This is a genomic window from Bacillus sp. FJAT-26390, assembly GCF_001682865.1.
In the GTDB taxonomy this organism is placed as follows: Bacteria; Bacillota; Bacilli; order Paenibacillales; family Paenibacillaceae; genus Pristimantibacillus.
Window position 1 is genome coordinate 1,148,914 of record NZ_MAQX01000001.1, and the last position, 57,671, is coordinate 1,206,584.

Sequence of the window (57,671 nt, forward strand, 5' to 3'; positions counted from 1 at the left end):
AGCTTTGAACTTGGCAATCGCACAAATCCATTTCTTGAAGTCCGCCGAATCACCGTGAAATTTTCTCGAATGGTTCCAAATGGATAGAAAAATATCGTTGATACATTCCTCTATCAATCCATCGTTTCCAAGCGGGGACAGGACCTTGTACGAAACCCCTTTGATTAGTGGCAAATAGTGATCAATGATATATTCAATAGCGTCTTCTTTTTGCCGCTGTAATCGTTGTATAAAATTATTCTCGTTAGACTTCATGCAACAATTCCCCTTTTTTGTAAAAGCTTTTACACTATATACAACGTTATCAAAAACGTTTTTCTCTCACTTTTGCAATATGTATATTATTTTTGTTAGTCTATCACACAATCAATGAATAACTGGACGCATTCCATCGATAAAAAAAAGCCGATCCCTTATACTTAAGGAAATCGACTTTTGTTCTAAACGTACTGAAGTAATTCATCTAAACGCTGTATTTCATAAGTCGGTTTGATCAACGATTCATTAAGCTTTCGCTTCGGATTGTACCAGCAAGTATCGATGCCATAATTGATGCCGCCTTGAATATCGGACGTTAATGAATCGCCAACAATGAGCACCTTGGACTTATCCGTTGCATTCAGCTTATTAAACGCAAAATCAAAAATTCCCGTGTGCGGCTTCGAATAACCCGTATCCTCTGAAACTATAATATGCTCGAAGGAATTCGCTAAGCTCGACCGTCCAATACGGCTATGCTGCGTCTGTTTAATCCCGTTCGTAATGATCGCTAGACGGTAGCCTTTGCCCCGTATCTGCTGAATAAGAGTTTCTGAGCCTTCTATGAGGAAGGAGCCCTCTCCCAAATAATGAACGTATCGCTCGCTAAAATGAACCGCGTCCAGATCGGCTTGCACCTCGGCAAACATTCGCCTAAACCGTTCATGACGCAAAAAATCAAGCGTAACAATCCCCTTCTCAAAGTCGTTCCATAGCTGCTGGTTTACCAATCGGTACAGCTCCACGTGAGCGGGAAGAAGCTCAATATGATGCTCAAAAAACACACTTTTTAGCGCATGCGCCTCAGCTAATGAATAATCAAACAACGTATCATCCGCATCAAACAAAATAATCTCGTATTTCACTCAAATATCCTCCTGTCAATCTCTCCAACCCAAACCGCCGAACCGCTTATAAAAATGTCCATCTCACTCGCAGTCTGCTTCGTCGCTTCAGCTTTAACTCGGCCGTCTCTGCTTTGTGCTTTGCTATTGCCCTTGCTCCACAACAAGCTTTGCCGAGCTTAGCTCCGGCTTTATGTAGGTTAAATAGTAAGCCCCCATCACGCCAGAGGCTGTACCGGTTACCGGGTCTATTCGGTATTGTCGTAAACGCGTCATAATGGAATACATGCAGGTCCTTCATCCAGCATACTCCTCTTGGCAAAAATCATTTGTTATGCAGCATATTCGGATTATATATTTCAACCAAGCCGCATTGCAAGCAAGAAACATATAAAAAAAGATGGTATTGGATGTTCAATAGTTTACTAAGTCCAGCACCTGTCATTGCAATTTCATCTACTTCGCATTCCGTATTCTTGCATTTGGAGCATTCAAACTTATTCGCAATACTCGATGCAAGGTCAAACTCACCCAGCGCTATTTCCGAATCAAAATGATCGTTTGGCACATCGCTTTGACTTGTGTCTAAATGCTGTGCGAGCACCTCATGCTTGCATGCCGGACATACATTTTGATCCAATTGAACTACGCTGCTGCACCAGGGACATTCAATCGTATTCATATTCATCATCCTTCCTCATTCCACTTTCGTTTCCTTTTTCTGTAATCCGATGCATGCGCACAAAAAAAGACAAAGCACCCGGTTCGGATGCTTTGCCTCCACGATTTAAGAATCTTTTGATCTGTTAGCCATATCGATGATCATTACGATAAGCACGAGCAGTTGAATGAGCAATTCGATACTCATAACAATCCCTCCTTGCTGCGGGTAATGCTCCTTCGATGCGGCTTCTCCTCTCGTACCACTAAACGTAATGAACGTCTCCCAGTACCATTTCTATGATCGAAGCTTAAATTTTATGTCGGAAACCTTCACGGCAACCGCAGCCATTACGACCGACAATAGGCATACCGTTGCAAAATGAATGAGGCTATTCGCAATAAATATCGATTCCAGATTAATGACCTCTGCAGCGCCTCGAACGAGCACAATCGCAATTGGATGCAAAATATATATCCATACGCGCCATTCCCTAAACGCCTTGCCTGATTTCCCCTTCCAAAGCAATGCCCATTGGAACAAAAAATAAGTGGCGGGCAGCGCAAAAACGTACATGCTGTCATGACGGGGAAGCTCCCATGATTTCAATAAAATGCCCTCGGCAAACATTAATGCTAATGATAGCAAAAATAAGCTGGCATAAACCACCGGTTTTCTTGCATGCTTGGGCGGATGCTTGGCTGCCCAGGCACCCAGCACAAGATATATTGGCGCATAAAACAGTCCGTTTCGCGTGTAATCAAACACGGAAAACATGCCATCATAAAGCGGTTTGATGCCACCCGTATTTTCGATCAAGCCATAGTAACTATCCCCTAGAAGGCCGATTACATATAATAAGCCGGCAATCGCTAGCATTGAAGTCAAAGATATTTTTTTATATAAGAAATAAGTTATCGTTATTCCTATTATTAAAGCCGGCAAATACCACAAATGATAAAAGGTACCGTCAAATACGATGTCCTTGAAGAAGGAGTAAGCCGAAAAGTTTTCCTTAAAATAGCCCGTGTAGACATTCAGAGGAATATACAATAAAATAGCGATCCCATATAATTTTCCGATCTTTTTCATATAACCAAGCCATGCTTTCGAATCGTTTGCCTGTTCGCCTGTCTGCTTGCGAAAGAAAAAATATCCCGATGTCATAAAGAAGATAGGAACCGCAATTCGGGTCAGGATGCCGCTAATAAGGAAATCCGCATTTGCATGGTAAGACAATAAGGGGCCGGTATGGTTAGCAATGACGAGTATAGCAGCTATGAATTTCACATAGTCCAGCCCGCCGAAGTTCGGTTTAGCCATCCTGTTCGCTGCCATGAAATGCAGTAATAATAAATCCGTCACTGTTGTTGCCGGACAAGCGGTAAAGATCACATTTTACAATCGGCACGGTCGTAGTAGGCCCCTCATCCGCTGGCACATAATAAATTTCAACCTGCAGGCTGCCATTGTTAAACATGAGATGCTTGCCCGAATACGCATAGCTTTTGACGAAAGCGATATATTCCTCCAGACAGAGGCCGTGTTCCTCCATCAGGCTGGAATGGGGATACCCGACATAGCGGAAATGCCAAGGCTCGCAGGAGATTTTCGTAATCGACTCCTTGCCTTCCTTGTAGCGTTGAATAAACCCATAATCCGCGGCAAGCTGCTTAAAGGTCTGACAGGCACCGTGATCTGGAAAAGAAGGCGCAATAAAATCGACATCGCTGCTGTACTTGCCCACATCTACCGCAAGCCCCGTCTGGTGCTCGCTCTGATTCGGAAGCGCGACATAACATGCCGTATAGTCGGGACCATTTTCAACCAATGAGGTTGCATAAATATCCTCCTGCTCCTCCTCGGTTCGATAAGTACTTACGACGACTATTTCCTCCATTGCTTTACTAGCAGCTAATAAAGCCGTTAACTGCTGCAAGCAGGTCTTCTCCAATAACATGCCATCATGCAGTTCTCTAATGGCTTGATGCGAGCTTAAAGACAGCAGCTTCTCTCCTCTTATCGGCCGCTGAATGGGATGGTCTCCGTTAATAAGCACCAGATGTCCTTCATAAATTTCAGATCGACTCACTTGAACGGCAGCGTGATTTAGATGATGGCTCCCTTGCTGCTGGATTGAATAATTCGCTTGTCCCATCGTTTTTGTGCCTCCCCTTTGTCGTTGTATTTTCTAGTTACCCTTGCTGTTAGCGAAGTCGAAATTTCCTGCGGGACGCTGTTAATATGGGCCGCCAGCTCGGCAAACGTTATTTCCTCCGACCCTTGGCGTCCGATCAAGGTAACAACCGAGCCTTCCTCGCACGGGCCAGGCAATCGAACCATGAGCTGATCCATGCATATTTTCCCAACCACTTTGGCGCGTCGTCCGCCTACAAGCAGCTCTGTCCCTTGCATGCTTTGTGACCAGCCGTCGGCATAGCCGATTGGAACCGTGCCCACCCATTGATCTTCCTCAGCTTGATAGGCGTTGTCATAACCTAAGTACTCCCCTTTATACAGCTTCTTCACCTGCATAAGCGTGCTGTGCAAGCTCAGCGCGGGCTCAAGCTCTATCGTCGGTACAAGCTTCTTCGGATAAAAGCCGTACATCGCTGCGCCGATTCGCACCATATCCATCGCCAACTCCGGAAACCGCAGCGCAGCAGCGCTTCCCGCACAATGATAGCTGTTCACCGCGAGCCTAGACTCTTTTGCCCATTCCATCATGTCGACGAATCGTTTATATTGCTGCTTCAGAAACGACGTATCCTCTCTCCCCGCCGTTGCAAAATGCGTATAAATGCCTTCAACAACAACATCCGCGGCTTTGAGCCATGGAACAAGCTCTTCCCATTGCGGCTTCTCTTGAATGCCGATTCTGCCAAGGCCTGTGTCCAGCTTTACATGCACCCGAAGCTTCTTCGTGGCATATGGAGGCTTATATTCTCGCATTTCGCTGAACCAAGCAGCACTCGTTACCGTTAGCATTAGATCATGCTCGATTGCAAGCTTTACGGACCTGGGATGAATAGGCGTTAAAATAAGAATGGGCAATGTAATCCCATTAGTTCTTAGATGGAGCGCTTCGTCCAAATATGCAACGGCTAGCTCCTCGGCGCCTGCCTGCTGAGCCATTTGAGCTGCTTCAATGTCGCCATGGCCGTAGCCATTTGCTTTGACAACCGCCATCAGCTTCACGTTTTTAGGCAAAGCTTGACGGATTTTCAGCATATTATTGCGTATATTGCTCAAACTAACCTCAGACCAAGTATCTCTATTCATCCTCATTCACCTCGAATAGTGGATCGATTGTTTTTTTGCATGGCGCGTGAAGGCATAGTCAATCAGCTTTTCGACTAATTCCGCATAAGAAGTGCCATCCGTGCGCTCCCACATAACCGGATACATGCTGAAATTCGTAAAGCCCGGCAGAGCGTTAATTTCATTTAAAAAGAGTTGGCCTTTCTCATCTAGGAAAAAGTCGACACGGGCAAGTCCCGAGCACCCATGCACTTGATAGGCGTGAGTAGCCATTTGGCGAATTTGAACGGTAGTCGCTTCGGAAATTTGTGCAGGGATCGACATCGTCAGCTGCTTGTCCAAATATTTGGATTCGAAATCGAAAAACCGATGGTTATGGATGAACTCGCCCGGCAAGGAAGCAAGCGGATTTTCATTGCCCATTACCGCGACCTGAATTTCCCTGCCTACGACCTCTTGCTCAATAACGATTTTGGTATCAAATTGAAAAGCCTCCGTAATGCCTGCTATCAATTGCTGCTTATCCGTGCATCTGCTAATGCCGATGCTGGAGCCTAAGGATGCAGGTTTGACATAACATGGGAATCCGAGCTTCTCCTCTACCCTTTGCAGCAAATGCGAACGTTCCTCCAGCCATTGATCGTGACGGTATACGAGGTAATCGACTTGCTTAACGCCTGCTTGAGCTAACAGCTGCTTAGATATGGCCTTATCCAACGTAAGCGCGGATGAAAGCACGCCATTGCCCACATAAGGAACATCAAGCAATTCAAGCAGACCTTGCACCGTGCCGTCTTCTCCGTTAGAGCCATGGAGCAGCGGCAGCACTACTTTTTTTCCGGGCAGAGACATTTGCTTTACGAGTACCTCGCCAATAGAGTGTGCTGCCAATGCCGTTGTTGGCTGAACGATAAGATCATTCATGGCTAGTCCCTCGCGGCTCAGACCATCGAGGCTGCACCAAATGCCTTCACGGGTAATATAGATTGGAAAAATTTCAAATTTAGATTCATCTATCGATTGAATGACTGTATATGCAGTTTTTAATGAAACCTCATGTTCAACGGATTTGCCGCCATATAGGACGTATAGCTTTGTTTTCATAGTAAAAAACCTCCCAAATCGACTTTTTATCTCTCTACTAAAGATAAGCGTCAATATTTAAGAGGCTTGTAATTAAAGTTTAAATAAAGCTTAAGATTCCATAAATTGTTTATATGATTTTAAAAAGAGCCCAAGCATAATCGCTTGGGCTCTTTTCTTACCACGGAATATCTGCTAAGTTGTTCAAAATAGCGTCGATTTCCGTTAATTCCTCAGCGGATAACGGTGCGCTCTCAAGCGCCTTCACGTTCTCTTCGATCTGGCTGACACGGCTAACTCCGATAAGCGCTGACGTTGCGCCGCCTTCGCGAAGAACCCAGTTCAACGCCATTTGGGACAAGGTTTGTCCCCGACTAGCCGCCAAAGCCTCAAGGCTGCGGAATTTTTGAACGCGTTCCGGAGTAATTGCCTCGGGCTTCATCGTGCTCGATGTCGCTTTAGACTCTGCTTCAATTTTATCTACATATTTATTGGTCAGTTGACCGCGTCCAAGCGGGCAATACGCGATTGAGCCAACGCCATTTTCATTCAATACATCCTGCAATCCATCCTCCACCCACCGATTGAGCATCGAATAGCTCGGTTGATGAATTAGGCATGGCGTGCCAAGCTTCTTCAAAATTTTAACGGCTTCGCTGGTCTGCTCCATACTGTAGTTGGATAAGCCGACGTATAGCGCTTTGCCTTGCCTTACTGCATGATCAAGCGCGCCCATCGTTTCTTCAAGCGGCGTTTCCGGATCTGGGCGATGCGAATAAAAAACATCCACATAATCAAGTCCCATTCGCGTCAAGCTGCGATCCAAGCTGGAAAGGAGATTTTTGCGGGAGCCCCACTCGCCGTATGGCCCTTCCCACATATAATAGCCGGCTTTTGTCGAGATCAGCAGCTCATCGCGGTATGGCACCAAATCTTTCTTGTAAACCGCTCCGAAAGTCTCTTCAGCAGAGCCGGCAGGCGGGCCGTAGTTGTTTGCTAGGTCAAAATGGGTAATACCAAGATCAAAAGCTTTCAAAATCATCGCGCGTGAATTTTCCAGCGGCTGATTGCCGCCAAAGTTTTGCCAAAGGCCTAGCGAGATGGCTGGCAGCTTAATGCCGCTCTTGCCTGAACGGTTATACAACATATCGGAATATCTTTTTTCATCAGCAACGTATGGCATTGTTCGTATTCTCCTTTAACCAGTTAGGATGGATAAATCTCTTGCTGCATGCAATAATGAATGCTATTAAAGCTGAATGCTAACAAAGTATAGCTCAGCACCATTCATAATTGGAATGTCCACAAGCAAGGTTTATATGGCATAATGTAATATAAAAGAGCATGGAGATAAGGAGTGAGCATCCGATGTGCGAGAGCTACGAACTCATCTATTATTATCACGGCAAACAATATTGCGAGCCAGGCTATACTTGGGGACCAGGGGTTAAGGATCATTATAAAATATTGTTTATCCATGAAGGCAAAGGCAGCTATCATATCAATGGCAGCACCTATTCGCTAAAGAAAGGACAAGGCTTCATGGTATTTCCGAATACCATTTGCCAGATGAAAGCTGATGAGCATGAGCCTTGGGTATATTCGTGGATTGCCTTCCAAGGCAGCAGCGTCGATCCTCTGCTTTCGCAGGTGAATCTTAGCAAGACGAATCCTCATTTTCACTATGCGCCCGCCGCATGGTTTGACCCGTGGCTGGAACAGCTTACAGAAGCTCAGGCGCTTGAGCGAAATAGCGGTCTAATCGTGCATAGCCTTTTGTTCCGCCTCCTATCCGAATGGGTCGACATGCTAACCGCACCAAACCAAATCGGATATTTGCCGAAAGCGAAGGAAGTATATGTGCGCAAAGCGATCGATTATATGAAAATGAACTATTACAGTAAAGTAAGCATTTCCGAGTTGGCAAGCATGATCGGTATCGACCGGATTTATTTGTCCTCCCTGTTCAAAGAGTCCCTTCAGCTTTCGCCGCAAATGTACTTATTGCATTACCGGATGGACAAAGCTTGCGATCTGATGAACAACCAACAGCTGTCAATCTCGGATATTTCCCACTCGGTCGGGTATACCGATCCGCTGCTATTCTCGAAAATGTTCAAAAAAATTAAAGGCATATCTCCCTCCCATTACCGGAAAAAAATCGTCTAAAACAAGAAAAAGCCTGCATGCGCAGGCTTCTTTAACTATTTAATGTTATAAATCTTTAACCATCTTAACATGCGGAATATTCTCTTCCATAAAGACGGTCGACGCTATTTCATATCCTTGTTTCTCGTAAAAGGGAGCCGCCTGAACCTGTCCATGAAGCTTCGCTTTCGCTACCCCTTTTTCTCGGGCAATCGACTCCAGCGCCTCCATAATCGCTCTTCCAAGGCGGTGCTTGCGATGCGATGACAGCACGCAAATTCTTTCCAGCTTAGCCATATCATCCACGATCCGCACTCTGCCGGTACCAACCGGTTCATTCTCGAAATAAACGAGAACATGATCAGCGATATCTTCATATTCATCTAGTTCGACTTCCTCCGCTACTCCCTGTTCCTTCACGAAGACCGCTTTTCGAATGCGGAACGCCTCTTCCAATTGCTCATCCGTCGTAATTCGTTTCGTTTCCATCTCTCTCTTTCCTTCCATTGCGTAATCTCTATTTCACAGCAACTAAACAGGCCATATCTTTTATTATAATGCTATTTCGCAATTTAGCAAAAGCTAACCGATTTCATCTTGGTTTATTGACGAATGACGATCATAAATTCAAAAAATATTTCTCTAGACAAAAAAGCAGCTCATATGCTACTTTTATTTACATCAAGCAACAATTAACAAAAGAAAGAAAAAATATAATATTTTATGTTATTTTCAAGGCGGCTATAAAGCGGCTTAGCAAAGCCTCTATTCTACTTCACTAAAGTAGAATTTTTCACAATTAAAAGTTTAAGCGCTATAACTTATAGGGAGGTGATCAGCCGATAAGACAAGAAGCTTTTAGCACACTCGTAAGAGCATCAGAGGTTTTACGAACAGACTGAGCTTCGATCGCAACAAACAACATTATTGAGGAGGAATTAATTTAAATGGAAACGATTACAAAAAGAAGCAAGAGTAAATGGTTGCTTATTACTTGTCTTAGCTTTGCGCTTGTTCTCTCTTTAACATCCGCTGCGCTTCAATCAAAGGTTTCTGCGGGTCCTAGCCATGACGCTAAGTTCTCCCCTTCGACGCTTCAATTTCTAAAGTCGAATACGGGACTAGACGGCGAGCAATGGGATAACATTATGAAGCTCGTAAATAAACCAGAGCAAGATTCACCTAATTGGACCAACTTTTATGGCTATTGCGAAAATATTAATGATAACCGCGGGTATACGATCGGTATATTCGGCGCTACAACGGGCGGTTCAAATGACACATACCCAGACGGCCCCGAGCTTTTCAAGCAATACGATGCCATTAGCGGAGCTAGCAACCCTTCAACCATCGGGGGCTTAACGCGTATCGGGGCGAAAGGGTCTATGAATGGCCGTATTCTAACGATTACGGAAAGCGCAAGCTCCTTCTGCAAGAAAGTTAACGGACAACAAAACAATGCTAAATGGAGAGAAGCGATGTGGCGTACGTTCTACAACGTATACATCAGTTACAGCGTGCAGCAAGCGAAGCAGCGTGGTTTCAGCTCCGCGTTGACCATTGGCTCATTTGTTGACACGGCCCTGAATCACGGAGCAACAGGCGGCTCAAACACGCTGCAAGGCCTCCTCTCGCGTTCAGGCAGCAGCACGAACGAAAAGACATTCATGAACAATTTCCACGCCAAACGCACTTTAATTGTTAACACGAACCATTACAACCAAGCGCCAAACGGTACGAATCGTGTCAAGCAATGGAATGATCTATTGAATCAAGGATACACTTCGCTCAAAAATGCCGATGCTGCAGTTGCTAAAGCTACTAGCTGGACCATGAAATAAATGATTACCATATAAGATCAGCCATAGGCTTTATTTCTGGGGCATGACTCCGAATGAAGCCTATGGCTTTGGTTATTGTTCCCGCCGCTTTCATCGATTCACGATCGGCAGCTTAATCCAAAAGATATACCTGCCTGCGTCATGAATAACGCCTATTGTGCCATTATTCATCTCTACGATTTGTTTGGCAATGGTTAATCCGAGCCCTGCTCCGGCAGGCAGAGAACGTTGGTCAGTCTCCTTCAACTCCAGCTTGAAAAACCGTTCAAACAGCCTCGCCTCCTCCTCCGGCGTAATGGCGCTCCCTTCGTTTTCAAACGTTATTTTGACATGACTTTCTTCTGCGAACAAACCAATTCTGATTTCGCCAGGCGACCTTGAATACTTCAAAGCGTTTATTAATAAATTATCGAACGCTCGAACCATTTTCTCGACGTCTATATTGACCAAGAACGGTTTCGTAAACAAGTTTTTTTCAATCGAAATACGATGCTCGCCTGCAACGGGTTCAAATTCGCTTATCATTTGGGCTAGAAGCTTATTGATTTCAATCGTTTCTAAGAATAGTTGAATATCGCCCCCGGTCAGGCGGGTATATTCGAATAAATCATCAATGAGCTTTTTTAGCTGCTGCGTTTTGTGATAGGCATTGCCGATAAACCGCTCTTGCTCTTGCTCATCTTGAACCGCATGTGATTTCAATAGATCCAAATAGCCGATCACGCTCGTTAATGGCGTTCTCAAATCATGCGAGACATGTGTAATCAGCTCCATTTTTGACTTTTCCAGCTGCCGCTCGCGCTCAAGCTGCCTTTGCAGCTGTTCCGCCATATAATTTATATTTTGGGCAACGCTGCCGAGCTGATCCTGCCTCGTCAAAGGCAAACGGAATTCTAGATTTCCGCCTGCAATTTGGTTTAAACCATCTGTAATTTCTTTAAAATAGGTTACGATTCGGCGTGTGAACAAAAAAAACAAACCGAAAAACATGCCAAAAAAAATAGGCAGCGATACATAATTGCTAAAAACGAACCCGAACTGATAGCGCGTAAGAGTATCCATGCCCAAATACAGGAGGACGGCCAAGACAAAGCTGACGACAGGCACCCACAGCATGACGCCGCGTATGCTTCGGATTCCGCTGGATGAGCTCTTCGTATTATTTTTCAATTTTATAGCCCACTCCCCAAACCGTCTTAATATAGCGTGGTAACCGGGGGTTCGCTTCGATTTTCTCACGAATGTTGCGGATATGAACCATGACCGTATTATCCGAGTAGAAGGCCGATTGGTCCTTCCATACCTTCTGGTAAATGCTGTCGATATTAAATACCGCTCCACGATGAGAGGCAAGCAGCAGCAGGATTGAAAATTCAATCGGCGTTAATGCGACGTTTTGGCCGCGCACGCTAACTAAATGCTGATCCTTGTAGATGATCAAATCATCTATGATGATTTCACTTGTAGCGGATGCGGCTTGATTGGCGGCATTTCGCCTTCGCAGCTGAGCTTTGACACGCGCAAGCAGCTCTAGCGGATTAAACGGCTTTGTCATATAATCGTCCGCCCCCGTGGAAAGGCCGGTTATCTTATCAATATCCTCACCCTTTGCGGAGAGCATAATGATCGGAATTTCAAACGTCTCCCTAATTTTAAGGCATGCCATAATTCCGTCCTGTCTTGGCATCATAATATCCAAAATAATAAGATCAATCGGTTCGCGCTCCATCGCTTCAATCGCCTGCAGTCCATCTTCCGCTTCAATGACGCGATAGCCTTCATTTCTTAAATAAATATGAAGGACATCCCTTATTTCCTGATCATCATCCACAACCAGTACGCTGAAGCCCACCCCGTTCACCTTCCGATCATAATTTGTTATCTCGCTTTGCGCGGAGCGTTTTTCCGGCATACGTAAACAAATGCAGGAGGAACATTCAGCGGCACAAACTTCATTTCTTCAATCGTAAAATGTTTACTCAATTGCTTCTTCATTTGCATGGAATACTGGTAGGCGATAAATAAGCCATCATCCTTTAACGAGAATTCGATTTGTTCAATCAGCTCATCTCTGAACGCTTGCTGGAAATTAAAAAAGGGCAGCCCACTTATTATGCAATCCAGTTTATCGATTCCTTCTTCGCTTAGAGCGGTAGATAGACTCTCCGCATTATCATAACATTGAAATTCTGGATAATGATGCTTTAATCCGCTAAGCATTTGGGGATCAGTTTCAAACAATAAACATTTCGTATTTTTTCTTGCGGCTTCCCTTATATGCCTCGTGATCGCACCCGTTCCAGCCCCTAACTCCGCTGCGCTTTTCACCTCATGCCAAGGTACATACGAGACCATTGCTTTGGCTAAATATTTGGAGCTTGGCGTTACGCTGCCGATCTCGCCCGGTTTGTATAAGAATTTATACAAAAACATCCATTTTTCCTGCATCGCATTTATCATTTTCATAGCTTTGTCACCCTCCCTCGCTTCTTGCCCTTAATGCTAACAAGAAATTATTCAGATAAAACAAGGGGAAAAATGAATTAATTCTGAAGATGACTAATGAGAGGAGTGATTCGCCAAAAGCGAACCGTTTTTTTCCGCCAATGAAGTGATAAGCTATACCTATGTAACCCATTATAAAACAAGGCGGGATGAATCTTGTCATATCTATCTATCAGCACATGGAGCTTGCACCGCAACCTCGGACCACTCCGGTGGACCGCATGGGATGAGAAAACGAGCACTCCTATTACCAATGAACAGGAACAGCCGCAGGTTATAACGCTCCTTGAACTTCCAGGGGAAGCCGCTGCTAGAGGGTATCAAGCCATCGAGGTTTGCCATTTTCATTTCCCTTCGACGGAGCCTGCTTATCTCGAGCATCTGCGAAACGCTTTTAACGCGGCCGGCATTAAATTCGATACGCTCCTTCTCGATTACGGCGATTTGACAACAACGGATGCGACGAGAAAATCAGCCGATCTCTTGCTCATCCGTCACTGGATCGATACGGCTTCCCTCTCCGGGGCCAAGCAAATTCGCATCGTTGCGGGCGAAGCACAGCCTACTGATGAAGAAGCGCTTCAAGCGTCCGCAGATTCTTTAGCCGAGCTGGCGCAATACGCTGTCTCCAAAGGCGTGCGTGTCATTACCGAAAATTTTAAAGCGCTCACCTCGACAGCGGACAGCAGCCTCAAGCTGCTTGCACAAGCAGGCGAGCATGTAGGATTCATTACCGATTTTGGCAACTATCATGGCGAAGGCAAATTAGCGGAGATTGGTGCGACTGCCCCGCTGAGCGTCTCCGTTCATGTCAAGCCTACCTATGATCCTGATGGTTTTCCAGATACAGATGAGCTCATCACTTATTTAAATCAGGTCCAAGAGGTTGGCTATAACGGTGCTTACGTTCTCATTTATGACGGTCCTGGAGACATGTGGGAAGGACTTAACCGAGTAAAAACGATTGTCGAGCCCTTCATATTGACAGCACGCTAGCCCCCTCCTATACTTATAGAGTTGATTAAAAATGATAATCGTTATCGTTGCTTCATATCATACGCTATAAGTATTTTTAATGTTTATCAAAAAGGGGTGCGCGTATGTCACACGAAATGGATTTTACGCTTGTCGAAACCTATTTTCATATTTCTCCAAACGGAGCAGCAGAGCCCGTGCTAGAGCTGCCTGCAACCGATTTTCTTAACCGGGAAATTGCGTACGATACGTTGTTAAAAGCGGGTGAAATGGTTCAAGCAACGGGCATTCAATTGCCAGCTTCGTTCGTGGGCATGTCCTTCTTCAATCTTGGCATTACGAATTTGTTCTTTGCCGCGCAGTATAACCGGTATTTGGATTTATCGCTACATAACTTAACCTATCAGCTGGAATCGCATCATGATCATGCGCATCTTGGCTTTAAAATCAATGAGCTGCGCTGGAGCGATGTTCCTCTCGAGGAGCAGGAGCGCAAAACCTTTCTAAGCCAAGCTTTCGCTTCCTCTTTTCGTAATGAAATTAATGAAATCGTCGAAGCGGTTGCCTTGAGCGCAGATGTAAAATCAGCGATGATATGGAATCAGGTTGGCGGTCAAATTCATGCCGTGCGGGACTATGTGTTCGGAAATATGAAAGATGAATCGCTGCTGGCAAGCTTTCAGCGTGATCTCGACATCCTCATCGGTCTTCCCGCAGAGGTGTTTAACCGTAAACGGAACCCGTTTGTTCATAAACCGCGTTATATTGAAAACCCATGGTCACCGCCGGACGGAAAGCTGCTTATCCGCTCTTCCTGCTGCATGTATGATTGCCGCGTTGATGGCGAGAAATGTTATTCTTGCCCGCGCTTGCTTCCCGAGGAACGGGAGGAAAGACGCAAGCTGGTTCTTGCAGCTGCCCAATAAACAAAAAAAAGAAGTTGACAATACCTTACGGTATTTGTCAACTTCTTTTTTTACATGCAAATCATTATTTATCCCATATTGTTAACATAATTATTATTACGTTATCTAGTATGTAAATTTAAAGGAATTTTACTGGAAATGTTATTCATGGCATTTCTGAGCTGTTTATTATCGATATGCGTATAGATTTGCGTGGTTTCGATGCTAGCATGGCCGAGCAGCTCCTGCAGCGTTCGAATATCCGTGCCGCTGCGGATTTGCATCGTCGCGAAGGAATGGCGAAGCTTGTGGCTGGATAGTCTTTTATCCGCTAGCGCAGGCATCGTTTCTTTCAATAGCTTAATCGTATCGTCCGCAACGGTTTGAATCATGCGAATAGACAGCCTGCGCCCAAACTGCGACACAAAAAACGGCTGCTCCTTGCCCTGCTTCGAATCCTTCCGTTCGGATAACGCGCCATTCATAACATTTTGCAGCGCATCCGGCAAAGGAATGACACGCCACTTGCGCCCTTTTCCCAAAATATGAATCGAGCCATCCTGCCGGTAATCCTGGACGTTCATCCGATGCACTTCCCCAACGCGAAGTCCGGCATAAGACATCAATAGGACGATAGCCACATTTCGGATGTAATATTTCCCCTTGATCGAGTGGAGCAGCGCCTCGAGTTCATTTTCCTCCAAATAGACCGGAATCCGATTTTTCTCCTGCTTGGACTTGGCAATTAATGAGGCGGGGTTCCCCTCCATATGCTCCATCTCATTCATCGCTTTAAAAAAAGACCGCAAGGACGACAGCTTACGGTTACGAGCCTCATCCCCTGCTCCCTTCTCCCTGCATACAGCCATGTAACGCATAATATCCATTTTTGTAATTCTCTTCATTTCTGCCGGATAGATCGTCTGAAGAAAATCACTTACGTCACTTATGTAAGCTTGATGCGTTGACTTGGTCATTCCTTTATTTTTCATCCATATGGAAAAAAGCTCGATTTCGATTCCGTAGCTATCCGTTACCTCATGTTGTCTCTTTCGCAAGGCCAATCCCCCATAAAAAACGATTCTATGTACTCTATTTAAGTGATCACTACTCTACTATGATAGCTGAAAAGTCCATATAAATGCAAACTGCGTGAAATATGTATTTCACGCAGTTTTTTTTATCTGAAATTATCGCTTTTTCCCGCTAAAATAGCGCTTAATGCCCCTGTTTCGCACCTGATTCGGTTACGGATAGTTTTACGCTATAGGTAATGGGAATTTTGCTAAACTCCTCGTCCCAATCCTCCTTAACTTTACGCCATTGCTTAGGATGCTCTATGCTCAGACGGTTTCCGAAGCCAACAACGTCCGCCTTATATTCTTTTTGGATTTTATTTAATCCCAGCTTAATTTGCCTTCTAACTACCTTCTCTGCCGACTCTTCCACTCGCCTCTTAAATTCATCATTAATCTCTTCCTTTGAAAGCAGCCATTCTTCAATTAAGCGGCCGGTTGATTCTATCTCAACGTGAAAGCTAATTTTTCCGTTATTGACATGGGACATAATTTTGCTTTTCATCGTAATTAACTCATACGTCATGATCTGTTTCGTATCGGGATCATAACTTTTTACTGCCCCGCCCTTTCCTTTGCCGGTTAGCCATGTAATGCCGAGCAATTCCTCTTCCGATAATCGCCCTCTAAACTTTTGCGTTTTGCCTTTTATGACGGCTGCTCCCGAGAACTTCACTTCACCGTCTGACGCTAAGACATTTTGCAGCAGATAACTGGATTTCGCGTTCATTTTGCCTTCAAGCTTAATGAGGGACACAGGAGGTATGATTTTTAACGTACGATAGCGATTGTCAACCATACCCAAAATGCGAAAGGAAGGAATAATGGCATTCCCTTTTGCCTCCAGCACTTTCCTAGCTGAACCGCTGCTCATGACCACAAGGCTGTTGGGCCTTATATCATTATCCCGCAGCATGAAGCTTAGAAGATTGCTCATATCGTATCGTCGCGATAATGACTCGTTTATGACAATCAACTTCAGATGATGGCCGACTACCGGCCTCTCCAAACGTACCGCAAATTCTCGGATCATTTCAAAAAGCGAATCGCCAGTCTCCGACACGTTCAAATAAGGCTTAGCATTTGAATCGCTTTTTGTATCGCCGCTTTTCGCTTCCGATTGCTTATCTACAATTTGCAGCGTATAAGTGATTAAATCTTTTTTTCGATAGCCTGAGCCGAGCTTATCCATTTTCCGTTCAATTGCTGTTTCGTTGGCAACATCAAGCGCCATGCCTACATAAATACTCAAATCCTCGATCTCATCCTTGCTCCAGCAGCCGGTCTGAACGAGCAGCACAAACACGCATAGGCATGCTAGTAACCACCGGATACGGCTAATGCGGCTATCATCCATTATGATTTGCTCCTTTTCTTCCATTTGGTCAGCATTAACAGCAGAATCGGAATCGGAACGAACAAATAAAAGGCCGACATGCCAAGCATGTCACCAAACGAGAACAGAAGATTTATATTTTTTGGAAGCGTTGAAATGATAAATACGACCGGAAGCAGCGCATACAGGCATTTATGAATATTGACTTTGAATATTTGAGACAGCCCTAGCCCAGCTGCATAATAGGTAATCGTAAAGGTCGAATAAATTTGCATGATCCATATTACAAGCAATAAGGATTCGAACCGTTCAAAAATTAAGCCAGACAGTTCAAAGCTGCGGACAAGATCCAAAGTAGGCCACGTCCTCGTAACTACACCTTCTACGGATATGCCGCCAATGACAATAACGACCGTAATTAAATAAATAAAAAAAGGAATGGCTATTCCATAAGCTACGGCTTTGACCGATTTTTCTGGATTGCTCATAAAAGCCGTTAATACCAAGATGATTTCCACGCCGAGGAAGGACAATGCCGTTGTTTTGACTCCTGCTAATACAGGCATAATGCCTTCCGCTAATACAGGCCGAAGATTATCCAATTCGAATATCCTTAACGACATTAACATAACGAGCATATAGATGACGATCGTGATAGGCAAGATTACCTCGAATAATCTGACGATCGGATTAATGCCGGATGTCATCAAATATAAGCTCACCCACATAAACACCATGACAATAACCCATGAAGGCGTGCCCTCTAGCAAAAATAAGACGGTTACTTCAGATAAAGCACGAACCTGATAAGACGCTGTCATAAAAAAATAGATGACAAACGATAGGCCGATGAGGCCGCCGATCCATTTGCCAAGAAGCTGCTGATTAAATTGAAACACCGTTTGGCCAACATGCAATTTTGATAAAATAGCCATAATTATGCCCGCAGCAAGCGCGATTAAGCCGCCAATGATAACGGATAACCATACGTCAGGCGTTCCCACCTGCGCCGCGGATGCCCTGGGCAAGGTAAGAATTCCTGAACCTAGCATAAAGTTCGAGATGATAACAGCCGTTTGGATGGTCGTGATACGATCCTTGGAGCTATTTTTCATGGGAATCCTTCTTCCAGCTCAAAATTCATTTTTTTTGCCGCTTAACATCTTTTGTTTGCATCATTTCCGGCCTATTCTTCATCATGAAGATGGGCGACCGAATAAATAAGTCCTTCCAATCGCTAATGCGATAAGGAACAACCGGAGATGCATAAGGGACGCCAAAGCTTTTTAGCTTGACGATATGCGCGCATAGCAGCAGGAAAAACAGCACTACGCCATACATGCCAAACGCTGCAGCGCAGAACATCGCTACGAAGCGCAGCATCCGGAGTGCAATTCCAGCATTATATTGAGGGATGGCAAAGGAAGAAATCGCGGTAACCGCCACCACAATAACAAGGATGGGGCTTACGATACCTGCTTGCACAGCCGCTTCTCCAATGATCAAGCCTCCAACGATACCCATTGCAGGACCGATTGGCTTGGGCAGCCTTAGTCCTGCTTCCCTTAATATTTCAATGGCAACCTCCATAATCAATGCCTCAATAAGCGAAGAGAATGGAACGCCAACCCTAGCGCCTATTATTGTAATCGCAAGCTTGGTCGGAATTAAGCCAGGATGATACGAAATAAAAGAGATGTACATAGCGGGCGCCAACAAGGCTACCAAAGCAGCAACAAACCGCAATATTCTAAGCAATGAACCAACCATCCAGCGCTCATAATAATCCTCTGGCGATTGCAGCAGCATGCTGAAAGTAACCGGAGCAATCAAAGCGAAAGGCGTGCCATCAAGCAAGATCGCAACTCGTCCCTCCATCAAAGCGCCTATGACACGGTCCGGTCTTTCCGTGCTCTGAACTTGCGGGAACGGGCTCAAAAAGTCATCTTCAATCAGCTGCTCGACATATCCCGATTCCGGTAAATTGTCTATTTCGATTTTACTCACTCTGCGTTGCACTTCTTCAACTAATTCAGGATCGGCTATATCTTTTATGTAAGCGATAATCAGCTCTTTTTTGGCCCGTGTACCAACCTGCATGCTCAGGAACGCCATGCTGTCGTTTTCGCCATGCCTTCGCAGCAGTGCCGTGTTATCCGATAGGTTCTCATTAAAACCAGCCCTAGGACCTCGAACAAGCGCCTCTGAGATCGGCTCTTCGATGCTTCTGGATTTGCTGTTAAGCGTAGCCGTCAAAATAACTTCCGGAATACCCGCGATGACAAGTGCTGTAAATCCCGTTAACACTTTCGGAATCAGCTCTTCCGCAGTATCCACTTCCGAAATTTGGCTCACCGACAATACTTGATTGACTACAAACGATTTGGTAATAACAACGTCTTGATCCCGTAAAGACATTAATGCTCTTAAAATATGCTGATCAATTAAGTCACGGTCTGTCAAACAATTCGCAAATATAATGGCAGCCGGAACAGCTGCCTTGCCGATTGAAAACTCCCGGATCGTGACATCCGAATGATAAACGAGCTGCTCGCGAATCTCAGCAAGATTCTCATAAAAATTTTCATTCATTCGATTCACTGTCCTTTAATCCCCGAATCTGCTTAAAAATAAAGGAAATGATAATAGGAATGACGAGGGTGACGAGTGCTTGTAAGTATACCGTCCACTCAGGAATGTTCAATTGTTCGGCTAAAGACATAAAAGAGCTTTCCCCCTTGTGAACATTTGTCGAATAATCAATATTTTTGCCGTAATGCGCAGGTTATAAACTAAGGAGCGATTGAATAAGCGAAAAAAAAAAGGAGAAGGGATTATCCCTTCTCCTTAACTAGCCTCTATTAACAGCTAAGCGCAACACCTTTGGGCAGCACGCTCTCTACTTGTCCACGAACATAATGGTCATTCATTTTTTCGCCGAAAATAACGATATTGCCGCTATCCTCTCTCTTCCGAATCAAGCGACCGATCCCCTGTCTGAGGCGAAGCAGCATATAAGGCATATCCACCTGTTCAAACGGCGATTCCGCATCGCTTCGCCTAGCCGCGAATAACGGGTCGTTTGGAGGAAAAGGAAGCTCCCACACGATAACTTGCGAGAGGGATGGCCCTGGAATGTCTAAGCCCTCCCATAAGGTTACTGCGCACAAAATACTTTCTTCCTCGTTTTGGAACTGTTCAATGAGGAAGCTGATCTCGCTTGAGCCTTCGTAGAGGAAGTTATAAGCTGCGTAATCGGCATGCTTATCCGCTTCTAGCTTGAACTGCTCTAATTGCTCCATGGACGGGAATAAAATAAGCGTTCTCCCGCCTGACTGCTTAAGCAGCTTGAAGGCTTCGTCCACCTTATCATTTAACCCCATTAAATGTATGTTTTCGGGAATGGACACCGTCATTTGCTCCTCATAGTCATAAGGAGACGGTACGGAGAAAGACAAAGCGCTTTCCATTCCCAAAATGTCCATCATGTAATTAAACGAACCGTTAACCGATAGCGTCGCGGATGAAAATACGATTGGCATTTTACGCGAGAATACCTGCTCCTTGAGCACTTCCTTCACCCATTTTGGCATGATGACAAGGGAGGTGCCTTCCTTATCCTGCGATACCCAGCTAATCGGCTTGTCCTCTTTCTTGAACAAGGAAAGCGCGAATTGAATCATTTCCAAATGCTCTTCTACAATTTTGAGCTGATACGTATCAATCGTATACAAGCCGCTCTCAAATACGAGCTCTTCCTCAATGACCGAAAGCGTATCCTGCAAACGATTGATTTCGCGAATGAGCTCAGGGCTCCAAATGATCTCCTTGCGGTCCGATGCGGGAACCTTTTGGCTGTGCTTATTCATCATTTTGAATAGATGCTCGCTCTGGGTAATGGCATCCTCAACGGCAACCGCCAGCGACTCACGAATTTCCTCTTGCAGCAGTCGCGTCACGATTCCTTCAAAGACAGCGTGATTTAGCTTATAGGTTAATGCTTGCTGCGCGGCAGTCTCAAGCAAATGCCCTTCATCAAATACGACCGAGCTGTGCTCTGGCAGCAAAGGAAGCTGACCTTCGCGCTTTCTTGCTTCATAGGTCCATACATGCTCCATATAAAAATCATGCGAGCAAATGATAACATCTGCCGCTTTGCGATAATGGTCGCGTGATAACGTCTGGCCACAGCGATGTCTGACATCGCACACTAAGCAGTCTTGGAATACATCCCAGCCCAGCTCGTTCCACTGCTCGTCACTAAGGCTTGGATAATCCTTGCGATTGCCGTAAGGGTGGAAGCTCTGCATCGAATCCGGCTTGTGCACGAAGCTTGGAAGCTCGCGATAGATGCTGTCGAACAGCTCCGCATGATCCTGTCCGGTTCTCGCGTCATCCAGCTTGTTCAAGCAAATATACTGATCCGCTGACTTTCCGAGTCTCGCGTCAATCGTCAAATCCAAGTAGCGTGCAAGCTTCGCAATATCCCCTTCGGGTTTTACAAGCTGCTCGATTAACGATTCATCCGCACAGGCAATAATGGCGGGTTTTCTCGTATAACGCGCATAGCTGATTGCATAAAGCAAATAAACAAAGGTTTTGCCCGTGCCGACTCCCGCTTCCGCGAAGATCGTTTGTTTATCGGCATAAGCGCGTTCCAATTGAAAGGCCATATAAATTTGTTCATCTCTAATTTCAAAGCCGGCCTCAGGCAGCTTCTCATAAAAAACATCGGCAATCCAATCGCTTGCCTGCTGGATAAAAGGGTGTTTCGGGTCAAAATCAAACGGATACTTATTCACGGGTAGCTTGCCTCCATATAGTAGGCACAAACGGCTGCGTGCAAGCACGCAGCCGACTGTGAAATCTCCTGTACTAATCGCACACTCAAATATATCACTAGAATGTGTACTTAGTCAAAGGTAATAGTCATTATTGCCTACTATTCGATCCATTTCACGAGGTTTGGGCTCTCATCCAGTATCGATTCGTACTGTTCTCTCCACCCGTATATGGCATTCGGATCAAGCTGTTTGTATCGCTCATACTTATGCAGGCGATCCTGCTCCCTCGCCCATCCCAAATGCTTGACGCGCAGATCCGATGTCTTATGCTCCAAAGAATAGATGTTCTGAGGAAATCTGCCGCAATGCTGCGGTGTTTGCTTCCACTCATACGGATAGCCCTCGACATAATTGAGCAGAAACGGGCGGTATACGGCATGCGCATTCCAAAAGTTGTCCTCGCGGTAATGATCCTCCGACCAGAAGTCATAGAGACGGAACATATAGGCGTAGGTATTGGGTTCATTTAACAAAATGGGCAGCGCAAGTTTAAATTTATCCTCGAAATATTCGTCAGCGTCCATATTGAGAATCCACTGCGGACGAAGCCGGATCGTTTCTTCCCATTGCTGCGTTCGCAGCTTTACCTCGTTATGAAATTGTGAGCTTTCGTTTTTAATATAGGTCAATGGAATACCTGCTAAATACTCATGGACGATATCTCCGGTATGATCGGTGCTTCCGTCGTCAATAATGACGGCATGGTCAATATACTCCCGATGATGCGCAAGCACCTCCTTCAAGAAGCGATCGCCTTCATTTTTGACAATCATCGACAACGTTAGCTTAGGTCCGGCTTCTGGCACGATAATCATTGGTCCGGCTGCTGGCGAGGCGACGTCTTTAACCTGAGCAGCTTCATTTGTCGCTACATTTGCCCTTTCATCCGTCGATTCCATAAAAAGCTTGGCGCGAACTAGATCTGATTCCCGGTAAATATGAAAGGCCGGATGCCTCGTGTCCACATGGAGGCCAATGCCAAGCGCAGCAGCACGCACGCAAAAATGCCGGTCTTCACCCCACAGCGATAGATTCGGAATCATGCGGAACGATATCGGCTGATCAATCGCTTTTTGATCAATATACGTACAAGCGCCGAGTCCGCCTACCTCATACACGCCAGGAATTCTAAGCTTCATCACAAAGCGGACAGCCGCTTCCGCTCCATCGCCTGCATTCATCGTTCCGTCTGATTGAAAAGGCCAATACGTGTCCTTCAGCCAAACCTGCGGAAGCTCCATCGTGCCCGGCTGCCACTGGGTCCAAAAAATCGCGCAAATAATCTCTTTTTCCGATGATATGAGCGATTCCAGCGTACCTCTCTGCAGGATCACATCGGAATCAATAAGAAACAGACCATCATACCGCTTCTCTCTGGCTGTAGCGATGATATGGTCCTTCCAGCCGGCTATTTTATCAATCAGATCATTGCTCCAGTAGTGGGTAAACTCATCCCGTGCATAAGGGGTGATCGAATCGCTTCTCTCTATTATCGTTTGGCTTCCGGCTGATTCTTGCTGCTTCGTTATAAATTCATTTAATAGCTGTGAAGACAGCTCGTCATCGTTGTCATCAATAAAATAATAATCCACTGCAAAAGAGCTTTTGGCAAGCCGCTCCAGCGAGGCGAGAAAATATCGCAATACGGACGGCTTTTGGCGAATAGGGCTTCCTATAAGTATTCGCTTCAACGATATGCCTCCTTTATTCCAAGGGAAATACGTTAGGAATGTTAATCCATATGAGTCATATGCATCTATTATGCGGTCTCGCGCAATTTTGTTTAGAACGGAGGCTTGGACGCCATCGCAGCTATCAAGGAATGGGATTTAAAATCATTGCTTTGGGGGCTTTTATTTCTATGTTTTGCCGACGCTGCGTTTACGGATATCGGACTTCGGCTTCATTTGATCGAGGAGCTTAATCCGCTCGTAAAAAAGCTTTATGAATGGAATTTGGCCGGCTATTATGCGATGAAGCTGCTGCTCCCTGTTCTGCTTATTCTCATTTATTACCGCATGAAAAACCGTCTTTGGATTAATCCCTGCATTCTTGTCACGGTACTGCTCTACTTCATCGTAAACCTGTATCATCTCATTTGGATTTCTTATATTGCTTAGCGTAAAGAAGCGCAGCTCTACTTCCGTGGAGAGGATTCTCTTTACCTCTTATTAGGCTGTTGTATAATAGCTATTATAGGTTAACAGCATTTCTCATTTATTCATGGAAGCTAAAGGAGTTTATCATGCTTGAAGCAAGGACGCTAACACCGCTCACGATCATTAAATTTGCGTTAAAATGGCTCCTGATCGCAGGAACGGTTGGTGTCTTGTCCGGATCTGCCTCCGCTTTTTTCCTAACTAGCCTCGACTGGGTTACGGAGACGCGAATGGATCATCCATGGCTGCTATGGCTGCTTCCGGCAGGCGGCGCATTAGTAAGCTATCTTTACATGAAATTCGGCAATGAATCCGGAAGAGGAAATAACTTAATTATCGAGCAAATTCACTCCGGCGATGGCGCAATTCCTTTAAGAATGGCTCCTCTCGTTTTATTCGGGACACTTACAACCCATTTGCTAGGCGGCTCCGCTGGCCGGGAAGGAACGGCCGTTCAAATGGGCGGAAGCTTATCCGAATGGGTTGGCCAACGATTCAAATTAGATCGGCTCGATCGTAAAATCATTCTGATGTGCGGGATCAGCAGCGGCTTTGGCGCTGTGTTCGGCACACCGCTTGCAGGCACGCTATTTGGTTTAGAGGTACTTACTATCGGACTCATTAGCTATGAAGCGCTGCTGCCTTGCTTTATCGCCAGCTATGTCGGTCATTTGACCGCCGCAGCCTGGGGCATTAAGCATCTTCATTACTCAATCGGTGCGGTACCTCCGCTCGACTGGCTGCTGCTGGTTAAGGTCGTTGCTGCCTCCGTTTTATTCGGTTTGGCCGCCCTGTTATTCACACAGCTTACTCGCAGGCTTAAGCAGTTATTTAGCAAATGGTTCAGCCACCCCGTCTTGAAAAGCGTGATCGGCGGTTTCATCATCATAGCTCTGGTGTATGCGCTAGGCACGCGTCATTATTTGGGACTTGGCATACCGCTTATCCAGCAATCATTCCATGAAGCCGTATCACCGCTTGTATTTCTTCTAAAAACGATATTTACGGCTATCACCCTTGGTACAGGCTTCCAAGGCGGTGAAGTAACGCCGCTTTTTGTCATTGGCGCAACGCTCGGCAGCGCGCTTGCCGGCTTGCTTGCAACACCCGTTCCGTTATTGGCTGCCATTGGGTTTGTCTCGGTATTCAGCGGCGCAGCTAAGACGCCAATCGCTTGCTTCATAATGGGAATTGAACTGTTTGGCGGCGATGGAGCTATCTATTTATTTATCGGATGCGTGATTGCTTTCTCATGCTCCGGACGAATCGGTATTTACGAAGCTCAAAAAACGAGGTGACCTCCTCAAAAAGCAATAATGGCCTGCTCCCTCTGATGGGATGCAGGCCATTCGTCATTTTTTTTAGAAATATACGATATAGATAACCGCTGCAAGCACGATCCGATAGATCGCGAAGGGAACCAGCTTGATTCTGTTAATGAGCTTTAAGAAGAAGCGAATCGAGAGTAGAGCAAATACGAATGCGCTCAGAAAACCTGCAATAAAGAAAGGCAAGGAGTTCAGCGTGAAATATTCCCAGTTTTTCGCGAGCGACAGCAAGCTTGCGCCCGCCATGATCGGAACGGCCATAATAAACGTAAAGTCTGCCGCTGCTCGGTGACTCATCCCAAGCAGTACCCCGCCTGAGATCGTTGATCCCGAACGCGAGAAGCCCGGCCAGAGCGATAAACACTGAATCAAGCCGACCGAAAGTGCTTGCTTGTACGAAATTTGATCCACCGTTTCCACCTTTGGTTTCGCCGGTCTTAGGCGATCCGCAATAATCATAAATACGGCACCGATAACGAGGCCGACAAGCACGGTCCGAATTGAGAACAAATACTCATCGATGTAGTCATCGAACAGGAGACCGAACACACCCGCTGGAATAAGGCCAACGATAACATGCGTAAGCTTCAGCTTTTTTTGCGGCCCAGACGTTGACTGGCTTGCTGTCTTGCTGCCACGGCCTAAACCTAGTAAATCAATGAACCGGTTCCGGAAAATAATGACAACTGCTAGAATCGATCCTAGCTGGATGACGATTTTGAACGTATTCGCTACGTATTTCGTCAAATACTGCTCCGATTGAAGCCACATATCGTCTACTATGACCATATGTCCCGTTGATGATACTGGCGCAAACTCCGTCAAACCTTCCACAATTCCCAGAATAATCGCTTTTAAGATGGTCAAAAAGTCCATGTGTGCTTGAATCTCCTAACTTTATAAATGATAGAAAAACGGTATAGAGCAGAACCTTTCAAATCATAACATAAAATACCCTCTTCCAACAAACCTCCAAAGTCACAAATTATTCGCTCATGACGTTTTTTGAAACTTGCTGGCGGTTAGTCGTTTAGTAGCAATTCTTCCTCTGCTAGACATAAAAAAATCGCCGCCAGCCCGCAATGGGCTAAACGACGACTCAACTTACTCAGGATTATCAGCCAAAACGCTGACGGTAACCGCATTTGCGGCAAAGCTCCTCGACTGCTTCCCTTCTGGAGAAGCCTTCATAGAGGTTTGTCGCCCGCTCATTCTCAATAATGTCGGAGAAATGCGTATCGTGGATGTTGCCAAGGTTGATGACACCTTCGCCATCCAAGCAGCAAGGGATCACCGTTCCATCTATGAGAATGCCTGCTTGATTGCGCAACGCATGACAGAACCCTTTGCCGTTATACTCAGGCTCCTTTAAATCCGGCCACTTGAACTCCGGATCTTGATTTAAGTAAATGCGTTCCGCAATTTTTACGCCTGAGCCGGGAATAAACTTCTCTTCGATTTTATAATCAAGATCAAACGCCTTCTCAATCATGCCGAGCAGCTCGCGGTTTTTGTTCTTCTGCTGATTCGTTTCGTTGTCCATATCCAGATTCCATAATCGGAAAGAAATAATGATGTTGCTGCTCGCTACCGCTTCCTTCACGAACGACAGGATTTCAGCCAGATAACCTTCTTTATTGGTTGATCCGGCATGGCCATCAAAGCTATGAAGGGAGAAATTAATTTGGCGCAGCGCCGGTTTATTTAACAGCTTTTCTTTATTTTTCGTAATAAGCGTTCCGTTAGACGTAATATTTACTTTGAAGCCCTTCTCATGGCTGATATCGAGCAGCTCGTCCATCTTCGGATGAAGCATCGGCTCGCCCTTCACATGAAAGTAAATATAATCGGTATGCGGCTTAATTTGGTCGAGCGTTTTTTTGAAGTCCTCTACTTTAATGAATCCCTTTGCACGAAGCGTAGGAGGACAAAAGCTGCAAGATAAATTGCAGATGCTTGTCGTTTCTATATAAAACTTTTTGAATCTTTTCATCCGTCACGAACTCCATTCCCATTGACTCAGCTGCTAACGATACGTAAGCTTAACCATCATTCCTATTGTCTCTATCGCTATTATACAACGACTAGCTATGAAGTGACAAAAAGGAATAAACGGCTGCTGCCGCCTATTCCCTGCTTTCATCCCGCAGCGGCTGAATCCCAACGGGAATCGCTTCTGGCTCTGTCTTAATAAAACTGGCTTGAAAGGCGCCTTCATAACGAAATATTTGCCCAATAATCGGATTCCGAACGTCAACCGTAATTTTGTAACAACGCTCGCCGTCATCATACCACTCATTTACTTCAGCACAGCCGGTAAATAATTTGGGAAAACGGAACTGCAGCCAGCCCTCGTAGAACCGCTGCTCGCCAGAGCGAATTCGAATGCCTCCGTTCGCATCTGCGCTTATGTCCAGGTCTACCGCCAGATGCTGTTTATTGCCTAAATAATCAACAATAAGCTCCCTTTGCCTGCTATACACCATCGTTGCATCAAAATGTCTAACCGAGCGTGGAAACTTGAATTTACGAATCCATGTAACCGTCTCGCGTCCGAACCGATCGATGTACGCATAGTTTTCGATGGTGAATGGGATATCCCTTCCGCCCTGCGGGAACATGATATGCCGAAACGTCCCGATAAACAAGGGCAGCGCAACAAGCTTGTTGAACCATATCCGCTTCATCACGCCATGCCCAATCGATGCCGTCTTATGTTCGCTGCAAAAGCCGAACCGCTGCTGAATCCGGGGATGAAGCTTGTAAAAGTCGGCACCAAGCACTTGCTCATAGATCGAACGCATGATGAACTCCCCCTCATATTTGAGTCTATTTGAAATGTCGCTTGCAGCGGCTTGCTTGCGGCAAATGCCGTCCGCTCCACCTTGCAATCAAGCATAAGCCAATCATCGGCAATGCGAGCGTTAACGGGTTAAAGGGCGACATCAGCACCCGAGGGTCATATAGAAGAGCTGGTAGAGTAAGCACAAGCAGCAGCAGGATTTGAGCGATATAAATGCCGTTTTTTCTATGAAATATAGCTGATATGATTCCGAGAGCAACTTCCCCTATACCTATAAAATGAACCATTAATAGCTCATTCCCTGCAAACCAGCCGACTTGCTTCATTAATGTCAGCTCTCCTGCATCTGGATAAAGAAGCTTAGGCACAATTCCTTCATAGAGCCATAGCAGCATAATAAAAATAACGCTCACATAATGGGTGATTGCCCGCTCGGCAGTGACAGAAGGCGGTATTTTCTGTTCCAGCCAAATGCGCAGCCGATCGAAGCTCCATGCAGTCGCGTAACCGAACAAAGGCCGGAAAATAAATCGGTCCAGCAAGCGCCCGGCAACTCCAAAACGCGTACGATAATCGAATAAGGTCATAAAAGTAACCTCGTTGTTATTGACCTTGTACTTCCAATATCCGCCGCCATGGCGGATAAGTGAAACCGGCTGCTCCGAAGCAAAGGATAACACTGATAATCGTTCGGACATACTAGGTGCAGGCGAATGGCTCGTTTCACCTGTGCCTTTTATTTTTAATCCGAACCCGATTCTGGTCTCATATAAAAAATTTTGTTTTTCATGCTCATTTAGTTTTGGCAAATAGCTAATTTCCGAGAAACGAAGATCCCACTGCTGATGAAGCATTGGCGATTGCGTATGCTCCCATAGCTCCTCTAACGTCGTGTGGATATCCAGCTCAACGTAGATCGGTTTATTTTTCATCCGGCAATTCCCCCGTACCTTCTACTTGTACGCCATCTTCGATAAAACGCGCGATCAGCTCTGGCGATGGCAGCATGCAAACGTCAGTCTGTCCAAACCACTTATAGCGGTTATTCGCAACAAAATCATAAACGACATTCCTCCATGCTCGCGGCAAGGCGATAAACAGATACATGAGCCGCCACCAGCCGCCAAGCCTGCGCAAAACACGCAAAGCCGCATCCGACTTCGTATAATAACGGCCATCTTGAACCATCACGAACGTGTCATAATCATGCGTAGACAGCTTTCCATTTATTAAAAGCCGTATCCCGACTGATGATTGCAGCATGGCAAACCGGAATGCTTTCGCTTTATCCCTTTTCGCTACAAAAATAGTGATTCGATTACAAAGCAGGCACCGTCCATCGATTAGCAAAACAGCAGGCTCATCTTGGTTTACACTAGTCCGACTCATTTTCCTCGCTTCCTCTCTTACTCATTTTAACCGCGAGTGCTGCAGCTTCGGCAGTTCCAACTTTTATAGTACAACGCGCAAAGGGGTACTACGTTTCGTAGTACCCCTCTCCCTATCGCGAGCTGCCAGAGCGCTATTCTTTATCCTCACGCTGGAATAGCCCTCTTCTTCTAACCTTCTCAATCGCTTCTTTGCTGCTTCGAACGCCAAACTTTTTCAGCATTTTGTTGACCTGATTTTTGAGCGTGCTTTCGGCTTTGAACAGCTTTTGCTCGATTTGCGATTGGGTGTAGCCCGCTTCAATGAGCTCGAACACCTCGCGTTCAGCACCTGTCAAATCCTTTAGCTGCTCCTCGCGCTTCAGGCGCGCAAGCTCCTTAAGCAAAGCCTCCATTGGAGCAGGATGATGATAGACGCTGCGAATCGTTTGCGGAAGCTCCTGAAAGCGTGTTTTCTCTAAGTACTGCAACGCGCCTGCCGTAAAAGACCGTGTCATCGATTGTTCATCATTTAATGACGTTAACATAATGATTTTGGCTGCTGAATGCTCATGCATCATCATCGCGGTTTGAATGCCATCAAGCTTGCTGCCCTCGAGTTGAATATCCATCAAGATAACGTCAAAGACAATCGTCCGAGCCATGCTGAGCGCTTCGTTCGAGTTCACGGCAGTCCCGACAACTAGCAAATCAGGCTCTCGATTCAGAAAGGAAGAGAGTGCTTTTAACCAATCCTCGTCATCTTCTACAATAAACACTTTAATATGGCTCAAGACTATTCCCTCCACAGTCCATCTTTAGAGTAGCTTTCTGCGCGGCCATATAAAGGCTACCCGTGTTCCGTGGCCTTCTTGGCTGGCAAGCTCCACTTTTGCTCCGCTCTTCTGCATAACGTTATAGACATAGGACAGCCCCAGTCCAAAATTTTTGCCGCTCTTCCCGCTGCTATAAAAAGGATCAAAAACTTGCCGTAGCTTATCTTCCGATATGCCTACCCCGCTATCTTGTACAGACAAAATAATCCCGCTTTTATGCGCAGCAAGCCTAATCGTAATCAATCCCCCGCTAGGCATCGCTTCACAAGCATTCATCAGCACGTTGCCCAGCGCTTCGCTGACATGAGTCGCATCACACAGGAGCTTGGGACGCACCTCATAATTCTCATTTACAGAAATACCCCGTTTGTTCATTAAACCCTTATTTTGCATAAGACACTGTTCGATGAGGTTATCTAGCTCCACAGGCTCTTCCACTAGTGTAATATCCTTCATTTGGCTGTGAATGCGGCTCATCATTTCAAGCATATGGGCCGAAGCATTCGTAATAATTTGCATATGCTGCTTGGTCTGTTCATTCGAATCGGGAATTATGCTTCTTAAATTTTCGGTACTAATGGCGATTTTGCCAATCTCGTTCTTAATCGTATGATTCAGCATGGCAGCGCCCGTACTGACTGCCCTCATCGTTCCCTCCAGCGGATCATGCTCAAAGCGCAGCTTGACGCCAAGGACACCGTACATAAATGTGCAAAGCAATGCGACCGCAAGCGAGTAAATCATAAAAACCGAAATATAATTAAAAAATTCAAAGTCCGGGGAAATGACCTTCGCCACATAAATGAAAAATAGAACGCCAAGCAGCGTCGGGACAATGATAATGACGGTTATAAACCGACTTCGCTTTAACCTTGCATCACGCTCTTTCCAAAACGAAGAAACTAATAAATAACATGCAATCAAATAATAAGGAGCGCTCCACAAAAGCAGAAAGTTGAAAAACCATTGCTTATTAACGTCTAACCATTCAAGACCAGCCATAAGAACGATCGGCAGCGCCAGTAACCATTTAGCCTTGCTTCTTGCTCGTTTAGATTCTATGGCTCTAGAATAGATTATGCTGAATACGAGAACGCCAAAGGGCGTTAAAGTGTAGTTGAGAAATTGCACCAGTTCGACTGCTCCGGGCAGCTTGCTATCAATAAATAAGTCGGACAGACCTCCAATTGAGGCGCAGCATAAGAAAAAAGCCGCCCATCGATTCGATTCGCCCTTTCGGTTGTTTAATATTACGATAACAGATGCTGTGAATAAGGCTAAAAAATAAAAGAGCATGCTTAAGTACCGTCCTGTCATCATTTGGTATGTCTATCGTAACATATTCGGACACAGGGAAGTCCAGCATTTGCGTTTTTCTAAACGAAAAAAGTCCCAATCCAAATTGTACGAATGGACCGGGACTTTTTATTTTCGAATCAATAATCCGATTTTGGTTTGCGTGGCTGAGGTTTCGGTTTGTTCTGCACAGCTGGCAAATGGCGCATGCTTCTAAGCATTGGGCCTTTGCAGATAGGGCAAGCTTGCTCGGAAGCCGCAAACTCATCTCTCACCCAAGCTTTGCAGTCCGGATTTTTGCATTTGAAAATTTTTGTTGCTTTTAATTTCGGTTTATCGTCTTCGCTAGTAGCCACGCTTATGTTTCCCCTTTTCATCTCTTTACTAATGCTATTAATTGTTTATAACGTTAAATAAATAGGAACGACACATACCGGTTTAGGTACTGTAACGCTTTTACCAGTAAAGAATAGTTTTCCATTGTCTTTATCAACCGTAAAGACAGCAATATTGTTCGTATCACGGTTTGCTGCAAGCAAGTAACGCCCGCTTGGCGTCAATGCGAAGTGGCGCGGATGGCCGCCTTCGACCGAAATATGCTGCACAAGCGACAATAAGCCTGTCTCGCCGTCAACAGCAAAAACAACGATGCTGTCATGACCGCGATTAGATCCGTACACATATTTGCCGTCAGCAGATATCGTAATTTCGGCACATGAATTTTCGTCTGCAAATGAGGCAGGAAGCGTACTTACCCTTTCCAATGCCTTTAATTCACCGGTTTTACTATCGTAGGAAAACGAAGTAATGGTTGAATCGACCTCATTAATGACATAGACGTGCTTTCCGTCCGGATGGAACGTCAAATGTCGCGGGCCTGCTCCAGGATGAAGCGCAACTTCGCTCTGACGAACAAGCTTACCGTTTGCAGCATCCAACGCGTATGTAACGATCCGATCAAGTCCCAAGTCTGATACGAGTAAATATCGGCCATCAGGGCTGTAGAACGAGGAATGGGGATGCGGACGATCCTGGCGTTCAGGATGCTGGCTGCTGCCTTCATGCTGCTGAACATCAAGTACTTGTCCAATGGCTCCGTCCTCTGTAATCTCAAGAAGTCCGATCATTCCGCCATGGTAGCTTGTAACCGTCAAAAACCGGCTGTTTGCATCACGTTGAATGTGGCAAGTCGTCGAATTAACCGTTATTTCACGGTTGATCAACTGTATGGTGCCTTTGGCGGCATCAATTGAAAAAGCAGCTGCCTCGCCAACTTTCACTCCAGCATCATTCACGGTCTCAGCGATGGCGTACAATAGCTTGCGGTTAGCATCTACATTAAGAAACGTCGGATTTTTGAGACCTGCAAACTCATCGGTCAACGTTAATGTTCCCGATTCCTCATCGAAAGCATACACATAAACGCCGCTCTCCTCTGCTTCCGCATAGGAACCTGCGAACACAAGCAGTCGTTGCTGTTCAACTGTCACGATTAATTCCTCCTATACATTAGCGTATCAGTGCACAATGACGAGCATCTGACTTCTTTGCCGTTATCTATTATAAGGCGAGATGGCATTCCAGACAATTAGCTTATTTTTTAAAATGCTGCCATACTTCATTATAACCTAAACAATATCCGATTTTCTGCTCCAGCTTTTACCGCTCCAGACAACCAAATCGCCGGGAACAATTTCCCCGGCGATCTTTGTGAGTGGTACTTCTATTTGTTTTCCATTAATAAGCATAATAACAGTCTGATCCTCTAATTTAATGATTTTACCAACCCGCTGAATGGCACAGCTGTTCTTGCTCGTAGAATCATCCATAAGCAGACCGCCTTTACTTCTGATTGATTATGACTTTGAGGAATCCGGAGCGCAAAAACCGTCCGAACAAACGACGTCAGCGTCCCCTTCATTTACTTGTATGAAAGCAGGATGCTTCTCTTCCCAGACTTTGTTCAGCGTATCCAAAAATACCTCTGGAGATTGAGCGCCGGAAACGGCATATTTGCGGTCAACGACGTAGAATGGAACGCCGCGAATGCCAAGATTGCTGCCTTCCTCTTCTTCAGCGCGGACAGCATCGGCGAATTGATCCGTTTGGAGCATTTGAGCTACAGCCGCAGCATCCAGTCCAACTTCAGCTGCTAGCACGGCTAAGCGCTCGCGGTTGCCGACATTTTCACCATCTGTGAAATAGCCTTTGAACAATCTTTCGGACATCTCTTTATCCTTGCCCTGTTGTGCCGCGAAATGTACGAGTCGGTGAGCGTCAAAAGTATTGGTAGACACCGTACCTTCAAAATGGAAAGCAATGTCGACTGCGGCAGCTTGCTCCGCCACGTTAGCCGTCGTTTCTTTTGCCTTTTCGATGCTCATGCCATATTTGGAAGCAAGCATGCTGTACGTGCTTATGTTGGAGTCTGGATCAGCGCTTGGATCCAGCTCAAAGCTGCGGAACACAACCTCGATTTGATCCTTGTGAGCGAATTTCTCAAGCGCCTGCTCAAACTTTCTTTTGCCTATATAACAGAACGGACATACATAATCCGACCAAATTTCTACTTTCATAATGGACACCTCCGATAATTTTTCAATAAAAGTGTGATGCTTTATTTTATATTGTAACACGTTTAGTTACGACTATGAAAACAGCTTTTCGACAAATTTTAAGAAAAAAAGAAAAAGCGATGCTCACCGCAAGCAATTTCGTTTGCTGGTGAGCATCGCATTTTTATTAAACTGCGAATATATGTCGGCCGATTTTAATCGTTTGCTTGCGTGACCAAATCCAATCGGATGTTGCTGTTTCAGGGTTAAAATAATACAAAGCCCCATTCGTTGGATCGTAGCCCTTAACCGCCTCTTGTGCTGCCTGATAAGCTGTTTTGTCTGGCGTTAGGCTGTACTGACCATCATCAACTGCTGTAAATGCCCTCGGCTGCTCGATAACGCCTTTAATCGAATTAGGGAAGCTCGAGGATGCCATTCTGTTCATGACTACAGCACCTACCGCCACCTGCCCCTTATACGATTCACCGCGTGCTTCGGCATAAATGATTCTTGCGAGCATATCAAGCTCGCTTTTGTTCACCGAAACCTTCTTGAGCGTTTCCCAAGTCTTCTTGCCAGCGACGCCATCAACCCCAATTCCGTATGCTTTCTGGAATCGTTTCAAGGAATCAAGTGTCGTTGTGCCAAAGTAGGTCGTAACATCCTTGTTAAAATAACCTAACGTCTTTAGTCGATATTGTAAATCAGGAACATCAGGCCCTGAACTCCCGACTTTTAATGTTGCTGGTGATGCGGCCTGTACGGCTTGCATTGGAATGCCAAATGCCATCATAAAAACAAGAATTAGTGCCATACTATATGGTATGAATTTTATATTCATCATAAAAGCAAAACCTCCCTTTTTTAAAAACCACACAAATTTTATGCAAAGCATATTAAGATTGGCAGCTGGTCGACTGACTCGTACGATTTTAGCACAGTTACTTTCGAATTGTAACCGAGAACCTAAAATTACATAGATTTACTAAATAAGTGTTTTGTAAAGATTTATAGCAAAGGATTGACTTATGAACTTAGTTGTAACTATAATAGTTACATGAAGCGAAGGCAGTCGCCTTTTATTTTTAATTTTGTTGTAACTATAATTGTTACATGATTGCCTTCTTAATATTAAGCTTTACTACATGAGAAAAAAGGAGTTTTTAAAATGAAAATAGCCGTTATCGGAGCAGCAGGCCGTGCAGGAAGCCGTATTGTGGAGGAAGCAAAAAATCGGGGCCATCAAGTAACCGCCATCGTTCGTGATCCTTCCAAGCTTGCAAGCACGCAAGGTATCGAGGTTTTAGTTAAGGATGTATTCGAAACGGGCGCAGAGCTTGCAGGGTTCGATGCCGTCGTCAATTCCTTCTCTGCAAAACCAGGCGCTGAACAACAACACGTTGACGTAATTAAACATTTGATCGCCTTTCTTAAACAAACGCCAGATACGGTCCTTTACAACGTTGGCGGCGCCGGCAGCCTTCTTGTAGACGACAATGGTACACGTCTATTAGAGACACCTGAGTTCCCAGCTATCTATTATGCAACCGCCAAAGCGCAAAGCGATCAGCTTGATGTGCTTCGCGGTGAAAAAGAGCTGAAATGGACGTTTTTCAGCCCTGCGGCAATTTTTGAACCAGGCGAAAAAACAGGCAAAGTGAAGCTTGGCAATGACCATTTCCTTCTGAACGATAATCATGAGAGCAAGCTAAGCATGGAAGACTATGCTTCCATCCTGCTTGACGAAATCGAACATCCTCAATTTCCAAATCAACGTTTTACAGCTATTAACGTTTAATTTTGGTTTTAGAAAAACAAGCCTCTCGGGAAGAGGCTTGTTTTTTTTGGCTGAATATCCCTATTTCCGTTGTCCGTCCCTTCCTCTCTTGTTACAATGAACCTATTCCTTTTCGCTTAAAAAATGATATTTGTTTACATAATTATTATTATGTTCTTTTAATGCCGTGAAGTAATTAGACAATTTATCAAAGGGGTGACTTTTATTAATATTTTGAAACAAAAGGATCGTGAAGAGCTCGACAAGAAGCTACCCTCTATGCCCTGGTATATCGAAAAATTTATTAATTATAAGCTGCCGGATCTATCCCCCTCCTCCCTTGTCGAATATATGAGAGATTATGAAACGTTTCTCCATTGGCTCATGGCGGAGGGGCTTTCAGAAGCTACCCAATTGAAGGATGTCGCATTACTGGAGCTGGAAAAGCTTCATATGGACAGCATTGACGGTTTCCGCATGTATTTATCGACGTATAAAGAGGAGCGCAACAGCAAAACAACGATCTCTCGCAAGCTCTCCTCCCTCCGTTCGTTGTTTCATTATTTAAGTCAAATTGCCGAGGACGAGGAGTTTTATCCGCTGCTGAAGCGCAACGTAATGGCGAAGGTAGCGATAAAGCGTACTCATAAGCCTAAGGACACTGCCGCCAAACTGGAAGGCAAGCTGCTTCAAGAGGAGGAAATATCGGAGTTTATGGCTTATATCAAGCAGCACTACGGCACGGATGTAGCCTCGAATAAACAAGCGCTCTACTCTTATGAGCTGAATATGACGCGTGATGCTTGTATTATAAGCTTCATTTTACACTCGGGACTGCGTGTTTCGGAGCTTGTAAACTTGAATATTGACGATATCGATCTAAAGAAAAAGTTATGCTACGTTTATCGCAAAGGTAAAAATGATGATACGTTCAAAACCCCCGTCTACTTCCGCCAAGAGGCAGTTGAGGATTTGCAGGCTTATATGACGCTGCGAGAAGTGCGATACAAGGCTCCTAAACGTGAAAAAGCGTTGTTTCTCGCAATTGCCAACGGCAAGCAAGAAGGCTCGCGCATGACCAAAAGAGCCATTCAAGAAATGGTCATCAAATATGCAAAGCGCTTTGGCAAGCCTTATTTGTCTGTCCATAAGCTGCGGCATAGCTTCGCTACCGACTACTACCTGCGGAATGATATTTACAAAACGCAAGAGCAGCTCGGACATGCATCGCCCGAAACGACGCAAATCTATGCTCATTTGACCGATAAAACGATGGCGCAAGCGATCGATCGCACGAAAAAAGAGGACGAGTCAAGCTAGCGTTGCTTTCACGCTTGCTTGGTCCGCCCTCTTTTTTTCTAACATTTATTCTGCTTAGCTGCTCGTTTGCAAAATAACGGATTCCTGCATCGAAAGCTGCGTAAGGATAAGATTGGCATAAATGCCGCCTTGCTTCATTAATTCTGCATGCGAGCCTTGTTCAGCGATCCGGCCATTCTCAACGACCAGAATTAAGTCTGCATCCTTAATCGTCGATAAGCGATGCGCAATAATAAATGCCGTTCTTCCTGCCAGAAGCGTCTGCAATGCCTCTTGGATATGCTGCTCCGTCTCCGTATCGACGCTCGATGTAGCCTCGTCTAGGATCAGGATTCTTGGATCGGACAGCAGCACGCGGCCAAATGCCAGCAGCTGCCTCTGCCCTACGGAAAGCTTCGAGCCGCGCTCCTCCAGCTCCGTCTGATAGCCGTCCGACAGCTTGGCGACGACACGGTCGAGTCGAACGCTCTCCGCTGCCCGGAGCAGCTGCTCTTCGGTCGCCTCTTCGTTGCCGTATCGCATATTCTGCTCGACCGTTCCTGCGAAAATAAAGGAATCCTGCAGCACGATCCCCATCTGCTTGCGCAGCGATTCAAGCGTAGCCTGCTTAACATCCGTTCCGTCTATAAGAACGGCACCTTCCGAAGCATCATAAAACCGCATCAACAAATTGACGATCGTGCTTTTTCCCGCTCCGGTTGGCCCTACCAATGCGACCCGCTGTCCCGGCTTCACGTGAAAGGAGACATTTTGCAGGACATCAGGTTTATTTTCCTCATAACGGAAGGATACATTGTCGAAGGTCACTTCGCCGCGAACCTGCGGAAGCTCGCGAGCCTTGCTGCTGTTTTTCACTTCCGGATCGGTATCCAGCACTTCAAATATACGCTCCGCGGAAGCCATTGCCGACAGCAATTGGCTGTATACCTTTGACAGTGCGCTAAGCGGACCCCAGAAACGCCACAAATAATTGATGAACGCCATAATAAAACCAAGCGTTAAGACATCGTCCATGACGCGCATCGCGCCATACCATACAACGATGCAAGTACCGATCATCCCGATCATTTCGACCAGCGGATATACGGTAGATTCTAGCGTAATAGCCCGCATGAAAGCCTGCTTGTTGCGCGTGTTGATGCCATTAAACCGTTCATTGTTCGTCCGCTGGCGGGAGAAAGCTTGAATGACCCGAATTCCTTGAATCGTTTCGTTCAAATTCCCGTTAATGGACGACATCGTCGACCGCGAACGCGACCAAGAGCCCTCGATTTTTGGACGGAGCTTTGCCACGATAAAATAAAGCAACGGCAGCATGATGAAGGAAAGCAGGGCTAGCTGCCAATCCATCCATACCAAAATAATGACGATGCCTAAAAGATGCGTTACTTCCATAACCATCGTAATTAATCCGCCATTAATCAGCTCGCCAATGGCGTTCGTATCATTTGTAATGCGAGACATGATTTTACCGGCTGGACGCCCGTCAAAGAAACGAAACGATAACGATTGCAAATGATTAAATAGTTGCTGGCGCAAATCAAACAAAATGCGTTGGCCGGTAAAATTGATCCATCTCGTGTGCATCCAGCTAAACAGCCAGCCAATGAGCTTAATGCCAAGCAGCACCGCGCCCAGCACATGGATAACGGTATAATCCTTGGCCATAATGCCTTTATCGATCAGATAAGCAAGAATAATAGGTTCAGATAGGCTTAACAGCATATTAATGAGGACGATAATAACGACCCATGTCATTAATTTGCGATAAGGGATCAGGTACTGAAGCATCCGCCGCATATATTTGCCATTAAACGGCTTCTCTTCTACTTCAGCATCCGAATCCCACTCGACTTGGCTCATGGATTCACCTCTTTTCTATTGATGAGCGATTTGCTTCTGACGGTCAAACAATTGACGGAAGAAGCCATTGCCTTCATTTAATTCCTTATGTGTGCCCTGCTCGGTCAAACGACCGTTCTCCAGCACGATAATTCGGTCTGCATGCTGAATGGAGGAGAGCCGCTGCGCGATAATAAACGTCGTCCGCCCCTTCATAACTTCCAGCAAAGCCTCGTGAATCGCCGATTCTGTCGCCGTATCCACGCTTGCTGTCGCTTCATCCAGCACGAGAATCGGCGGGTCCATTAGAATCGCGCGCGCCAGCGCTACACGCTGGCGTTGACCGCCTGATAAGCCGACCCCGCGTTCTCCGATGCGCGTATCATAGCCGTCCGGCATGCTCTCAATAAAAGCATGAATTTGCGATTTGCGGGCGGCATCCTCAACCTGCTCCTGTGTCGCTTCAGGATAGCCGTATGCGATGTTATCGCGAATCGATGCGGAGAAAAGAAAGGTTTCCTGCGGCACGATACCGACGCATCTGCGCAAGCCGTCAAGCTCATACTGACGCACATCTACGCCATCGATGAGCACTCTGCCTCCAGATACATCATAGAATCGCGACAGCAAGCCGATCAGGCTGCTCTTGCCAGAGCCTGTTGCGCCAAGCACACCAATTACCTCGCCCTGCTCCACCTCAAAGGAAACATCGTCGAGTATCGGCTTATCCTTGGAGGGATCTTGATCGGCAAAATGGAAGGTAACGCCTTCGAACATCACATTTCCGTTCATATTGCTCGTTTCTTTTGCTTGCGCGGGATTCTCGATGTCGATTGGCGTATCAAGCACTTCGAATACGCGCGGAGCCGCTTTGATCGCTTGCTGGAAAATATTGATTTGCCAGCCGAGCATGTTCAGCGGCCAAATAATGCCCCATGTATACCACTGGAATGCCATAAACGTGCCTAGCGACATCTCATCGCGCACGACAAAGATCGCTCCAATCCAAATCATCATGACAAAGGTAACGCCGCCGTAGAAGCCCATTAATGGGAATGCTTTCGCCTCAAGCTTGGCGCGCTCCATATTCGTATCGAAGTTTTGCTCGTTCCGTTCAGCGAATTTCCGCTGCTCAACCGACTCGGTCGCGAACGATTTGACGACACGGATGCCGGATATGTTCTCTTGCAGCGTTGTTGTCAGACGGCCCATTTGCTCACGAATGTTAGACCATGCTGGACCAACCTTATGGTTAAAACGAAACAAGACGAACAAAATAAACGGAATGGTAATCAAGCTGATTACCGTAACCTTCCATTGCATCGACATCATAAAGATGATCGTCCCAATAAAGGTGAGCATGCCCGTAAATAAATTCATCGCGCCAAACCCGACGAAATTTTTTACCGCTTCAATATCCCCGGTCATTCTAGACATCAGCTGCCCCGTTTGCGCCCGGTCATAATACGAGAATGACAAGCGCTGCAAATGCTCATAAAGCTCTTTGCGAAGCTTGAACACCACATTTTGACCAACGAGCTCTTGCGAATACCCCTGAACAAACATACCCGCGCTCTTTAGCGCCTGAATGCCAGCAAGCGCAAGCGTTAGCGCGATGACTACGCCCATATCCCGCTTCGCGATGCCTTCATCAAAAATTTCTCTCAAAATCCAAGGCGCAACCAAATCGAATATCGTCGCAAAAATCATAATGGTTACTGCTATAAACACCCATTTGGCACTTGGTCTTACGTAAATCATCAACCGTAACAGCGTTTTCATAAGACAACCCCTTCCCTGTAGGAAACAAAAAAAGACCTCAAGCCCCATTTGGCTTGAGATCTTCGTATGATGGCAAGCAACGGCGCAAAATTGCTACGTCGACACCAGTGCACGAAGGCAGGCCGGTCGGCATGTTTGATTGGACATATAAAAACGATTGTTGCTCTGCGCGCCGCCGTCATAATTAAAAGTCCAATTGTTAAACATCCTTAAGCCCCCCTTTTCGTATTCCGATTGTTCATTTCTTCCTAGCCCACCCAAATCTTAACATCTGATTCCGTCTCCGCGCAAGAGGGGTTTGGAAATAAATTTTTAAAACCTGTCCGACTCTAGCGGCAAATCCATATCATTTGTGGAAATGCCTTCTTCGACTGCAAATTCAAAATCCTCAATATCATAAATTTGTACCGGTACCTCTGCTTCTATCAGCTTATCCTGAAACTCGAATTGATCGGAGAGCAAAGGCAAATTCAGCTTTAAGCCCGTAAGCAGCAGCTCGGTTTCAATCGGATCGAACATTTCGCCATAATGCGCGTTATCGACCGCATGCACAACGGTAAACTGTATCGTGTCATTGAGGAGCAATGGCGAGCTTACTCTCCAAGGCACCTGCATTGCTTTTTCAATTTTTTTCCGATTTAACGAGTCTTCAAAAAAAGTAATCAGCTCGTTTATTTTGTTTTTTACATGTCCGTCATCGTCTGGATCATCCATGACAGGATCGGTTCCATCTCTCATTTCATAAAGCTCTGCGATGGATGAATAAGGCACGACATAATCTATCGGACGACTAGGTACAAGAAGATGCCCATACGTTGCCACCAATACTGCTTCTATTACAAAACGCCGCCGCATGTGATCTCCTCCAATCAAAATAGGTACGAATACTAGCTTCTTATGACATGATTTGTTTAATAAGAACGGTTCCACAATATTATACAATATTCCTTTACCTGTACAAGATAGTCAAAACACCAAATTTGCACAATATGTGCGCCGCGCAGTAAAATGTTCGTGAAGCGTTATAATAGAAGCAGCACTAGCTTCGTCATATTTTAGGAGGTACTACATATGCAAATTGAAGAAGCGATCATTATTGGAGCAGGTCCTTGCGGTCTGGCAGCAGCGATCGAGCTTGAGAAAATCGGACTCCATCCCCTTGTCATAGAAAAACGTAATATCGTGCATTCCATCTCGCAATATCCGACGTATATGCATTTTTTCAGCACGCCGGAAAAGCTTGAAATAGGTGATATCCCCTTCACGACCGCCAATGACAAGCCATCTAGGCTGGAAGCTTTAAATTATTACCGGACAGCCGCTCAGCGCCATCGTGTTCGCGTGCAAGCTTATGAGGCAATTACGAGCATTACGCCAGAAGACGGTGCTTACATTTTAGAGGGCGAGGACCGTTTTGGACAAAAGCGTCTTTACAAAAGCCGGTATGTCGTGATCGCGACGGGTTATTTTGACCATCCGAACGAGCTTGGCATTCCTGGTGAGCAGCTCGACAAGGTCAGCCATTTTTTCCGCGAATCGCATCCTTATGTCGGCATGAAGGTTGCCATTATTGGCGGCAGCAACTCGGCGATCGATGCAGCGCTTGAGCTAGAGCGCGTTGGCGCAGAAGTAACGGTCGTTTATCGCGGCGAGGATTACTCCACCAGCATCAAACCTTGGGTGAAGCCGGGCTTTCAAAGCAAGGTGAACAATGGACTCATCAATATGCTGTTCCAATCAAAAGTGGTCGAAATCGGCTACAATTCGATAACCGTGCATGGGCCTGAAGGCGTTAGGCAATTGCCGAATGATTTTGTTTTGGCGCTTACCGGCTTCCACCCGGATCGCAACTTCCTTAACGCGACTGGGGTAACGATGGAGGAGGAAGGTTATCCTACCTTTGATCAAGAGACGATGGAAACGAACGTACCCGGCATCTATCTTGCCGGCGTCGTTGCTTCGCGGCATGAAGCGAATGAAATTTTCATTGAATCGGGACGCTATCACGGCCGGAAAATCGCTGAGCATATTATGAGCAGTAAATGAATTCACGATTAATCGTTAATGAGCCTTTAGAATCGCTTACGGACTGGCTGTCATTGAACCCTCTCCAACGGACATCCGCCAAAATAAAATATTCATTTTCTTTCAATTCAATGGCGTATCCATGGAATCATTGCGGCTGGATGTGGAGTCATCGCCATAAAACGCGTCTAATTTTTTTCCGTTAATATAGACTTGGCCCTTTTTTATCGTTATGGCTTCACCAGGCAGCCCTACAATCCTTGCAATATCTTTTCCGTTGTTTTTCGTTTTAAATAAAACAATGTCGCCTCTCGATACTTTGTTTTTCTCATAATCATTCGAATCCACCAACACTTCGTTCCCCATCCCAAATGGATGAGGGTGATCATACACCGACCCTGAAGCCATTCCATCGGTTTCTACTTTTACTTTGATCATGGATAAGGTGGGGTTTTGAACAATCTTTATTTTCTGTTCGGTTTTGGTATCCGTGATGGAATCCGTACATCCGCTTATTATCGATATCAAAGCTGTAAAAATAAGAAATAAAACCATCGTTCGAGCATTGATGACGCACGCCCCCTTCCGAAAAATAAATCAAAATGGCGTGCCAAATTGAAAGTCAATTTGCACGCCATTTTGCCTGTCGTTTCCTCTGTTCTTTCTAGCTTTTGTTCTCCAACTGCTTCTTAAAGGCATTCACCTGCTGATCGTTCGGCTCTTTATCGCCATAACGGACTTCCTCGTAAATGCCGATGAAGGAGTGCATGCCGGCTTGTTTAAGCCTGCCTGCCTTCCAATTCTCCAAATCATCAGCCGTTTCGCGGGGCGTCAGGGCGGCGTTAACTGGATAGCCCTGCTCGGCTCCCGTACGAAGGATCATTTTGTACAAATATCTGATTTTTTCCGTATTTGATGTGAGCGCATTCCATTCCCCAGCTTGCGATCGCCTCTTCGGCAGCAGCTTCTTAAGCCGGTTGCCCATTAGCTCGCGTAAATTGATTAATGTCATTAAGCTTTCAACCTCATCCGTGTAGCCCTCTGCCCCTTTGCGGCTGTCTGCACTGCGTTCCTGAAGCTTGGCCGCGATTACCTTCGCCCATTGATACAGCTTTTTGAGCAAGAAATACAACAAAATACAAGCGATGATAATGACAAAAGCGATACCGATTATTTTTAATATTTGCTCCAGCAGCAGCATGAAGTCCGATGGCGGCTTGACCTCTTCGGTTGGCATCTCAGGCGGCTGCGCATTGCTCGGAGGCTCTTCCGTCGGCGATTGTTCCTTAGGCTGATTCAACCAATCCATGATTCGTTCGATAACCGAATGAAAGAATCGTTCAATCGCCTGCTGAATTTGTCTAAATAATGCGAGTATGCTTATGATCGCGACGACGATGATCATCAACAGCCGGTTTTGGCGTTTAAAGGCGAGTGTTGCCGGTGTTTTGCCAGTATCGATCGTCTCGCTGTTCAAATGCCGCTCATTCACAAAGAAGAAAAATAAGATAACGGCAGCAATCCCGCAAACGATAAGAATACCGTTATAATCGACTAGCTTTTTAAACAATATTAGCTTCAAGGGTTGGGCAGCGACATAGAGCATGACGCCAATCAGCAATTGTGTATTCGGAAACGACTCTGACCAGCCTCTTAACTGTGCAGACATGCCTCTCCATGCAACGAGGGCGGCAGCTAAGCTGCATACGACCATAGCGACGATATCAAGCTCATTTGCCCCTGCGCCAATGAACCATATTCCGTGCAATCCGCCAATGGCCAATGCTAGCAGCAGCCTCACGCCGTAGCGAAGCCTGGACCATTTTCCGATCAATAACGATGCAGCCCAGTAACCCAACGGCAATGTTGCAATCCACGTCCATAACTCGGTTTCTGGCAGCAGGTAAATCGCTATAACCATGAATACCGGCAAGTAGAAAAATAGTTCAATGACACCTTGTCCAAGCGTCTTCAAAGAGAGTGCTCGCTTCCTCGCATCGCTCATGCGCCCACCTCTTCCCTATACGACTGGGATTGCGGTTTGCCCTCGTCATCTTCCGTCAGCGCGTTTTCCGTAAGCAGCCATACCGCTACAGCATTGCCATTATATCGAAGCTGATCTGCTTGCTGCTCCAGTTCATCGTTCCAATAGGAAGTAATCATAAGAACATCACGTTCGCTGTAACCGCTTATCGCTTCCCGTTCGATCAGATGGTGAAACAGCTCCGTACGCTCAATCTCAAGCTTCGCCATTTCCTCCAAAATGCCAATCAGGTGCTCATGTCCGCCGCGCGGCTCAATGTGAACGCTTTCTCGCATGCCTGCAATAGGCATGTTAGCCGCAAAACCGACCTCCATCCCTTGCTGAATGACTGCTTCTGCCGCTCCGGCCGCCCACTCGATCCCTCTCTCGATTAAATCCAGATCGGTCACGCTGCGCCACATGCCCTCCGCATCGTCCACATTCAAATAAATCATCAACCTGCGGTCGGCGGTAAAATCATATTGATGCACTTGAAGATTTCCCGTCTTTGCTGTTGCTTTCCAGTTGATCTGCTTATAGGTATCCCCAGCTTGATAATCGCGAACGCCTGCTATGATGAAGGGATCGCTAATGATCCAGCGTCGTACCGATTGATCGCCTTGCCAGCTATGGTAGGGCAATTCATGAATAGGAACCTGAGCCGGCTTCGGATAGACGAGCAGTTCTCCTGATAGCGTTAGCTGCTCAGACGCTTTTGATAGGCCAAGCAAATCGCCTCCGGTAAGCGTAACCGTCTGAAGCTTGTACCAGCCGCGCTTTGCGCATGTGATGCGATGCTTGCGCGTGATTTTCGTATATGGCGAGAGGCTGAAGAAGCTTTTATGATTTTGATAAAGCTGCCCGCTGCTCACCGAAAAATTTTCGAGCCGCTGAAAGTGCAAGTGCGTGGAGAGCTGCGACTCGACGCGAAGCCACGGTACCGGCAGCCACTTCGCATTAGCCATTTCCTCGATTAGCTCAACCTGTTCACCGCGGTAAGCGGATTTGCTTGTGAAGCGCCGCTCATACTTCATGCGCCGAAGCACAAATCGTTGGAACACTTGGCCCTGTACGTATACGATTCCAAACGCGGCAACGATAAACCAGAATAGGATCATCGGACGGCCGCCTAACGGACCGTCACGCCGGCCTCAGCAGGCACGGGCGTCAAACGAATGATATCATCGATGATGGAATCGGCCTGGTTAGCGCTGCGCTGCATCCCTCTGATCGCCAATCGGTGAGCAAGCACCGGCTTTGCCATAGCTTTCACATCATCCGGCGTAACGAAATCGCGGCCTCGCAAAATGGCATGAACCTGGGAAGCGCGCAAGAGCGCTTGGCTGCCCCGGGGACTTACGCCAACGGAAACTTCATCGCGCTTGCGCGTTTGCTCCACGACTTGCAGCAAATAGTTCAGCACGTCATCCGTTACTCTTACGGCTGTGTAAGCCTGCTGCGCCTTCTGAATGACGTCAATGTCTGCCACCGGTTCAAGTTTGGAGAGCGGATCTTGGTCTTTAAATCGTTTGAGCAGCTGCAAGCCTTCCTCCGTCGTCGGATAGCCCATTTTTATTTTAAAGAGGAAACGATCTAGCTGGGCCTCTGGCAATGGAAATGTGCCTTGGTGCTCAACCGGATTTTGAGTAGCGATTACCATAAAGGGACGCTCGAGCTGCTTCGTTTCCCCGTCAATGCTGATTTGGCGCTCTTCCATACATTCAAGCAAGCTTGATTGCGTCCTTGGCGTCGCGCGGTTAATCTCATCGGCAAGCAGCAGATTCGTAAATAACGGCCCTGCCCGAAACTCAAATTCGCTTATTTTTTGATTATAGAAATGAATGCCGCTTAAGTCAGACGGAAGCAAATCGGGCGTAAACTGTATGCGCCTAAAGGTGAGTGCGAGCGATTTGGCAAGTGATTTGGCGAGCAGCGTCTTCCCTGTCCCCGGAACATCCTCAAGCAGCACATGGCCAGAAGTAATAAGTCCAATTAAAAGCAAATCAACAACTTCTTCTTTCCCTACGATTACGCGGCCTATATTGGCTTTAACCTGTTCGGTTAATTGTTTGATGGCTTCAAAAGACATAGGTCAGCTCCTTCGTTTAGGTTAGGTTGTAAATCCGGTACGGTCGCGCTGCAGCTTCTGAAGCTCACGCCAGCGGATCATGCGAATGCCTTCATCCTGCAGCGTCTGTCTGATTTCAGCGTCGCGGAACAGCTCGAGTTCCATTCCCCGCTTAATCGGCTGAGCATGGAAAGCATTCAGCTCATCCGTAACGAGTGATGGATGAATGATGAGCTCGGTTACCCCTGGATGCAGGCTCTTTAATAGCTGTGTCATGCTCGATTTTAAAGAATTAAAATCTTCGCCATCCTGTAATTGGAACGGAAGCCCAACCAAATAGTCAAGTATGACGATTCCCTTGGAGTCGGCTAGCTGAGCAAGCTGCCTTGCTTGCTCGGCAAGCTCTGGCGGCGCTACCTGACCGTTTTCTTGCAGCAAGTAACGAGGCAAACGGAAAGGCAAGCCATAGGAAGCGCATACATCAAGCACGGTAGCTAAGAAATTGCGCCCTGTCGCTAAGCCATAGAGGCTGCCCATATGGTTATCGGCATGCGATGGCTTCATCCCCATGGCAAGCGCCATCTCCACTTGGGCAATCAGCTCCTGCTTGACCTGCTCGGGATCAGCTTGCTGCTCGAAGGTTTTGCTGTCCTTTGGAAAATAATTCTCATTCGTAACTAGCGAGGCCGTACTTCCTTTGCGATTGACCGGTCCCCAACGATATAGATCCCATTCGCTCGTAAACGTAAAATGAACGCCAACATCGATTTGCGGATTTCTCGCGCTCCAAAGCGCCGCTTCCCTAGCCCAGCCGCAGGGCATCATTAAAGTTGCCGAGCTAACCGTATTTTCAAGCAGCAATTGCTGGATGCCGCTATTTACCGAATGACATAATCCATAATCGTCCGCGTTGATTAGAAGAAGCTTGTCACCTTCGCCATATCCTAGCGCTTTAGCTAAACTCATCCGTTTCATCCTCCCAATTGTCATTGATCCACTGGCAGCCAAACATCGATTGATCGATTATGCCGCATAATACTTCCTCTTTGTCTAATTGATCTCTTAAGCGAACGGCAAAATGCAGCGCGACATCAAGCAAACGCAATTTCATTAAGGACGATAATTGCTTATCCTCCTGCTCGGATAAAGAAAGCGCACTCCGATAACCTTGAAGCAGCAGCTTTATTTGCTCATGAAATGACGAATCCCCGGGTTTGATAAGGTCAACGATAATAACGGCTAGCTCCATCGCTCTTACATCAACCGTCGCGAATTCAAAATCGAGCACGCCGATAATCGCATCGCCTTGTGAAACCGTATTATTAAACACCAAATCGCCATGAATCCACTGCTGCGGAAGCCGTGCAAGCTGATCGCACTCAGCCGACAACCTTTGACGTTCCTCGTTTAGAGCAATGAAACTGGATCTTCTCGCTGCAAGCTGCTCAGAGCGGTCAGCCATCGCTAAGAATGCGGCTCCATCCATTGTTGCATAAGTACTTTCTAATTGGTAATAAGGACTATACATCGGCTTCCGCGTTGGTTGAATGCGTCCTAATGCTTTAGTCAGCTCAGCTGCTGTAATTCCTAGCGCATAGACATGAGCGGTATTGGCAACGGATGGCCGATCCCCTTCAATGTAATGAAACAACGAAGATAACGTGCCGTCCTTCGCTATGGTGACCGTATCGCCTTGCTTATTGCGTACTGGAACCGGCACCGCAAAGGAAATCTCTTGCCTCTTTAGTTCAGCCAGCACCTCATGCTCCAGCCTGACGATGTCCGCATCCTTATGGTTATTATAGATTCGCAGAACGAACCTTTGACCACCTGAGGTTACCATTCGGGTCGTATTATTCATACCGCTTTCCCGGTTCTCTACCTCGCATAACTCATGAATCTCGTATTCTTTCAAATAGGCGGTAAAATCTAAGCTGTCGCTCAATCCGTATTTCCTCCTTGCCCTTCGTTCATCAGCTTTGCTAGTCTTTTTCCAAGCTGCTGCTGCCAGCTAGCTGCGAGCTCCTCTACTTCCAGCAGCTCTCGGATGCCTTGTACATCCTCTTTATCTATATACATGACACGATTCGCTTCGGCAATCGACTTGCGCGCAGGGTGTTTATGCGTAATGGCAAATGTCGTTCCCGCTTTGATCTTGCCCTCTTGAAGCACCCGGAAATAAAATCCGGTGTAGCCATTGCGCTGTACGTGCCCGGGTAATTCCGGCTGCTGATGCCTTAAACCTAGTTTAAAGCAAGGCTGCCTAGGCTGGCTGACCTGTAGAACTACTTCACCGGCTGCAACGATATCGCCGATGCACAAATCGTCCTCCGTCCAGTTCGACAAGGTGAAATTTTCGCCGAAAGCCCCATATTCAAGCGGCTTCTCCAGCTGCTCGCGCCAATAGGAATAACGCTGCTCGAAATAAACACAAACGGCTTTATCCGGACCGCCATGGTTGACCAGATCACCTTGTCCGTCGCCATTCAGCCCCGTAAAGGTAAGGGTATGCGCCATTTCAGAGGACTTTTTAAAAATGCCTGATAGGATCTCCTTTGAGCCATGTGCTATGGGTACAGGCTTGCCGACATTCAAGGCTACGAGGCTTGCCTCCGCTATAATTTGCGCCATAATTCCACGATCCTCCTAATCGATTCTTTTATTTGACTATTATAATCTTGGGAGGGAGAAGTTGGCAAAGAGATATAACTACATTAATTATTAATGTAGTTTATTAATCAAGGATGAATCACTTTCGACAGCCTTTATAACAGCTTTCCCCTTTACATGTCGAAAAGCTCTCTTTCGTGTAGCAAATTGCGCTTCCCCGGGAAATGTTTTTGAAATAGTCGGAATATTTCCTGTATTTCGCCTCTTCTATTTCCCATCGAATCGCAAGCATCGAGCACGTTCATTAATTCAAAGGAAATTTGCGCTCCATGCGATAAAGCTCTTTGGGCGAGCGTTTAACTTGGCTTTGAACCAGAAATAAATAACGTTTCCGGTATTTCCATTCGATCAAAGATGCGAGAACAAACACGCTCGATGCTGCGATCCCGCCCCAATAATCTATAAACCCAGCAGCCAATCCAGCCGCTATGATCAGCCATGCAAGAGCTATACCATTTACAGCTGTACTCCAGCCTCCTAAGTGCCATGGCGCATCAAGCAGCCGGGAATCCTTTTTTCCCCGTTTCAGCTTTAATGCAATCGGAACGGCGTAGGATAGATTTAGGCAAACAATCGCAAAAGTCAACAGCAGCAGCACCGTTTCGTTTCGATTGCTGAGAAAAGCGGTAACAAGCATGATTAGCGAAAGGCACGCGCTTAACCAGACAGCCTGAACCGGTACTTGCAGCTTTACCGATACAGCTGACCACCTTTTGCTCATCGGCAATGCTTCGTCGCGTGCAAGGCTGAATAGGATACGGGAGCATAGGGTCATGGACTGCAAGCCGCTGCTCCATAACGAAAGGAAAACTAAAAAAACGACAATGCTAGAGCCACCCCAGCTCGCGGTTGCCGCTTGAAGAAACAAGCCCATGCTTGCCGATCCCTCCATCCTTGTTACAGATAGAAGAATAAAGGAAAAAAGAATAAACCCGACAACAAACGTATAAGCCGTTGATAGATAGATCGCCCAAGGCACGCGGATGCGCGGTTCAATCGTTTCCTCCGCGCCATGTGCTGCCCCGTCTAAGCCAACAAATAGCTTTAGCAGCAGCATCGTCCCGCTTATGAAAGCTCCAGCATGGACCGTTCCATTCCACTCGGCATTTTGCAGCTGATACAGAAGTACAGGAGAATAGCCGCCAGGCCAAAATAGCCAGACAAGTCCTGCTAGCATACTCATTCCAACAATCACCTGCAGCATGGCGCCCCCAGCCGAGTGTATGCTCAGCGACCTGCTGCCCCAGTGATTGATGGCAGCTTGAAGCACGGTAATAAGAATGGCAAGGCACCAAAAGCTCCAAACCGCCGCTTCATAACCAAATCTAGCAGAGAGAACTTCCTCCAGTAATGCTGCAAAAGCGCAATTCATTAGGGCAAGCATCGCCAAATGCCCTAGCAGGTGCAGCCAGCCGGTTCTCCATCCCCATTTTCGGCCGCCAAGCGCAGAGGCAGCATGATAGATCCCGCCAGCCGTTGGCACCGCAGATGCCAGCTCAGCAAGCGAAGCACTTACAGCGAGCGCGAATAAAGCTAGCATGGGAAAACCAAATCCGATGACCGACGGACCTCCCTCCCCTATCGCCGGTCCAAATAGAAAAGCAGCCCCTCCAATCAAGGCCATCGTATTAAAGGATAAACCGAAAGCAGATAAGCCGCCCCACCTTCGTCTTAACTGCTGCGCAAGACCGAATCGATGCAGCTCATGCTTATCCTGCAGCAGCTGAGTCTGCAGCCCGTATTTAAGCATGCTTTGGTACTTGGATGATTGAATCGATTGCTGAGCTTTCCGAGCACCTAATATAATTGCTGCAAATACCGCTGCCAGCAGCATGACGCCTGCCATTACTTGCATCATCCGATCACCCCCTAACGTAACTGTATGAGCCGATTACTAGCGACATGCAGGCGCCTGATCGTTTGAACGGGAACAAAAAAAGCTTCGCATCGTAATAGATGCGAAGCAAACCATCATGAGGCTTCCCCGTCCGAATGCGAGGCATACTGCGCCTGCAAGCGTACAACCTCCTCTTTCAGCTCAATGATATCAAACGGCTTGGTAAAGCATTTGCTTATGCCAAGCGAATCTGCTTCTTCCATCTTCTCTGGAGATGCATAAGCCGTAATCAGAATTACCGGTACTTCAACTGATAATTTCCGTATCTCGCGAAGCACCTCGATCCCATCCGTGTCCGGCATCCGAAGATCAAGCAAAACGCAGTGCATCCTGTGCTTCTCGAATAGCGCAAGCGCAGTGCTCCCATTATCCGCCTCATATACCAGCATGCCAAGCGAAGAAAACAATTCAGAGAGCATCATGCGAATAGCGAGTTGATCGTCTACGATTAAAATAGCCCTTTGTGTATTTGCCGTTTGGTTATGATCATTTATGCTTGCCGCGCCAGCAGCCGCATATGGTTGCGGACTAGCAGCATGCCTAGTGGACATCGTGCTCGCTGTTTTTGAGGGTTGTATCCTTGACCTATCTGCAAGAAGCTGCTGCTTTTTTTTCTTTGAAAGCCGAAAATAGAAGACAATCGAAATAGCGACAAGCAGTGCTGCAATGATAAGTAAAGGAAAATAAGTCAATTCGTTGTCTCCTTAAGCTTTGCGGCAAAATGCAGCTTAGCAAGAATAGGTTTTAACCATGCTAATCATTGACCAACATAGGTCCAAGCGGACCATCCTCATTAATGATATCTTGAAGCTCATAAACGGATATTGGAAAATATAAAAATCCAAAAACATACGCTGCCAGCTCATAAAGCTGGAAATAAACAACAAGCGAACGATCCGCCACATAATAATCTTGGTCGGGCCGGATAGACTTAAACGGCTCGAGCGTATCAATCTTTCGCGCTTTGATTTGGGCACTTACGATCGTGCTTATTCTGCCTACGTAATCCGCTCCCGGCTTAAAAAGCTGCGCAAGCGTATAGGTTTGACCCGTCGACTGCTTGAAGGTCAACGATTGCTGAAGCGTTAAGCCATGCGCTCCACCCGTAAAAGCATAATTAAACAATGAAAGGCTTAAATAATCCTTTTGATTGTTCTTTTGCTCATAATAGCCCAGCATTTGGGCCCTCGGATCATCAAGCGAGCCCTGATTATGTACGAGCTGCTGTACGGCTTGATGGATCGTATGGTTTATCTTCTTATCCACGGCTTCGCTTTTACCACCGCTTATATAAGGTAGGGACAGTTCTGCTTTTGGAAAATTGGCCTTAGCCGTTTGTATGACGACCGGTGTTTGAAATGGCATGATGAAGACACCTTCCTATTCGGTAAGATGCTACATTATATGCAGCGCGCGGCTCATTTCATACCATACGATGCCGCCATGCGTGGAAGACGACACGCCCCGAAGCTCGAATCGTTCAGCTTCGTAGAAGCTTATCAGATGCTGCTCGCACATCAAAATAATCGTATCGACTCCGCTCTCTTCGCACTGCTGGATAAGTCTGCGAAGCAGCAAGGTGCCGATCCCCTTCTTGCGATGTCCTTCATCTACCGCAACCGTAAGCACGCAAAAGTTGCTTCCCTCCAGAAGATCATCCTGCGCGCCTTTCATCTCGTCGCCGCATGCGTTCTGTGCTGTACGTATGCCATTGGTGATCCCGACGATTTGATCGCCAATCCAGGCTGACCAAAAATACGGCCGGTAATGCTCATACCGATATTGAAAGCCCGCCAGCGTTGCTGCCGCCTCTTCGGTGTAGCAGCTTTGTTCGAGCTTAATGGCCGCTGCCAGTTCATCTTCATTAATCAAACGAAGTACAATTTCACTCACAGCAGCGCCTTCTCGCGCTCGGTTAATCTTCTGCCGCTTACGTCGAGCACGAGCTTGCCGTTTTTCAAGCCGAGGATGCGATCCGCAAACCGCTCAGCCCAATCTCCCTGATGCATGACAGCGATGACGATAACGCCTTGCTCTTTGCATAGCGCTTTCAAATCCGTTAAAACCTGATCAGCCGTATGGGGATCCAGTCCGGATACCGGCTCATCCGCCGCGATGACTTTGGCGCCATGCACCAGCGCTCTTGCGATCGCCATACGCTGCCGCTCTCCGCCGCTCAGCGTGCTTGCCTTCTGATGCGCTTTTTCCAGCAGCCCGCGCTTCTCGATCATATCCATAGCGCCCATATAATCGTCATTTCTTACCATGCCTGTCCATCTGCGCCAAGCTGGCGTTTGCGTCACAGAGCCGATAATGACATTTTTCAGTCCCGTCTTATTGGGGAACAAAAACGGTTTTTCCTCTACGTAGGCTACCTCTTGCTTTACTTTGAGCCTGCCGGAGATACCCTGCTTGAAAATATCCTTGCCATCGAATTGATAGGTTCCCTCGCTCCACTTCTCTTGCAAAGCTAGGCAGCGAAGCAGTGTCGACTTCCCGCTTCCGCTATCGCCCTTAATAGCAATAAAATCACCTGGATAAGCCTCGAAGCTAATATCGTCAAGCACCTTCGGCCCACCTGGAATACGTCTGGATAGGTTCTTTATTCTGATCATTTTCCGCGCTCCTTCTGTTTGCAGCAACTGCCTCTATGAATCTAGTTTACGTTAAACAAAAAACAGTTTCCATACGAACAAATGTTTGGTATAATAAAAACAAGAACAAACGTTCTACTGATCATCGAATTCAACCATTTGAAGGAGGCCTGATCACCATGAATAACATCTGCGAAAATTTCCGTTATGTAGAGAATGAACGCTCTGGACGCGACTTAACCTTTAAGTTTTACGCTGATGGACGGCTTATCATTATTGATAATGTTGCAGAGGAGGTGATCACTCCCAAAGATTTGAAAGGTGCCAGCAAGGACTTCTACGTTCGCAGGCGCATCGCATTCATTAAGAATCAATTAAGAGCTTCGCAGCTTAAATATGCATAACTATCCCGTATGAGGAGAGCAGATCCCTATCACGCTCTCCTTTTTACGTTGCTACACCTATTTCGCTGACTACGGAAGCTGTTTGTTAATGCCGTTTAAGCTCGGCGGGCGCTTCGCGAATTTATCCGTTTTAAGCTTGCCCGCTTGCCCTTGCGAGCTGGAATGATTTTGACGATGATCTGTTTTGCTGTTTTTGTTAAATACCAATCTAATCACCTCCACTATCATTATGCCGTTTTTATTGGATATCTATGTAAAAAATCATATCTGGTGTTTCACACATTGACTCAACCCCTGCAATTGCGGTAGATTGGTCATACAGTTTCAAGTTCCGCAAAGGAGATCTCTTATATGAAGCAACAGATTATGTTTGACCTTGACGATACGTTAATTCACTGTAATAAATACTTTTACCTCGTTATCGATCAATTTGTTGATGCCATGACCACATGGTTCGGCAGCTCGCCGCTTGTGACAGCACAAGCGATTAGAGACAAGCAGATGGAGATCGACATTGCAGCGGTGGCCGTGTTTGGCTTTAAGAGCGAACATTTTCCGCAATCCTTCGTCGACACCTACATTCACTACTCTCACTTGACGGGTCGTAAGCGCTCTACAAGTGAAGAAAACTTTTTATGGAAGCTAGGACTAAGCGTGTATGAGCATGACACCGAGCCTTATCCAAATATGGAGCAAACGTTATTCGCGCTTGCGGAATCTGGTCATGAGCTTCACCTTTATACTGGCGGCGAGCTTCCCATTCAACGTCGTAAGATCGAAAAAATGAATTTGGAGCGCTACTTTGGCTCACGCATCTACATCCGCAGGTTAAAAAACAGCGATGCGCTGGAAAGCATTTTATCCACGGGCACCTTTGATCGCAACATCACTTGGATGGTAGGCAATTCCATTCGTACAGATGTAGTGCCTGCACTAACTGCTGGCATCCATGCCATCCATATGCGCGCTGTGTCTGAGTGGGAATTTAATATTATTCAAATCGACGTAGAGCCAAAGGGTGCTTTCTTGACCTTGGATCATCTAAAGGACGTGCCTGATGCCATCCATGGCTACGTGAACCGCTGATGCACGCAGCAAAATAGACTCGATTCCGTCTCGTATGAGATGGAATCGAGTCTATTTTTTTGGGGAGCTAGCCGTCACTGCTCAATCGCTAGCTCACCCGTATCTATATTTCTGAGCACGATTCTGCCTTCCCCTGGCGTGCCGTCTTGCAGTTCAAGCTTTAGCTTCGACGTTTTTCCTTTTTCAACGAGTGCCTTAACCTGTGAATCCGTTAGACTGCGGCCGAAGCTTTCCTTCCAAATAACGAATTTGCAGCCTTCCTTGTAATGGGAGCAGCCATAACCTTTGCGTCCCATAAAGATGGATCCGCCGCAGCCCACGCGTGGACACGTCGTGATCACTGAAGGCGTACCCGGAGCAGCCGCGCTCTTCTGTGCTGCAGCCTTCGGTTTTGCTGCCCGGCTGCGAGGTGCAGACGGGGACTTGCCGGATGCTCCTTTGCCGGAGGCAGGAGCTTCGCTCTCGAACGATGTTTTTGCGGCACGGGACTGGACGCGCACCTTGTCGACAATCATGGTCGCAAACTTTTTCACATTTTCCATAAATTGTCCGTCAGAAGCCGTCCCTCTCGATATTTCGTTCAAGCGCCGCTCCCATAGGCCAGTCATCTCAGGCGAGGTAAGCAGATCGATTCCCGCACCCCGGATAAGTTCGATGGCGGTTCGGCCCTTTTGCGTAACCTGAATTTTTTTGCCCTGCATATCGATATAGCCGACATTTTTGAGCCGTTCAATCGTTGCTGCCCGCGTGGCAGGCGTGCCAAGACCCGAGTCCTTCATCGCATCCCGAACGTCCTCGTCCTCGATCTGCTTGCCCGCGCTTTCCATCGCCTTGAGCAGCGTTCCTTCCGTATAATGCTTTGGAGGCTGCGTATCCTTCTCTTTCACAACCGCATCCGTACAAACAATACCTTCTTCTGCATTGATCGAAAAAGGCTCGTTTACCTCAATTTCCTCTTCCTCGGCATCTTCCTTGTCCTTGCCTTTGGCTGTCGTCTTTGCCTTCTCCTTCTTCTGATCCGCATAGATGACCTTCCAGCCCAAGCTTAGAAGCTCTTTAACCGTTGTTTTGAACATCTCGTTCTCAACCTCGGTCAAGACGGTGTGCACCTTATACTCCGCAGGCGGATAGAACTGGGACAGAAATCGCCTAACGATCAAATCATATAGCTTTTGCTCGTCGGGGCTCAGGCCATTTGCTTTGCGGTTCGTCGGCAGGATGGCATGATGATCCTCAACCTTTGTTGGGTTGCAAATAAACTTGTTCCCTTTGTGGACAAGGCTCCGGTTGGCTCCCTTTACAAGCTCATCGTAACTGGTGCCTTGCAGCGCATTCAGCGTTTTGTGCATCTCGGGAATGTTCTGCTCCGTCACATAGTTCGAGTTCGTTCTTGGATAGGAGATGACCTTATGCTTCTCATAGAGCGCTTGCGCCGTATCCAACGTTTTTTTCGCTGAAAAAGCATATTTCCCGTTCGCTTCGCGCTGAAGCAGCGTAAGATCATATAGCTTAAACGGATACTCCTTCGTTTCCTTAACCTCATAGGATGCAATCCGTCCCTGCTTGCCCTTTACCTTCGCGGCGACGGCTTCCACTTTAGCTTGGTCGGTCATTCTCTCAGCCTGCCACATGGCGCGGTAGGTCATTTCGTTTTGCGAAAAATGTCCTTCCAGCTCAAAAAACTTTAAAGACGAGAACGCCTCGATCTGCTTCTGACGGTCGTAAATAAGCGCAAGTACTGGCGTCTGTACTCTGCCGACCGACAACAGCACATTATGCTTGGTCGTGAAAGCACGCGAGCCATTCATCCCAATAAGCCAATCCGCCTCGCTTCTAGCGGTTGCCGCACGGGTCAGGTTCTCGTACTCGGCACCTTCCTTCAGCTCCGCGAACCCTTTACGAATCGTTTCCGGGGTTAGATCCGAGATCCATAACCGCTTTACCGGCTGGTTAAGCTTTAGATGCCGCTGAATAAGCGAGAAAATATATTGACCTTCCCGCCCCGCATCGCAGGAATTGACGAGCATATTGCTGCGCTTAGCTAGGTCGCCGATTACTTTCAGCTGGTCTATCGTTTTTTTGTTTGGCACCAGCTTGA

59 protein-coding genes and 1 pseudogene (2 of these 60 only partly in view) are annotated in these 57,671 nt (G+C 46.5%); 11 read left to right on the top strand and 49 right to left on the bottom strand.

Going from position 1 to position 57,671, the window contains the following annotated elements; genetic code table 11:
- The 9 genes from A7975_RS05455 to A7975_RS05495 form a co-directional block, all read right to left on the bottom strand.
- Positions 1–255: the beginning of a sigma-70 family RNA polymerase sigma factor gene (locus tag A7975_RS05455; RefSeq protein ID WP_065384414.1), read on the bottom strand. 309 nt of this gene lie to the left of the window's left edge; the window shows 255 of its 564 coding nt (coding positions 1–255); its start codon is at positions 253–255; its stop codon lies beyond the left edge, outside the window.
- A gap of 185 nt (positions 256–440) precedes the next feature.
- Positions 441–1,124 carry a YjjG family noncanonical pyrimidine nucleotidase gene (locus A7975_RS05460; protein ID WP_053376144.1) on the bottom strand — a complete coding sequence of 228 codons (684 nt, stop codon included), beginning with the start codon at positions 1,122–1,124 and terminating at the stop codon, positions 441–443.
- Positions 1,125–1,247: 123 nt separating this feature from the next.
- Entirely contained in the window at positions 1,248–1,379 is a 132-nt protein-coding gene (locus A7975_RS34690) for a hypothetical protein (protein ID WP_255314182.1), read from the bottom strand.
- A gap of 49 nt (positions 1,380–1,428) precedes the next feature.
- Complete coding sequence (locus A7975_RS32840) at positions 1,429–1,785, bottom strand: zinc ribbon domain-containing protein (protein WP_082198070.1); 357 nt, start codon at positions 1,783–1,785, stop codon at positions 1,429–1,431.
- Positions 1,786–2,061: 276 nt separating this feature from the next.
- On the bottom strand, positions 2,062–3,087 hold the full coding sequence (locus A7975_RS05475) for an acyltransferase family protein (protein WP_065384415.1): 1,026 nt from the start codon (positions 3,085–3,087) through the stop codon (positions 2,062–2,064).
- Positions 3,080–3,922 carry a D-alanyl-D-alanine carboxypeptidase family protein gene (locus A7975_RS05480; RefSeq protein WP_065384416.1) on the bottom strand — a complete coding sequence of 281 codons (843 nt, stop codon included), beginning with the start codon at positions 3,920–3,922 and terminating at the stop codon, positions 3,080–3,082. The genes A7975_RS05475 and A7975_RS05480 overlap by 8 nt, the downstream gene beginning before the upstream one ends.
- The gene (gene alr / locus A7975_RS05485) at positions 3,874–5,046 is read right to left on the bottom strand and encodes an alanine racemase (protein WP_065384417.1); all 1,173 of its coding nucleotides are present in this window, start codon (positions 5,044–5,046) and stop codon (positions 3,874–3,876) included. The genes A7975_RS05480 and alr overlap by 49 nt, the downstream gene beginning before the upstream one ends.
- A 6-nt stretch (positions 5,047–5,052) precedes the next feature.
- A complete protein-coding gene (locus A7975_RS05490) occupies positions 5,053–6,129 on the bottom strand; it encodes a D-alanine--D-alanine ligase (RefSeq protein WP_065384418.1) in 1,077 nt (358 codons plus the stop codon).
- 157 nt (positions 6,130–6,286) lie between these two features.
- Positions 6,287–7,291 (bottom strand): aldo/keto reductase, encoded by a 1,005-nt coding sequence (locus A7975_RS05495; RefSeq protein ID WP_065384419.1) that lies wholly within the window; start codon positions 7,289–7,291, stop codon positions 6,287–6,289.
- Positions 7,292–7,476: 185 nt separating this feature from the next.
- Here A7975_RS05495 and A7975_RS05500 point away from each other — a divergent pair, with 185 nt between their 5' ends.
- On the top strand, positions 7,477–8,277 hold the full coding sequence (locus A7975_RS05500) for an AraC family transcriptional regulator (protein WP_065384420.1): 801 nt from the start codon (positions 7,477–7,479) through the stop codon (positions 8,275–8,277).
- A gap of 45 nt (positions 8,278–8,322) precedes the next feature.
- Here the strand turns inward: A7975_RS05500 and A7975_RS05505 are convergent, their stop codons facing one another.
- A complete protein-coding gene (locus A7975_RS05505; protein WP_065384421.1) occupies positions 8,323–8,745 on the bottom strand; it encodes a GNAT family N-acetyltransferase in 423 nt (140 codons plus the stop codon).
- 458 nt (positions 8,746–9,203) lie between these two features.
- On the opposite strand from A7975_RS05505, the gene A7975_RS05515 reads away from it, so the two are divergent.
- Positions 9,204–10,097, top strand: coding sequence for a chitosanase (locus A7975_RS05515; RefSeq protein ID WP_065384423.1), 894 nt, complete (start codon positions 9,204–9,206; stop codon positions 10,095–10,097).
- A 90-nt stretch (positions 10,098–10,187) separates the two neighbouring features.
- On the opposite strand, the gene A7975_RS05520 is transcribed toward A7975_RS05515, so the two are convergent.
- Genes A7975_RS05520 through A7975_RS05530 form a run of 3 tightly spaced genes read right to left on the bottom strand, consistent with a single transcriptional unit; the run spans position 10,188 to position 12,563 of the window.
- Positions 10,188–11,267 carry a HAMP domain-containing sensor histidine kinase gene (locus A7975_RS05520; RefSeq protein WP_082197984.1) on the bottom strand — a complete coding sequence of 360 codons (1,080 nt, stop codon included), beginning with the start codon at positions 11,265–11,267 and terminating at the stop codon, positions 10,188–10,190.
- Positions 11,257–11,949, bottom strand: coding sequence for a response regulator transcription factor (locus A7975_RS05525; protein WP_065384424.1), 693 nt, complete (start codon positions 11,947–11,949; stop codon positions 11,257–11,259). Before A7975_RS05525 ends, A7975_RS05520 begins: the two co-directional genes overlap by 11 nt.
- Positions 11,950–11,975: 26 nt before the next feature.
- Positions 11,976–12,563 carry a class I SAM-dependent methyltransferase gene (locus A7975_RS05530; protein ID WP_053376156.1) on the bottom strand — a complete coding sequence of 196 codons (588 nt, stop codon included), beginning with the start codon at positions 12,561–12,563 and terminating at the stop codon, positions 11,976–11,978.
- A 195-nt stretch (positions 12,564–12,758) separates the two neighbouring features.
- On the opposite strand from A7975_RS05530, the gene A7975_RS05535 reads away from it, so the two are divergent.
- Both A7975_RS05535 and A7975_RS05540 read left to right on the top strand, forming a co-directional pair.
- A complete protein-coding gene (locus tag A7975_RS05535; RefSeq protein ID WP_065384425.1) occupies positions 12,759–13,598 on the top strand; it encodes a sugar phosphate isomerase/epimerase family protein in 840 nt (279 codons plus the stop codon).
- A 104-nt stretch (positions 13,599–13,702) separates the two neighbouring features.
- Complete coding sequence (locus A7975_RS05540; protein ID WP_065384426.1) at positions 13,703–14,503, top strand: hypothetical protein; 801 nt, start codon at positions 13,703–13,705, stop codon at positions 14,501–14,503.
- Positions 14,504–14,604: 101 nt separating this feature from the next.
- On the opposite strand, the gene A7975_RS05545 is transcribed toward A7975_RS05540, so the two are convergent.
- The 7 genes and pseudogenes from A7975_RS05545 to A7975_RS05570 form a co-directional block, all read right to left on the bottom strand.
- Entirely contained in the window at positions 14,605–15,540 is a 936-nt protein-coding gene (locus A7975_RS05545; protein WP_082197986.1) for a tyrosine-type recombinase/integrase, read from the bottom strand.
- A gap of 160 nt (positions 15,541–15,700) precedes the next feature.
- A complete protein-coding gene (locus A7975_RS05550) occupies positions 15,701–16,915 on the bottom strand; it encodes a Ger(x)C family spore germination protein (protein ID WP_065384428.1) in 1,215 nt (404 codons plus the stop codon).
- Positions 16,915–18,009, bottom strand: a complete 1,095-nt coding sequence (locus A7975_RS05555) for a spore germination protein (protein ID WP_065384429.1) — start codon at positions 18,007–18,009, stop codon at positions 16,915–16,917. The genes A7975_RS05550 and A7975_RS05555 overlap by 1 nt, the downstream gene beginning before the upstream one ends.
- Positions 18,010–18,034: 25 nt before the next feature.
- Positions 18,035–19,498, bottom strand: a pseudogene (locus A7975_RS05560) (spore germination protein); the annotation flags it as partial.
- Positions 19,479–19,616 carry a hypothetical protein gene (locus tag A7975_RS34000; RefSeq protein ID WP_157265950.1) on the bottom strand — a complete coding sequence of 46 codons (138 nt, stop codon included), beginning with the start codon at positions 19,614–19,616 and terminating at the stop codon, positions 19,479–19,481. The pseudogene A7975_RS05560 and the gene A7975_RS34000, both read right to left, overlap by 20 nt.
- A 139-nt stretch (positions 19,617–19,755) precedes the next feature.
- Positions 19,756–21,696 carry an ATP-dependent DNA helicase gene (locus tag A7975_RS05565; protein WP_065384430.1) on the bottom strand — a complete coding sequence of 647 codons (1,941 nt, stop codon included), beginning with the start codon at positions 21,694–21,696 and terminating at the stop codon, positions 19,756–19,758.
- Between the two features lie 140 nt (positions 21,697–21,836).
- A complete protein-coding gene (locus A7975_RS05570; protein ID WP_255314183.1) occupies positions 21,837–23,429 on the bottom strand; it encodes a glycosyltransferase in 1,593 nt (530 codons plus the stop codon).
- A 105-nt stretch (positions 23,430–23,534) separates the two neighbouring features.
- On the opposite strand from A7975_RS05570, the gene A7975_RS05575 reads away from it, so the two are divergent.
- Both A7975_RS05575 and A7975_RS05580 read left to right on the top strand, forming a co-directional pair.
- The gene (locus tag A7975_RS05575; RefSeq protein ID WP_053376165.1) at positions 23,535–23,858 is read left to right on the top strand and encodes a DUF5658 family protein; all 324 of its coding nucleotides are present in this window, start codon (positions 23,535–23,537) and stop codon (positions 23,856–23,858) included.
- A gap of 125 nt (positions 23,859–23,983) precedes the next feature.
- A complete protein-coding gene (locus tag A7975_RS05580) occupies positions 23,984–25,195 on the top strand; it encodes a voltage-gated chloride channel family protein (RefSeq protein WP_065384432.1) in 1,212 nt (403 codons plus the stop codon).
- A gap of 63 nt (positions 25,196–25,258) precedes the next feature.
- Here the strand turns inward: A7975_RS05580 and A7975_RS05585 are convergent, their stop codons facing one another.
- The 12 genes from A7975_RS05585 to sleB all read right to left on the bottom strand — a co-directional run bounded on the left by A7975_RS05585 (position 25,259) and on the right by sleB (position 34,926).
- Entirely contained in the window at positions 25,259–26,101 is an 843-nt protein-coding gene (locus tag A7975_RS05585) for an undecaprenyl-diphosphate phosphatase (RefSeq protein ID WP_065384433.1), read from the bottom strand.
- A gap of 241 nt (positions 26,102–26,342) precedes the next feature.
- The gene (locus tag A7975_RS05590; RefSeq protein ID WP_053376168.1) at positions 26,343–27,218 is read right to left on the bottom strand and encodes a radical SAM/SPASM domain-containing protein; all 876 of its coding nucleotides are present in this window, start codon (positions 27,216–27,218) and stop codon (positions 26,343–26,345) included.
- Between the two features lie 133 nt (positions 27,219–27,351).
- Complete coding sequence (locus A7975_RS05595) at positions 27,352–28,029, bottom strand: DUF4166 domain-containing protein (RefSeq protein ID WP_065384434.1); 678 nt, start codon at positions 28,027–28,029, stop codon at positions 27,352–27,354.
- Between the two features lie 25 nt (positions 28,030–28,054).
- The gene (locus A7975_RS05600) at positions 28,055–28,960 is read right to left on the bottom strand and encodes a DoxX-like family protein (protein WP_065384435.1); all 906 of its coding nucleotides are present in this window, start codon (positions 28,958–28,960) and stop codon (positions 28,055–28,057) included.
- Entirely contained in the window at positions 28,950–29,417 is a 468-nt protein-coding gene (locus tag A7975_RS05605; RefSeq protein WP_065384436.1) for a thiol-disulfide oxidoreductase DCC family protein, read from the bottom strand. The genes A7975_RS05600 and A7975_RS05605 overlap by 11 nt, the downstream gene beginning before the upstream one ends.
- A gap of 133 nt (positions 29,418–29,550) precedes the next feature.
- Positions 29,551–30,189, bottom strand: a complete 639-nt coding sequence (locus A7975_RS05610; protein WP_053376171.1) for a response regulator transcription factor — start codon at positions 30,187–30,189, stop codon at positions 29,551–29,553.
- A gap of 24 nt (positions 30,190–30,213) precedes the next feature.
- Positions 30,214–31,527: a sensor histidine kinase gene (locus tag A7975_RS05615; RefSeq protein WP_065384437.1), complete on the bottom strand. Its 1,314-nt coding sequence runs from the start codon at positions 31,525–31,527 to the stop codon at positions 30,214–30,216.
- Between the two features lie 140 nt (positions 31,528–31,667).
- On the bottom strand, positions 31,668–31,904 hold the full coding sequence (locus A7975_RS05620; RefSeq protein WP_065384438.1) for a cold-inducible protein YdjO-related protein: 237 nt from the start codon (positions 31,902–31,904) through the stop codon (positions 31,668–31,670).
- A gap of 24 nt (positions 31,905–31,928) precedes the next feature.
- The gene (locus tag A7975_RS05625; RefSeq protein ID WP_065384439.1) at positions 31,929–33,017 is read right to left on the bottom strand and encodes a lactonase family protein; all 1,089 of its coding nucleotides are present in this window, start codon (positions 33,015–33,017) and stop codon (positions 31,929–31,931) included.
- A gap of 138 nt (positions 33,018–33,155) precedes the next feature.
- On the bottom strand, positions 33,156–33,356 hold the full coding sequence (locus A7975_RS05630; RefSeq protein WP_065384440.1) for a hypothetical protein: 201 nt from the start codon (positions 33,354–33,356) through the stop codon (positions 33,156–33,158).
- A 27-nt stretch (positions 33,357–33,383) separates the two neighbouring features.
- Positions 33,384–34,103, bottom strand: coding sequence for a DsbA family oxidoreductase (locus A7975_RS05635; protein ID WP_065384441.1), 720 nt, complete (start codon positions 34,101–34,103; stop codon positions 33,384–33,386).
- 166 nt (positions 34,104–34,269) lie between these two features.
- Positions 34,270–34,926 (bottom strand): spore cortex-lytic enzyme, encoded by a 657-nt coding sequence (sleB, locus tag A7975_RS05640; RefSeq protein ID WP_082198071.1) that lies wholly within the window; start codon positions 34,924–34,926, stop codon positions 34,270–34,272.
- Positions 34,927–35,253: 327 nt separating this feature from the next.
- Between sleB and A7975_RS05645 the strand changes: the two genes are divergently transcribed.
- Together A7975_RS05645 and xerS are read left to right on the top strand one after the other, a co-directional pair.
- Positions 35,254–35,883 carry an NAD(P)-dependent oxidoreductase gene (locus tag A7975_RS05645; protein WP_065384442.1) on the top strand — a complete coding sequence of 210 codons (630 nt, stop codon included), beginning with the start codon at positions 35,254–35,256 and terminating at the stop codon, positions 35,881–35,883.
- Positions 35,884–36,087: 204 nt separating this feature from the next.
- Positions 36,088–37,182, top strand: coding sequence for a tyrosine recombinase XerS (xerS, locus tag A7975_RS05650; RefSeq protein WP_065384839.1), 1,095 nt, complete (start codon positions 36,088–36,090; stop codon positions 37,180–37,182).
- A 54-nt stretch (positions 37,183–37,236) separates the two neighbouring features.
- On the opposite strand, the gene A7975_RS05655 is transcribed toward xerS, so the two are convergent.
- The 3 genes from A7975_RS05655 to A7975_RS05665 all read right to left on the bottom strand — a co-directional run bounded on the left by A7975_RS05655 (position 37,237) and on the right by A7975_RS05665 (position 41,661).
- Complete coding sequence (locus A7975_RS05655) at positions 37,237–39,045, bottom strand: ABC transporter ATP-binding protein (RefSeq protein WP_065384443.1); 1,809 nt, start codon at positions 39,043–39,045, stop codon at positions 37,237–37,239.
- Between the two features lie 15 nt (positions 39,046–39,060).
- Positions 39,061–40,806, bottom strand: a complete 1,746-nt coding sequence (locus A7975_RS05660) for an ABC transporter ATP-binding protein (protein ID WP_065384444.1) — start codon at positions 40,804–40,806, stop codon at positions 39,061–39,063.
- Positions 40,807–41,118: 312 nt separating this feature from the next.
- On the bottom strand, positions 41,119–41,661 hold the full coding sequence (locus A7975_RS05665; protein WP_053376180.1) for a hypothetical protein: 543 nt from the start codon (positions 41,659–41,661) through the stop codon (positions 41,119–41,121).
- A gap of 216 nt (positions 41,662–41,877) precedes the next feature.
- Between A7975_RS05665 and A7975_RS05670 the strand changes: the two genes are divergently transcribed.
- Entirely contained in the window at positions 41,878–42,852 is a 975-nt protein-coding gene (locus A7975_RS05670; RefSeq protein ID WP_176707669.1) for a YpdA family putative bacillithiol disulfide reductase, read from the top strand.
- Positions 42,853–42,954: 102 nt separating this feature from the next.
- Here the strand turns inward: A7975_RS05670 and lepB are convergent, their stop codons facing one another.
- The 12 genes from lepB to A7975_RS05730 form a co-directional block, all read right to left on the bottom strand.
- Positions 42,955–43,386, bottom strand: coding sequence for a signal peptidase I (lepB, locus tag A7975_RS05675; RefSeq protein ID WP_065384445.1), 432 nt, complete (start codon positions 43,384–43,386; stop codon positions 42,955–42,957).
- A 109-nt stretch (positions 43,387–43,495) separates the two neighbouring features.
- Positions 43,496–44,836, bottom strand: coding sequence for a DUF4129 domain-containing protein (locus A7975_RS05680; protein WP_065384446.1), 1,341 nt, complete (start codon positions 44,834–44,836; stop codon positions 43,496–43,498).
- Positions 44,833–45,972 (bottom strand): DUF58 domain-containing protein, encoded by a 1,140-nt coding sequence (locus A7975_RS05685; protein WP_065384447.1) that lies wholly within the window; start codon positions 45,970–45,972, stop codon positions 44,833–44,835. Before A7975_RS05685 ends, A7975_RS05680 begins: the two co-directional genes overlap by 4 nt.
- Positions 45,973–45,983: 11 nt before the next feature.
- The gene (locus A7975_RS05690) at positions 45,984–46,943 is read right to left on the bottom strand and encodes an AAA family ATPase (RefSeq protein WP_065384448.1); all 960 of its coding nucleotides are present in this window, start codon (positions 46,941–46,943) and stop codon (positions 45,984–45,986) included.
- A 21-nt stretch (positions 46,944–46,964) separates the two neighbouring features.
- On the bottom strand, positions 46,965–47,888 hold the full coding sequence (locus A7975_RS05695) for a polysaccharide deacetylase family protein (RefSeq protein ID WP_065384449.1): 924 nt from the start codon (positions 47,886–47,888) through the stop codon (positions 46,965–46,967).
- Complete coding sequence (locus A7975_RS05700; RefSeq protein ID WP_065384450.1) at positions 47,875–48,867, bottom strand: phosphotransferase; 993 nt, start codon at positions 48,865–48,867, stop codon at positions 47,875–47,877. The genes A7975_RS05695 and A7975_RS05700 overlap by 14 nt, the downstream gene beginning before the upstream one ends.
- On the bottom strand, positions 48,864–49,553 hold the full coding sequence (locus A7975_RS05705; protein WP_065384451.1) for an MOSC domain-containing protein: 690 nt from the start codon (positions 49,551–49,553) through the stop codon (positions 48,864–48,866). Before A7975_RS05705 ends, A7975_RS05700 begins: the two co-directional genes overlap by 4 nt.
- Before the next feature lie 283 nt (positions 49,554–49,836).
- Positions 49,837–51,450 (bottom strand): amino acid permease, encoded by a 1,614-nt coding sequence (locus A7975_RS05710; RefSeq protein ID WP_065384452.1) that lies wholly within the window; start codon positions 51,448–51,450, stop codon positions 49,837–49,839.
- Positions 51,451–51,563: 113 nt separating this feature from the next.
- Positions 51,564–52,181 (bottom strand): response regulator, encoded by a 618-nt coding sequence (locus A7975_RS32845; RefSeq protein ID WP_082197987.1) that lies wholly within the window; start codon positions 52,179–52,181, stop codon positions 51,564–51,566.
- Between the two features lie 61 nt (positions 52,182–52,242).
- Positions 52,243–52,854, bottom strand: coding sequence for a DUF3298 and DUF4163 domain-containing protein (locus A7975_RS05720; protein ID WP_053376189.1), 612 nt, complete (start codon positions 52,852–52,854; stop codon positions 52,243–52,245).
- Between the two features lie 30 nt (positions 52,855–52,884).
- Positions 52,885–53,382 (bottom strand): GNAT family N-acetyltransferase, encoded by a 498-nt coding sequence (locus A7975_RS05725; protein WP_065384453.1) that lies wholly within the window; start codon positions 53,380–53,382, stop codon positions 52,885–52,887.
- Entirely contained in the window at positions 53,379–54,104 is a 726-nt protein-coding gene (locus tag A7975_RS05730) for a phosphonate ABC transporter ATP-binding protein (RefSeq protein ID WP_065384454.1), read from the bottom strand. Before A7975_RS05730 ends, A7975_RS05725 begins: the two co-directional genes overlap by 4 nt.
- 158 nt (positions 54,105–54,262) lie before the next feature.
- On the opposite strand from A7975_RS05730, the gene A7975_RS05735 reads away from it, so the two are divergent.
- A complete protein-coding gene (locus A7975_RS05735) occupies positions 54,263–54,487 on the top strand; it encodes a hypothetical protein (protein ID WP_065384455.1) in 225 nt (74 codons plus the stop codon).
- A gap of 69 nt (positions 54,488–54,556) precedes the next feature.
- Here A7975_RS05735 and A7975_RS34005 read toward each other — a convergent pair whose 3' ends face one another.
- Positions 54,557–54,694 (bottom strand): hypothetical protein, encoded by a 138-nt coding sequence (locus tag A7975_RS34005; RefSeq protein WP_176707670.1) that lies wholly within the window; start codon positions 54,692–54,694, stop codon positions 54,557–54,559.
- Positions 54,695–54,838: 144 nt separating this feature from the next.
- Here A7975_RS34005 and A7975_RS05740 point away from each other — a divergent pair, with 144 nt between their 5' ends.
- On the top strand, positions 54,839–55,573 hold the full coding sequence (locus tag A7975_RS05740) for an HAD family hydrolase (RefSeq protein ID WP_053376193.1): 735 nt from the start codon (positions 54,839–54,841) through the stop codon (positions 55,571–55,573).
- A gap of 74 nt (positions 55,574–55,647) precedes the next feature.
- Here the strand turns inward: A7975_RS05740 and A7975_RS05745 are convergent, their stop codons facing one another.
- Positions 55,648–57,671 carry the 3' portion of a type IA DNA topoisomerase gene (locus A7975_RS05745; RefSeq protein ID WP_065384456.1) on the bottom strand. Its footprint extends 217 nt past the window's final position, so 2,024 of the gene's 2,241 nt are visible here — the last part of the coding sequence; its start codon lies off the right edge, out of view — the gene reads right to left on this strand; its stop codon occupies positions 55,648–55,650.

Coding starts and splice junctions, on each gene's coding strand:
- A7975_RS34690 (WP_255314182.1), bottom strand. CDS start 1,379: ATGACGCGTTTACGACAATACCGAATAGACCCGGTAACCGGTACAGCC.
- A7975_RS32840 (WP_082198070.1), bottom strand. CDS start 1,785: ATGAATACGATTGAATGTCCCTGGTGCAGCAGCGTAGTTCAATTGGAT.
- A7975_RS05475 (WP_065384415.1), bottom strand. CDS start 3,087: ATGGCTAAACCGAACTTCGGCGGGCTGGACTATGTGAAATTCATAGCT.
- A7975_RS05480 (WP_065384416.1), bottom strand. CDS start 3,922: ATGGGACAAGCGAATTATTCAATCCAGCAGCAAGGGAGCCATCATCTA.
- alr (WP_065384417.1), bottom strand. CDS start 5,046: ATGAATAGAGATACTTGGTCTGAGGTTAGTTTGAGCAATATACGCAAT.
- A7975_RS05490 (WP_065384418.1), bottom strand. CDS start 6,129: ATGAAAACAAAGCTATACGTCCTATATGGCGGCAAATCCGTTGAACAT.
- A7975_RS05495 (WP_065384419.1), bottom strand. CDS start 7,291: ATGCCATACGTTGCTGATGAAAAAAGATATTCCGATATGTTGTATAAC.
- A7975_RS05500 (WP_065384420.1), top strand. CDS start 7,477: ATGTGCGAGAGCTACGAACTCATCTATTATTATCACGGCAAACAATAT.
- A7975_RS05505 (WP_065384421.1), bottom strand. CDS start 8,745: ATGGAAACGAAACGAATTACGACGGATGAGCAATTGGAAGAGGCGTTC.
- A7975_RS05515 (WP_065384423.1), top strand. CDS start 9,204: ATGGAAACGATTACAAAAAGAAGCAAGAGTAAATGGTTGCTTATTACT.
- A7975_RS05530 (WP_053376156.1), bottom strand. CDS start 12,563: ATGAAAATGATAAATGCGATGCAGGAAAAATGGATGTTTTTGTATAAA.
- A7975_RS05540 (WP_065384426.1), top strand. CDS start 13,703: ATGTCACACGAAATGGATTTTACGCTTGTCGAAACCTATTTTCATATT.
- A7975_RS05550 (WP_065384428.1), bottom strand. CDS start 16,915: ATGGATGATAGCCGCATTAGCCGTATCCGGTGGTTACTAGCATGCCTA.
- A7975_RS05555 (WP_065384429.1), bottom strand. CDS start 18,009: ATGAAAAATAGCTCCAAGGATCGTATCACGACCATCCAAACGGCTGTT.
- A7975_RS34000 (WP_157265950.1), bottom strand. CDS start 19,616: ATGTCTTTAGCCGAACAATTGAACATTCCTGAGTGGACGGTATACTTA.
- A7975_RS05580 (WP_065384432.1), top strand. CDS start 23,984: ATGCTTGAAGCAAGGACGCTAACACCGCTCACGATCATTAAATTTGCG.
- A7975_RS05585 (WP_065384433.1), bottom strand. CDS start 26,101: ATGGACTTTTTGACCATCTTAAAAGCGATTATTCTGGGAATTGTGGAA.
- A7975_RS05590 (WP_053376168.1), bottom strand. CDS start 27,218: ATGAAAAGATTCAAAAAGTTTTATATAGAAACGACAAGCATCTGCAAT.
- A7975_RS05595 (WP_065384434.1), bottom strand. CDS start 28,029: ATGCGTTCGATCTATGAGCAAGTGCTTGGTGCCGACTTTTACAAGCTT.
- A7975_RS05600 (WP_065384435.1), bottom strand. CDS start 28,960: ATGAAAAATAAACCGATCTACGTTGAGCTGGATATCCACACGACGTTA.
- A7975_RS05605 (WP_065384436.1), bottom strand. CDS start 29,417: ATGAGTCGGACTAGTGTAAACCAAGATGAGCCTGCTGTTTTGCTAATC.
- A7975_RS05615 (WP_065384437.1), bottom strand. CDS start 31,527: ATGCTCTTTTATTTTTTAGCCTTATTCACAGCATCTGTTATCGTAATA.
- A7975_RS05620 (WP_065384438.1), bottom strand. CDS start 31,904: ATGAAAAGGGGAAACATAAGCGTGGCTACTAGCGAAGACGATAAACCG.
- A7975_RS05630 (WP_065384440.1), bottom strand. CDS start 33,356: ATGGATGATTCTACGAGCAAGAACAGCTGTGCCATTCAGCGGGTTGGT.
- A7975_RS05635 (WP_065384441.1), bottom strand. CDS start 34,103: ATGAAAGTAGAAATTTGGTCGGATTATGTATGTCCGTTCTGTTATATA.
- sleB (WP_082198071.1), bottom strand. CDS start 34,926: ATGAATATAAAATTCATACCATATAGTATGGCACTAATTCTTGTTTTT.
- A7975_RS05645 (WP_065384442.1), top strand. CDS start 35,254: ATGAAAATAGCCGTTATCGGAGCAGCAGGCCGTGCAGGAAGCCGTATT.
- A7975_RS05655 (WP_065384443.1), bottom strand. CDS start 39,045: ATGAGCCAAGTCGAGTGGGATTCGGATGCTGAAGTAGAAGAGAAGCCG.
- A7975_RS05660 (WP_065384444.1), bottom strand. CDS start 40,806: ATGAAAACGCTGTTACGGTTGATGATTTACGTAAGACCAAGTGCCAAA.
- A7975_RS05665 (WP_053376180.1), bottom strand. CDS start 41,661: ATGCGGCGGCGTTTTGTAATAGAAGCAGTATTGGTGGCAACGTATGGG.
- A7975_RS05670 (WP_176707669.1), top strand. CDS start 41,878: ATGCAAATTGAAGAAGCGATCATTATTGGAGCAGGTCCTTGCGGTCTG.
- lepB (WP_065384445.1), bottom strand. CDS start 43,386: ATGGTTTTATTTCTTATTTTTACAGCTTTGATATCGATAATAAGCGGA.
- A7975_RS05680 (WP_065384446.1), bottom strand. CDS start 44,836: ATGAGCGATGCGAGGAAGCGAGCACTCTCTTTGAAGACGCTTGGACAA.
- A7975_RS05685 (WP_065384447.1), bottom strand. CDS start 45,972: ATGATCCTATTCTGGTTTATCGTTGCCGCGTTTGGAATCGTATACGTA.
- A7975_RS05690 (WP_065384448.1), bottom strand. CDS start 46,943: ATGTCTTTTGAAGCCATCAAACAATTAACCGAACAGGTTAAAGCCAAT.
- A7975_RS05695 (WP_065384449.1), bottom strand. CDS start 47,888: ATGAGTTTAGCTAAAGCGCTAGGATATGGCGAAGGTGACAAGCTTCTT.
- A7975_RS05705 (WP_065384451.1), bottom strand. CDS start 49,553: ATGGCGCAAATTATAGCGGAGGCAAGCCTCGTAGCCTTGAATGTCGGC.
- A7975_RS05710 (WP_065384452.1), bottom strand. CDS start 51,450: ATGATGCAAGTAATGGCAGGCGTCATGCTGCTGGCAGCGGTATTTGCA.
- A7975_RS05720 (WP_053376189.1), bottom strand. CDS start 52,854: ATGCCATTTCAAACACCGGTCGTCATACAAACGGCTAAGGCCAATTTT.
- A7975_RS05730 (WP_065384454.1), bottom strand. CDS start 54,104: ATGATCAGAATAAAGAACCTATCCAGACGTATTCCAGGTGGGCCGAAG.
- A7975_RS05735 (WP_065384455.1), top strand. CDS start 54,263: ATGAATAACATCTGCGAAAATTTCCGTTATGTAGAGAATGAACGCTCT.
- A7975_RS05740 (WP_053376193.1), top strand. CDS start 54,839: ATGAAGCAACAGATTATGTTTGACCTTGACGATACGTTAATTCACTGT.